Genomic DNA, 57,671 nt, shown 5'->3' with positions numbered 1-57,671 from the left:
TATTGCGTGAAGTGGAAGCGATTCGAGATACTGCCCCTAACTTTACGGGCGTTATCTCTGACTTAGGTGGCCCTACTGCCAACATGTATCGCCTAAGCTGTAAAGATGAAGCCATCGAAAAGAACTGCCGCAAACCGTCTTGTGTTTACCCTGATATCTGTGAAAACTTACTGACTGACCACAGTAATTTAACCAAGCTATATCGTAAAGCACGTGACATTAAAGGCGTTAAAAAGATTCTAATCGCTTCAGGGCTACGTTATGACTTGGCGGTAAAAGACCCTGAGTATGTCAAAGAATTGGTGACTCATCACGTCGGTGGTTATCTAAAAATTGCCCCAGAACATTCCGAGCAAAACGTCCTGTCGAAGATGATGAAGCCTGGCATGGGCTCATACGATAAGTTTAAGCAGATGTTTGAGCAGTACAGCCAAGAAGCGGGCAAAGAACAGTACTTGATTCCTTACTTTATCGCCGCTCACCCAGGTACCACTGATGAAGATATGATGAATCTGGCGCTGTGGCTGAAACGTAATGACTTTAGAACAGACCAAGTACAGGCGTTCTATCCTAGTCCTATGGCGACAGCGACTACTATGTACCATACTCACAAAGACCCGCTGCATAAAGTGACGCGTGAAGGCGGTGATGTGGAAATCGTGAAGTCTGGTAAGCAGCGTAAATTGCACAAAGCTTTCCTGCGTTATCATGATCCCAAAAACTGGGGCATGCTACGTGCAGCTCTAAAACGTTTAGGTCGTGAGGACTTAATTGGTACCGCTCGCCATTGTCTGGTGCCGCCTTTTAATTCACGTTTAGAAGGCAGAGACAGTCAGGACACCTATCAATCCGCCCGCAAAAAGAACAGCCGTGTCGGTTCTGATTCAGTGAAGCGTAGCCGTAATAGCAGTACCAATGGCTCAAGTGCCAGTAACTCAAACAACAGTCAGGCTAAAAATAATCAGAGTAAAAATAAGCAGGTTAAAAAAGGCAACTTCCAAACTCAGCACACTGGTTTACCGCCACGTGCCACTAAGTAAATTGCTATCAGCAGCTTGGCTATAAGTCGCTGATTTAAATCTGTCTGTATCTTAAATAATTGCCCCACTGTTAACCGCAGTGGGGCTTTTGTTTCTCTGGATTATATCAAATAGATAATATGCTAAACTGAGTGCCATTTTTATAATTTAAACAAAGGTTATAAATCAAACTATAAGCATCAATAAGGCTTTAAATCCCTAACCAATCATTGAACGATTAATAAGCTTTAGCTATTCATTTTAGTGATTTTCTAATGGTTTATGGTGGATTTATGCCTGCTATCGATAACAATACTTCTTCAAAAATCTGATCTAAGAGACAACAATTATGAGCCATTCATTCGGTAAACCTTTTTCAAAAAATTCACTTAACCTACCTAAGGTTGCATTATTGGCATTGGCCATTGCCATAACTGGATGTAACAGTAATAGCACCGAAGCCAAGCAAAGCAAGCCTGTAACCAGCAAAAATACCACGACTGCCTCTGCTGAATCAGATCCTGCGGTGGTTAACGCCATTCAGGCCAATCTAAAAGCCTCTGGTATTGAACAAAAAATTATTTCTGCTGTGCCTACCAGTATGGAAAATATGTACTGGGTTAATGCCGAAGGCGTACCGGCTTTTTATAGTGATAAAGAAGGTCGCCATATTATTCTAGGTCAGATTTTGGAAGTGGGTAAACAACAGCCCGTTGAAATCAGCAGTGAACTAACCGCCAAGGTAGCCAAAGAAAAACTGGCAGCGGTCGATAAAAGTGAACTGATTATTTATCCTGCCAAAGGCGCAACCAAAGCCGTAGTCTATGCCTTTACCGATGCCGACTGTCCTTACTGCACTAAGATGCATTCTGAGATGGATCAAATCAATGCTGAAGGTATCGAAGTTAGATATCTAGCTTGGCCGCGTAGTGAAGCCAGTGTGCCGAAAATGGAAGCCATATGGTGTAGCAATGATCGTAAAACAGCGATGAATAAAGCAAAAATGGGTCAAGAAATCTCATCACCAAAATGTGACAGCCCTGTGAAGTCGCATATCGACCTTGGGCTAAGCCTAGGTGTGAGTGGTACGCCTGCCGTCTTTACGGAGTCGGGCGTTCAAATCGGCGGCTACTTGCCGGCCAAACAATTGGCAGCAGCAGCCATTGCCAACAAATAGTTAGTGACTGCTTAGTAGTTAATGCTTTATTCACTGAGCATTGACTGCTAAGATAAATGCCGCTTTATTAAAACACCCAAGGATTAGAGGGTAAATTATAGGTAGTCGTCAAAGCTATTCGGTACTCTTTAGTTTTAGAAAACAATAGTATTATTTATTCATATCGTAATACACTATATTGACTTTAATTCTCTTTATTGAGTATTTACCCCCTTTTATTTACACTAAAAAACGATTACCAAAAAAACGATCATAACGCTGGATAACACTACTGAGGATAACGTGAGCAAATCAATCAAACTTGCTATATTGGGATTGGGCACTGTGGGCACCGGTGTCCTAGACCTATTAAAAGATAACTTAACCGAGCTTAAGAGGCGTAGTGGTCACGATATTGTTATTACCCAAGTAGGTACCCGTCGTCAACGTGATGATATCGACCCAGCTATTAAACAAAGCAGTGATTTAATGGCAATTGCCGAAAGTGATGATGTGGATATTGTTGTTGAAGTTATTGGTGGACAAACCGTGGCCAAAGATGTCATTACTCATGCCATCAAAAATGGCAAGCATGTGGTTACTGCCAATAAAGCACTACTCGCTGAACACGGCAACGAAATTTTTGCCTTGGCTGAAGAGAACCATGTTCACGTGGCTTATGAAGCTGCCGTAGCAGGTGGCATTCCTATCATCAAAGTCATGCGTGAAGCGTTGGCTGCCAATAAAATTGATTGGCTCACAGGTATCATTAATGGTACCGGTAACTTCATTATGTCTGAAATGCGTGATACCGGCCGTGATTTCAATGACGTATTGGCTGAAGCACAAGCATTAGGCTATGCCGAAGCTGACCCAACTTTTGACGTAGAAGGTATCGATGCTGCTCATAAGTTAGCGTTACTGGCCTCTATTGCCTTCGGTATTCCTCTACAATTTGATAAAGTATATTGTGAAGGTATTACCAATATTACCTTGCAAGATGTCACTTATGCAGAAGAGCTAGGCTACCGTATTAAGCATTTAGGCTTTGCGGTGCGCCGTTATAAAGAGCAAGGGTCTCCCTCTGTCAATAAAGAAGTAACCGGCATTGAACTGCGTGTTCACCCTACTCTTATCCCAGAAGATAAACTGCTTGCCAATGTGAACGGCGTGAAAAATGCGGTACTCGTTAACTCTCACCCGCTCGGTCAAACCCTATATTACGGGGATGGTGCCGGTGCTGGAGCCACAGCGTCTGCAGTGATGGCTGATGTTATGGATTTAATCCGTGTGTTGACAGTAAAAGATGGTCATCATGTGCCCCATCTTGCTTTCATGCCAAATCAGTTGTCTGATACGCCAATTTTAGCTGCTGACCAAATGGTTACCGGCTACTATCTACGTTTAGAAGCTAAGGACACACCAGGCGTATTGGCAGACGTAACACGCATCTTGAGTGATGCCGGTATCAATATTGATGCTATTTTACAAAAGCCTGCGCATCAAAAAGGCCAAGTACCCATTATTATCTTAACGTTACCGGTGATTGAAAATCAGATGAATGTCGCCATTAAGAAGATTGAAGCCTTGGAAGCGATCACATCAGATGTGGTGCGTATTCGTTTGCATGAGTTAGATTAAGCTTTGTTGACTCGATAAGAGTCTTCATTATTTAAAATGTATATAATTTAATTAAGGATAATCGTATGTCATCAGATTCAGTTGTAATTGTAAGCGGCGCTCGTACCCCAATGGGCGGTTTCCAAGGTGATCTTTCTGGCGCAACTGCACCACAGCTTGGTGCTGCTGCTATTAAAGCGGCTGTTGAGCGTGCCGGTGTTAATCCTGCAGAAATTGATGAAGTCATTATGGGTTGTATCTTGACCGCTGGCGTAAAACAAGGCCCAGCCCGTCAAGCCATGCGTAACGCAGGTATTCCTGACAGCACTGGCGCTGTTACTATTAATAAGCTTTGTGGTTCAGGCATGAAAGCTGTAATGCAAGCGCACGATACGATTAAAGCAGGTAGTGCAGATATCGTAGTTGCTGGTGGTATGGAATCTATGACCAATGCCCCTTATATCTTGCCACAAGCACGTAATGGCTACCGTATGGGTCATAATGAAGTTAAAGACCATATGTTCCTTGACGGCCTAGAAGATGCTGATACTGGTAAACTTATGGGTCAATTTGCTCAAGAAATGGCCGATGAAAAAGGCTACACTCGTGAACAAATGGATAACTTCGCTATTGAGTCATTAAATCGTGCACTAACTGCTATTAATGAAGGTCATTTCAAAGATGAAGTGACACCAGTAACGGTTAAAACTCGCAAAGGCGACGTTGTTGTAGAAAGCGATGAGCAACCTGCTAAAGCCAATGCTGAACGTATTCCATTATTACGTCCTGCTTTTGCTAAAGAAGGTAGCATTACTGCGGCTAACGCCAGTTCAATCTCTGACGGTGCAGCTGCTGTTGTTGTGACCTCTGAAAAGGTTGCTCAAGAAAAAGGCTTTAACATCGAAGCACGTATTGTTGCGACCGCTTCTAACTCACGTCATCCCTCTGAGTTTACTATTGCCCCAATCGGTGCAATGGAAAAAGTGTTGGCTAAAGCAGGCTGGTCAGTAGAAGATGTTGATTTATGGGAAATTAACGAAGCCTTCGCTATGGTAACTATGGCGGCTATGGATGAGTTGAATATTCCACATGAAAAAGTAAACATTGAAGGCGGTGCTTGTGCTCTAGGTCACCCAGTAGGTTGTTCAGGAGCTCGTATTTTAGTGACCCTTATCAACTCTCTAAAACGTACTGGCGGCAAAAAAGGTGTGGGTTCACTTTGTATCGGTGGCGGTGAAGCTGTGGCAGTTGCTATCGAATTACCTTAAGTCTATTCTGTCGAATAAATAAGTGTTTAAAACCAATAACTGTTTAAAATAACTTTTTCTTAATTACTCAGTTATTTTAATTTAAAAAAGAGTCTCCTTGTGAGGCTCTTTTTTTTGTTAGAACAGTAATATATTTACAAATACAGAGTAGGTATGTAACAGACTACCAAATCTTTGTTAGTTAACTTACACCCTATTACACCTCATTACGCAACTTAATACTGTGATACTCGTTCACTATATAAACATCGAAAATCTATTGTTAATCTAATACCCAAGTTATCGACAAGTAGTTAAAGATTAATTAAAGACTTTACTTAACACCTAATATCTTTAATTAGATCCGATACTTATATTGGTTATGAACCTTTGAGGATTTATCCAGTATTAACCCTAACAAAAAGTAAATTTAACTAACTTAAAATCAAATAAGTCCAAGATTGGACTTCAAACTAAAAAAAGTAAAAGGAAAATTATAATGAGTCAACTAATCCGTTTAAGAGACATTCAAGCTACTCACCGCGATATTATTGGTGATGATTATTATGATCCAACTGGTAAAGCTGCTTATGGCGCCAATGAAGAAAAAATCGGTAAAATTGAAGGCGCTCTAGTTGAAGAAGCGACTGGCCGTATCCGTTATTTAATCGTAGATGCTGGTGGTTGGTTCAGCTCAAAAGAAGTATTAGTACCTGCAGGTCTTGCTCGTATCGTTGGTGATGACGTATTCTTTGACACATTAACTAAAGCACAAGTTGAAGCCATGGAAGAGTATGACCATGACTATCAGTACAGCTACAGAGAACAAGCTGAAAGAGACCGTCAAGCATTCATCGCTGACACTGTACCTGCTGAAGAGCGTGTAGAAGTTAAAGATAACTTTTATGATGCACCAAATACTCTTGAACTTCTAGAAGAACGTTTAACAGTAAATAAAGATCGTGTTGTGGCAGGCCTAGTGAGTGTTGGTAAACATGTTGTTTCTGAAAACCGTGCAGTAGATGTTGAACTTGAAGAAGAACATGCTCATATCGAACGTACTGAAGTAAACCGTCCTACAGATCGTAGAATTGGTGATGACGTAGGTCAAGATTCTGTACAAGTTGAGCTTGAAGCAGAACGTGCTAACGTATCTAAAGAAACATATGTTACTGAAGAAGTTAACGTTGGTAAAACAACTGAGCGTCATACTGAAACTATCAACGAAACTATCCAACGTGAAGAGTTAGATGTTGACCGTGATGGCAATGTTGTAGACCGCGAAGGTAACCTTGTAAACCGTGATGGTATCACTGCTGATGATGTACGTGCTGCTCGTGGTAAATAAGGATTGATGGGTAAGTCCTATCGAGTCTTAAATAACAAATTTTAAGTTTTTGGGTTAATTAGTCTGTTTTTAGTTAACTTCACAACATTTAGAATCTTGTTAAAGAGAAAGCCAGAGTTAATAGCTCTGGCTTTTTTTAACGCTATCTATAAGTAAGTAAACATAATGAAAACTTGATATAAATTGATATGAAGTATTCTATTAGCCATTACCTTAATTAATTTTATTAATTTTTATTTTATCTACGATTTACTTAGTTTACTAGTTCTCAAAATGATTAGATAAGAATAATTTTTGCTGCGGTTTTTTACTGTCAACTATTTACCATACTTATAAAGGAATTCTTATGGACCCTATTTCAAACAACCCTAATAGTAATAATCCTCAGGATTTGGCCTCTACAGATACTGATCAACACGCCTTAAACTTAAACACGCCCTCAGTAACCGACAACAGCTTACCTACTTCCAATGTTGCTAATCTCGATGCCACTAACCGCTCTTTAGTCGGCACTATAGAGCTGCTTGAAGAACGTGCTGTAGTAGATAAAGAACGCCTTGATATTGGCAAAGTCACTGTTACCAAACAAGTTAGAACCAAGACCATTAATGTTCCTGTCGAATTGGTCGAAGAAGTGATGGTTATCGAGACAGAATATTATGACGCTGACTCTAGACAATTTCTAACCACCACGGCGAGTGATGAAGATTTAATTCGTCATATCGAGCCTACGTTACAAAGCAGACCTAGTATCACGGTTAATGGTACTGAAATGTTTTTAGATCAAGAGCCTATTGAGATTGTATTGTCACGTCAAGTCGCTGTTATTAAGAAAGAGACTTACGCGGTACAAGATGTGGCTATAGAAAAATCGACCCACATCCATAAAGATACCTTTGATGTTGAACTAAAACATGAAGAATTGGATGTTAAAGAAGAAGGTTATTTTGACCACGAAGTTCGTAAACCTTAGTCTATCGATATCGCTAAGTAATATATGATGAATATGATTATTTATAGATAACCTATTCTATGACATAAAAACAGAAACTAAGATAAAAAATAGCCAGCAGTTGCTGGCTATTTTTTATCTTATGGTCGATTTGCTGACCCATTCTTTTTACTGCTGAGGGGCTTCTTCAGCATCAGGCGTTTGCTCGGTATCTACTGGTTGCGTCTCTACAGAAACAGGCTCTTTAACGTCTGTCTCATCTGTATTTGCAGCCATTGAACCATTTTCTGCCTCGCCCTCTGTCACACTTTCTGAGTTAGCATCTACATCGTCAAGATCATCAGCGACGATAACGGGATCATTACCTTCAGCAGGTTCAGCAGACATCGGTACGTCGGTTTCAGCTTCTGGCTGAGGCGCTTCTTCTGCCGGCTTTTGACAGGCGGTCAGACTCATAACTGCAGCCATTGCTGTCGTTAATAGTGTTAATTTCATAGAGTTTTTCATACCCATCATAGTCCTTATTTCTTATTGTGTGTGAACCTCACAACGCTCAGTTAGCCAAGATTTTGAACGCTGTGAGTGTGAAGCTTTTCATCTGGTGTCTCATTTATAGCATGAATAGCCTCATTATAATCCCGATATAAACTTGGTACTATAATAGAACTACTATATTTTACCATGGCACTGTTTATAGCGTAGGCCTGACCCACATGGGCAAGGCGCATTACGGCTAATATTCATGCCTTGATAAGGGTTTTCCGCATTTGCTGCTGGTCGTGACGATTGCGGTGCTTCATTAAGCGCAGCCACTTCCGGATCATTATGACGTTCACCAGTTAAGCTGTCTAACTCATCATGTTCAAACATCATACGCTGACGTTCAGCTTGTGCCAAACGCTCAGCTTCCATCGCTTCTAACTCTTCTTTGGTTGGAATATGAACACGTGACAGATCTTGAACCGTATCAGACTTAATGGCACCAAGCATCATTTGGAATAACTCAAATGACTCACGTTTGTACTCTTGTTGTGGGTCTTTTTGAGCATAGCCTCGCAAGTGAATACCTTTACGCAACTGATCCATCTGGGTTAAATGCTCTTTCCAGTGACGGTCTAAACTTTGTAGCATAAAGTGACGTTCAAGCTGAGCCGCATTCTCAGGCGACATTTGCTCACGGCGATCACGATAGCGCTGAATGGCAGTTTGAATAATCTTTTCACGTAATCCGTCTTCATCCAAGCGACGGTCTTCGTCTAACCAATCGTTGACAGGCAGATAGTACTTAAATTCGCTTTCTAACTCATCTTCTAAACCGTCAATATTCCACTGATCATCAATAGATCCTGGTGGTATAAACTGACTGATTAAAGCATCATAAACATCACGATGCATCTCTTCAATGGCGTCTTTTAAATCTGCTTCAGCCAATAAATCATCGCGCTGTGAATAGATAACTTTACGTTGCTCATTGGCCACGTCATCGTATTTTAGTAGGTTTTTACGGGCATCAAAGTCACGGCTTTCAACTTTACCTTGAGCATTTTCAATAGATCGAGATACCATCTTGTGCTCAATGGCTTCATCTTCTTTCAGACCCATAGCGCGCATCATATTAACCACGCGATCGCCGGCGAAAATACGCATTAAGTCATCTTCTAAAGATAAGAAGAATCGAGACTGACCTGGGTCACCTTGACGACCGGCACGACCACGTAATTGGTTGTCAATACGACGCGACTCATGGCGTTCAGAACCGATAATATGTAAGCCACCAGCCGCCAGTACTTCATCATGCTTCTTCTGCCACGCTGATTTTAAGCGTTGCATTTCTTCAGGGCTGACTCTTTCTTCATCGGTGATATGCGCCTGCCAGTTACCGCCCAAGATAATATCGGTACCACGACCCGCCATGTTGGTGGCAATCGTTACCGCTCGTGGACTACCAGCCTGAGCAATGATCTCAGCTTCACGTTCGTGTTGCTTAGCGTTTAGAACATTATGCTTAATACCTTCTTGGTCTAGCAGATAAGACAACTCTTCACTGGCCTCAATGGTCGCTGTACCTACCAGTACCGGTGCACCTTTGGCTTGAATCTCTTTAATCTCGCGGATAATACCTTTGTATTTACCCAGTTTGGTTAAGAAAATTTGGTCATCTAAATCGATACGGGCAATAGGCTTATGCGTTGGAATTACCACCACATCAATATCATATGTCGATTTGAATTCAGCGGCTTCTGTATCTGCGGTACCGGTCATTCCCGATAGTTTGTCGTAAAGACGGAAATAATTCTGGAAAGTAGTGGTGGCAAGCGTTTGGTTTTCTGCTTGAATCTCTACACCTTCTTTGGCTTCAACTGCTTGATGCAGGCCATCTGACCAACGGCGACCAGGCATGGTACGACCCGTATTTTCGTCAACGATAATGACTTCGCCATTATCAACGATGTAATGCACGTTTTTAACGAAGATATGGTGCGCACGAATGGCAGCCTGTACGTGGGCTAACAATGGCAACCGTGTGGGACTGTATAAGCTTTCATTTTCATCAAGCTCGCCCACTTCGATTAAGAAAGACTCAATCTTCTCGTAACCTTTCTCGCTAATTTCGATTGAACGGTTTTTCTCATCAATCCAAAAGTCGCCGTCTTCATTTTCTTTATTGGCTTCTTCATCGGTTGAGCGTTTCAGACGGGGAATAATGTTATTAATCAGCGCATATGTCGCAGAAGAGTCATCTGCCTGACCGGAGATAATCAGTGGTGTACGGGCTTCATCGATTAAGATTGAGTCAATTTCATCAATAATACAGTAGTTCAGCGGACGCTGTTTTTTCTCCGCCAAGCTAAACACCATGTTATCGCGTAAGTAGTCAAAACCGTATTCGTTGTTGGTACCGTAAGTGATGTCTGCTTGATAAGCATCAACTTTTTCTTGTGCGGGCTGTTGTGAGTAAATAACCCCGACCGTTAACCCTAAGAAACTAAACAGTGGACGGTTAAGCTCAGCATCACGAGCAGCTAGGTAATCGTTGACGGTAACAACATGCACCCCTTTGCCACTGATGGCATTAAGATAAATGGCCAAAGTCGCCATTAAGGTTTTACCCTCACCGGTGCGCATTTCAGCAATTTTACCTTCGTGCAAGGTGATACCACCGATAATCTGCACGTCATAGTGACGCATACCCAGTACGCGCTGTGACGCTTCACGACATACCGCAAAGGCTTCAGGCAGTAAAGAGTCTAGGCTAGCACCTGAATCAAAACGGCTTTTAAATTCTGCCGTCTTGTCTTTAAGCTGTTCATCTGTCAGGGCGGCTATTGCTTCCTCTTGAGCATTAACTTTTGCGACAATTTGACGCATTCGTTTTAGCTCACGATCGTTTTTAGTACCAATTACGCTTCCGATTATTTTTGACAACATAACTATGTAGACCTACTTATCGACTCAGTCGTGCATTTTTGGGTGCAGACCATAAAAAAATTTTATCTATTATATATGGTAACAGTATTGATAGATACAAGGGCAATTGATTCTGCACTCATAAATTATTTGTTATTTTTATGCAAAACTTGGTAAACATTAGCGTCTGAATTTTTATGCCACAGTGATACCCATATTTATAGACAGATAAATAAGGTGCAAGAACAATCTATCAAACAGTAGGTAACATACATTGATAAATCATCCGCCAATAAATGCTAAAATAGTCTTCTAAACTCTGCCACGTAGCAGATGTATCCTGTTGCTTTAGATACTGTTTTTAAGTACGTTTTTTCAAATACGATTTTTTAAGTACGGTTTTTCTTTAACTGCTGTCTCTCTTACGCTTTATCGTTGTCCCCTTCTCCTCTTTATATTAAAGTTTTAACTATGCCTGATACTTCCCCTATGTCTAATAGCACTCCTAACGATTCTGTTTTAAACAATGATTCTATTTTAAATATTGCCGGTACGGTCTATAACTTAGATGACCATACTCCAATGATGGTTCAATATTTAACCTTAAAAGCGCAGTACCCGCATGCCTTACTGCTATACCGTATGGGCGATTTTTATGAGTTATTTTTTGAGGATGCTCAGCGTGCTGCTGATATTCTAGACATCACTTTGACTCGCCGTGGAAACGACAAAGCGGGCAATAATATTGCCATGGCAGGGGTTCCATTTCATGCGGCAGAGAGTTACATGGCACGGCTCATTGCTGCCGGAGAAACAGTGGTAATTTGTGAGCAGATAGAAGAAACGGCTCAGCCAGACAACCCATCAGACAATCTATCAGATCACTCAAAAGACAAACCGGCAGCCTCAAAAGGCATTATGCGCCGCGAAGTGGTCAAAACGCTAACCGCTGGGACATTGACTGACGATGCCTTAATCGCTCCAAATCAGACCCCCAGTGTTGTCGCTATTGATTTTCAAGTGAGTAAAAACTTACAACAGGCCAATCTGACGCAAGCCAAAAAATGGCAAGTAGGCGTCAGTCAACTTGACCTAAACGCAGGAAACATTCGTACCCAGACCCTTCATCTTGACTCGCTGTTAAAACAGCCTAGCATGGGCAATACCTTTGCTAAGGATGACCCACTTACGGCCGTAAATTATGAGACCTTATTAAAACAGCGGCTGCTAACGGTGTTGACCCGCTTTTCACCAAGCGAAGTTATTATCCCTGAAACCACTACAGATGAGTGGCGTCACTGGTTACAAGACAAGCTTTATTGCCCGGTTATCAGTGTTGCTGCCAGTGATTTCCACCCGCAACATGCGGCTGACACAGTGTGTCGACAGTTTGATGTGCAAACGGTGGAAGGGTTGGGCATTGCCGACAGTGTGGTGGCCCAGACTAGCACCGCTGCTTTAATTCATTATGCTCAGCAGACTCAGCAGCGTCATACCCCGCAGCTCACTGAACTGATTGTTGAACGTGATGAAGACTATCTAATTATCGATGACATTAGCAATCGTAATCTAGAGCTTTTCTCACCGGTTAGCCCTACTGGCACTAGCCTGCTTAGTGTGGTCAACCATTGCCATACTCCTATGGGTAAGCGCTTATTGAGTAATCAACTAAAGCGCCCATTGCGTCTTATTCAGGCACATTCTCAGCTACAAGCCAGACTTGATGCCACACAGTGGTTTATTAATCAGCCCTCATTGAACAGCTTACTGTTTTTGGAACAGCAACTACAAAGTATTGCCGATATTGAGCGTATCAGTAGCCGTATTGCCCTACATAGCGCTAAGCCTCGTGATTTAAAGCGATTGGCAGCCAGTATCAGAAGCAGTGAGCAAGTGGCTCTTCAATTACAGCAATCAGGTCTAGAATCAAGCTCGTCACAACTGCTCATCCAGTTATTTCAACAATTGCCATTGCTGCATCCCGAGCTGATTGATATTGCTGACTTATTGGATAGCGCCATTGTGGAAGAGCCACCCGCTCATATTCGAGAAGGCGGTATGATAGCGACTGGGTTCGATGAAGACTTTGATCGTCTAGTGCATTTACATGACAATATTCAAGAAACTTTAGATGACATGGCAGCCGAGGCACGTCAGACTTATAGTCTGCCAAGTCTAAAAGTTGGTTTCAACAAAGTAAGTGGCTTTTATTTTGAGCTGTCCAAAGGTCAAGCCAACGCAGCACCAGATGCCTTTATCCGCCGGCAAACTCTAAAAAATAGTGAGCGCTTTATTACGGAGCCGCTAAAGAATTTAGAAGTGGAATATTTAGAAGCGCAAACCAATGCATTGGTGCGTGAAAAAGCACTTTATCAAGGACTACTGGTATCCCTTAGTGAGCAACTACATCATTTACAACAACTTAGCGCTGCTATCGCGCAGCTTGATGTACTTTTAAACTGGGCAATGTTGGCCAAAGAGAATAATTGGGTCAGACCTGAATTAGACCCTGAAACAAGCTATATAGATATAGAGGGGGGTCGTCACTTGGTTGTAGAAGCCATGGCCCAACCTAAAGCGTCTTCCTCCAAATCAGTCACAGTAGCGTCTTCATCCTCAGCACAACATTTTGTGGCCAATGACTGTCAATTAGGGACTGAGTCGCATCAACAGCGCTTACTATTAATTACAGGCCCTAATATGGGTGGTAAATCCACTTATATGCGCCAGACGGCATTGATCGTTTTATTGGCATGTTGTGGCAGTTTTGTGCCCGCTAGTTCGGCCCGCATTGGGGACATTGATCGTATTTTTACCCGTATTGGGTCAGCCGACGACTTAGCAGGTGGCAAATCTACTTTTATGGTAGAAATGATTGAAACTGCCCAAATTCTAAACCTGGCGACTTCTTGCTCATTGGTATTGATGGACGAAGTAGGTCGTGGCACCTCCACCACTGATGGGTTAGCCATTGCCCACGCCTGTGCGGTCCAGTTATCTGAAATGGGCAGTTTGACCTTATTTGCCACTCATTATTTTGAGTTAACCCAGTTGGCCAAACAAGATGAATTGAACTCGAAAATCAGAAACGTGCACGTAGCAGCTAGCGAGGTTGAAGGTCAACTATTACTGCTTCATAAAATAAAAGAAGGCGCTGCTAGTTCAAGTTTTGGTCTGCATGTGGCAAAAATGGCGGGGATTCCTGAGCAAGTATTAATCGCAGCCGAGCATTATCTTACGCAGCAGAAAAACAAACATATCTCTCTTAGGAGCATGCAATCTACAGATGACATCAATCATGCTAAATTCGATAAAGCTTATGCAAATGCTGACGAAGGCACCCATATTGCGCAACAAAACACAGCTGACTTTTTCTCCGAAGGTGACTTAGATTTGGTACAGGAGCCAAGTCCGATGACTTATCAGACGAAGGAGACAAAGGAAGCCAAGCTATTAAACACCAAGGCTATGGCTGTTTTTGAGCAGTTAAACGCTTTACAGCCTGATGAGTTGACCCCAAAACAAGCGCTTGACTACCTTTATGAATTAAAACAGAAGGTAAAAACTGACTGAGTCACAAAAGCTGACTGATATGAATTTGTGAAATAACAATTAACAAGGTAAAATATACCCCTAAAATAAATCTTATCCTTCATTCACAACTTACTTATCTTGTGACGCTAATCATTTAGCCCAATACTGGCTCGATTGATATAACTGATATTAGGGTTATAGAAACAACGCCAAAACTGCCATAATGGTTAAACAAAGCTCAAGATAACTTTTATAAAGGTAGCTCGCTATGACATTTGTTGTCACTGATAATTGCATCCGCTGCAAATACACCGATTGTGTTGAAGTCTGCCCTGTGGACTGCTTTTATGAAGGGCCTAACTTCTTGGTCATTCATCCTGATGAGTGTATTGACTGTGCTTTGTGTGAGCCTGAGTGCCCAGCCAACGCTATTTTCTCTGAAGATGAAGTGCCTAAGGGTCAAGAAGAATTTATTGCATTAAACGCAGAGCTTGCAGAAGAGTGGCCAAACATCACTGAGATGCATGACCAATTACCAGACGCTGAAAAGTGGGATGGGGTTGAAGGTAAAATTCAATATCTAGAGCGTTAGACCCTATTTGTTTTAGCAATTTGTTATTTTACAGACCTATTCTATATGTGCAAAAAAGCGACTTGAAGGTCGCTTTTTTTGTGGTTAATTATTATCAGCTAAAGCATGGTAATCACAACGCACTACCTCTCCAAGTTCACATTTAATACGGGCTCTATCATCTGCAACTGGGTTTTTAACCACGCCAATGATATGTTCTAGAATGGCGTCTGAACCAGTACCCGCTATTGCTAGATTACTTTTAGGTTTATACGCTAGACTTGTGCAAGCAGAAGCCATACTATCTAAACTTTGCAAAAGTTTTTTAGGCTCGTTTTCATTAAAAATCTCTGCCCCAGTATGAATATCTATAAACAGCTTATTACTAAACGCTTTGGTCTCAGCTAGACAAGCCACTTCAGAGGACTGCTTTGCATAATTTTGATAAGCGGGAATTGCAATCAATGACAGTGTACCGATTATTGCAACCACCACCATCAGTTCTATCAAAGTAAAGCCTTTTTCAGTCTCCATCTCATATCCTTGTTAGGGTGACATACTCATTCTAGAGATTACCATCTATAAATTAGACAGCGCAATTGCTAACAAATAGAGTGTTATTAAAATACTATTAATAAATAAAACATTTCCAGGAACCAACAATAACATTGTTTAGATTAATTAATCAAATTATTAATTATATATAAATTATAGGCGGTTCTCACTTTTACTAATAGAAGGCTATAATTACTGGGACACCTATCAGCTTTTTGGGCAAAACTCTATACTTGCTATATCTGGCACCATCACACTATCATCAAAGACGCATCGTCGGCCTAAGCTGTCTAAATAATAGATATCGCTTAAGGCTAGCTTTTTAAAGTCGGGATTAGGCTTAACTAATATTCGCCATCCTTGAGTGTTGGCTCTTTCATCGGTTAATAAGTGCTTGCCTGTCGCATCAGTCAACACTATCAAGTGTTTTAATTCCTGCTTACCGCTGCTGTGTTCCGTAAGCGAGAACTCTGCATAAGTGAGGTTTTTTGCGCGCCAATGATGTAACTGATTGGCAATAAACAATGCCCGCTGCTGAGCCATAAGCTGATAATTTGTCTGCACATAATGTGTGTAGCTAGGAAGTGCTATTACCATCAGCAATCCAGTAATCGTCACCACCATCATCAGCTCTACTAAAGTAAAGCCTTGATGATTGCGGCTGCAATGGCGGGCCAAATTTAAATTTAGCTGTTGACCTAAATTAATTGTAATTATCTTCCACATACTCTATCTACTTTGAGACTGCATGAGCGTTGCTATAATCAAACCATTGCTCAAGTTTTAGCTGCGGTTTGACTTTAAAAGAGTTGATAAAGTCAGGAGCAGTAACTGAATTATTGAGTGGCAAGAGTAACTGTGATGAATTAATTTCTGGGGTTGGCTGGGATGGATAAGTTAAATCTGCAGTTCTAAATAATTGCTTATGCTGCCCTGTAAAATCTGTTTTCCAAGATAAAGGCACCATTCCTTTGCCATACACAATACGCTGCACATGGGTACTGTAACTTTTATCTACCGTATTACAATTACCATAAGGCAGGCAAAACTGATAAAGCTCTGTACTGCCTATCAACTGAGGGCGGCAGTTTACCAAAGGCATAGTGCTTGATACTGGATTATAAGCAGTGACATACACCTTGTTATCTAGAGCAAATATAGGCCCAAAAGCCTTAATACTACTCCCCAAAAAGTTCTGTGAATTCATAGCTGTATTATGATTGTTAACTTCAAGATTATTAACTTGTTGACCATACTGAGTTAACGGGGCACGCCAGCCTAATTTGTGATACCCACTTTTCTCAGGATTGGCCACTTCAATTTGGGTTAAATCCGGAAAGTCATTTTCTGTCAAAGTGACATTTTCTTTCAGAATGATATTATGGGTCTTGAGCTTATCAAGAGCAGTGCTAAACAAACCTACTGTGGCCACATCTTTATCATAAAGGGTATAAATATAGTTCGCAGCCTTACTAACAGAGGGCATTTCTGCTGTGGTCACTGGCTCAATGATTATCCAATCCTTGGTGAGATTTATTTTGGCAGATAAAGGATCGGTTAAGGAAAGCAATAAAGTGTCATTTTGATTATTGCTATCAGTATAACTATTGCCATAATCGACATTCGGCATCAACCTTATTGCATTGACTTTATCTGTTGAGGAAAACGTAGTGGTGACCGTTATCAAAGAACCTGGTTTAACTAGGTGACTGGCCAGCTTAAAACGGCCCTTTTCCAGTTGTATAACCTCCCCTTTAGGGCCACCCCCTTTGAGTTCAATTCTAAGCGTTAAATCAGAAGCGGTAATCTGCCAATCACCACTCTCTACATTAAGGCTCTTAATCTCAGGGATTAGAGAATCGTCAGGGACTACAAATGCTTTGTTAATCACCTTTATCTGTTGCTCATTACCCAAGTTATCTAAATATGCTAGCTCAATGGCAACAGTCTGATTTGAAGGGTCACTAATACGTAGAGGGTGACTACGGTCGCCCGAGGCTACTGTAACCGTGGCGAATTTACCTGAGCTCCCCTGTTGAGAGATATGATTTTGTATAGTCACTACGGGAGTTTCATAAAAGCGTGGACCGGGCTGAGTCATATTGGCTTTAAAGTCTGCCAAACGTACTACCCTTGCCCTACTTGCCAATCCCGGTGAAGAAGCAACATTGTCTATATCTAAACGAAACAATTGACCGCCTAAATCAGCGAAATAAAGATGGTCAGTTAACCCATCATTGTCTCTGTCCATGATTTTAACTGCGCCTGTAATACTATGTACCATTGAGCTATTAGCAACTTGTAGCACTTTACCAGACCCTGTTGATAGCACCGAAAATCCGCTTTCGTCCAGATTACCTACTATGCTAGTCTGAGAAGCGACAATAAGTGGCACACCCGTTTTCGCATCGACGATATAAATGGCATTACCCAAACTAGCGTGTTGGTCACTGTCCGCATAATAGCGCTGCCGTAAACCATTAGGTTTATCATACTCAGTGGCATCATAGCCGCCTGACAATATAGCCACTAAGGTTGGCCGACCAAACCAGTTGATCTCAGTGATCACAGGCTTACCCCAGCTGTAACCTAGCCGTTTAAAATAATCATGCCCAAAGTCTTGCCTATTAGGGGTAATGGTAAATAATTGCCTTGGTGCAAAGCCATTTAAATTGGAAGCAGACACCACGTTGTCAAGCCCTGTTAAATCCAAACCATAATAAGCTTTAGCGCCCAATCTTGCTCCACCAAAAACATACAACGGCTTGGCTAATTTATGGCCATTAAAGTCCGTTCTATAACGAACGTATTGAGTCCAAGGGCCATCAATACCGAAACTTGGTCTTGTCATTGCCAGTTGAGACTGTGTCATAGTGCTATTGCCAATGGGCTTATGTTGATCGTATTGGGCGTTATGAGACATAACCTCTTTCGCGAAATAAGCCGCTACCTCCTCTCCCGTGTTGTCATCGATAATATGTATCACATTGTCCATACCACCATACAAAACATGCTTTTTGTACTGGAACTTAGGAGGCATACCTTGTTCAAGGTCAGCATCATTTTGTAATAAGCCCACTCTATTTACCTGAATCGGACTGGCCTTACTGATAAGAGCAATCGGTGTTGAATGATAGACGCCGCCACTGGGTAGGCTGCTGTCCATCATATAGTCAAGCAGTGGCTTGTTTAGCTCAGCTTGTTGCACTTTGGTCAAACCAAGCCACTCTAAATTGGTCACACTTTCTATAGATTGTGGTAATAACTTCCCAGGCCCTTGTTGGCTTAAATACACGTTATGAGGCTGAGTAAAGGGCTGTACCACTTGTGCTGAGGAAGTCACTGCTAACATCCGCTTTGACCATGCATCTACTGATTCTGAATCGATAATAGCGCTTACTGCCTGCTGAGGACGGGGAGCCCGTTTGCCAGTTTTATCTATAAAACCCACCCGACTATGCTCATATTTTTTGACCCCACCTGACCACTGTGTTTGTTGTTTACCAAACTTTGGCTGTACGAAAGATAGATAGCCGTCTGTAAAAATCTCTCCACTACGTACGGGATTCGCTAATTGAATAGGGTTTGTCATCGCCATGGCGATATCTTTTGCTGTTAAGTTATTGACCATAGTTAACAGAGCTTCAGCTAAAGCCTTACTTTGCGTGATGGCTGATGGCATAGCGTTTAAGGATTGAAAAAATCCACCTTCTCCGTAACATTTATCATAGTGCCCTAGCAGGCACTGTTGCTTAACCGCACCCGATACGGTTAAACAGTCATAATTAGGTAAGCCCTTATTTAGACCACTAAAACCAATCGTTTTGTTTATGGCGCTAAAAGAGATGACACCTGTCTTTATCGAAATATTTGTAGGATTATGTTGAATCGTAGAACCATCTTTGAATTGATTTAGGTGGCGAGCATAGTGCTGCTGACAGTATCCATAGACAGAGGCCGCTTGATCCGCTTGTAAATTATTTAAGCCCCCTTGTGAATGGCATCGCTCAGGTAGTAAGTACTTATCGATTGAGGTCTTACCAGACGTTTGTGATGATACTTTTGGCAACAACGATTGTGCCATCATCGCTAAAGGGTCGCTTAACTGGGGGTGTGTTATGGAAGAAATTGATGTGCTAGATATTCCTAAGGCCTTAAAGGAAGTGTGGGCTTCAGACTGAGCACCAATATCAGAACCAATAATAATTATTGCATTACCTACTTTATAATCCAGACTAGAGGGCTTATTGTCACTATCAAAGTACTTTGCGGAACACTGGCTGTACTTCGGTTTGGGATACTGCTGATTGAGAAAGCTAACAGTCATGACCTTCGCTACATCTCGACTTTCGACACTTTCCCGTGTGATAGGAAGTACTGTCTTAGCAGTATTTCGTTTAGTACCATTTTGTTTAATATCATTTTGCTCAATAGCATCGTGCTTAGCGTTGGTAGTGTTATAAGATTCAATAACCATCTCATTTAATGGCAATACTTTATCTTTATCCTTGCCCATCCTATGAACACTGCTGACGTTATTAACCATAACTCTGTGCGTGTCAGTACCCATCATATAAGCTGCGGCTTGAGCATAAGCAGCCTTACTTTTAACCGCCATTACATCCCAATTGTCTACGAGTGGTGAGCCACAATTGGAAAAATCAGCACAAGGGTTGTTAATGAAGTTTTTGATTTTATAACGCTGTGACTCTGGATGCTTACTGCTGGCTACTGCACCTAGCTGAGTCACCGGGAGCACCAAATGCTTGGCATAATCACTATCAGATTGAGTGTCAGCAACTTGCACTATCCCCATCTGAATATTGTCTGCTAATAGCCCAGGGGTATCCATTAGATACGTCAAAGCATGTTGCAAATGATTAATTTGTGCTGTGCTGTCCTGACTGGCATAGAGTGAAGGGTCTATTAACAAAAGCACGGTAGGGCCTAGAGATTGACTAGAGATTGGATAATACCCCAAACTATAAAGTGCCAAATCACCTTGTTCAGGAGGGCTTAATAATGTCGATGATAGTGCCGATGGCGTAGGGGGTATGAATGATGTGGGTGGCAGCGCTGATGGTGGGAGTAAAGCGTATGATTTATGCGGTAATTGGCTGAATATGATAATCAGGGTCATAGTTATGGATATCGTCAATGCTCTGACCCAATATCTACGGGTTGGTAAGCTTTTTAGTCCAACTTTTAAGCCCCATACCTGCAACTTGATACCCTTCGAACCTGGGATCAATACTGTGAATAATTTATTCAAAGTATTATTGTCGTTATAATGGGTGCTGTGACTGTCAGTACTATTGCCATCTTTAATGCTTTATTCCTTCCGTTTTATAGTGGGTTTTGGCGTTTCACTACCTTGTGCAAGATAGCCTATTGTGTTCTGGATAAACTAGCCGTTAGGAACCGTTTTTAAAGCGTAAATATAGTCTTGAACCTGAATATTAAAAGGCGTTCCTGTCTTTTTTAAACAGGCTATCTGACTGTCTGTTAATTCTGGTATAGAGCCTTCCGAAACTTCATTAGCCATAGGTTTTGCTAGACACACATCGACTTGCTTCAAGCTGACTCTGCTAAATGAAGGCATAACTGAAGTCACATAAACACGAAGCGGTATCTGTCTATCTCCTTCCAAATCCTCACCCTCTACCCCTGAAAACGGTGTATGCGTATGTCTTTTTTTAATGGCCACTGAACTCTTAAGGTAACTATGAGTTCCTAGCGTATTTAATGATGAACGTTGGGTAGTGTCCTTCTCTACGCTCTCTAAATTTGTCATATTTAATCGAACAAACGACAGTTGGGTGACGATTATCTTACGCTCACTGGTAAAGTGGTTTTGTTGACTGTTGGCAATGTTGCAATAGCCCTTAGGATTGATCACTCGTCCCTCTCCATTAACAACTTTAGCGCCCTGTAATAACTTATCAAAAGAGGCCTTTCGTGAGCTCTGATAGCAGAAGGTATATTCTGCCGATACATCGTTATCATTATTTTGGGTTAGATAACCAATAGGACCTTTATCAGCGGTTAATAGTTTTAACTGCTTAGGATCATTTAATAACTTTTGTATCTGTAACAGCGGTGCATCTGAAGCTTGAAATAACAGTTGGTTTATCTGATACGTTGTGGTCAAATCTAATGAGGTCTGGGTGTTTCTAATAGCGATAAGACTGGCCGTTGCCATTAACACCATAATTAATAGCACGATTACCAATACTGTCCCTTGTTGATCAGTAGTACATATACTTCCGTTCACACTTAGCCTAGCGGTTAGTTTAGTACTTTGCTCAGCCGTCTGATTAATAATACCTTCAGTCACACTCATTGAGTGACACGGCTATTTCTAAGAGTTATCACGCTTTGCAAGCTGCGACGTATATAATTTGGCTTTTTGTCTTTAATTTGGTAGCTTTTGCCTTGTAAACTAAACCTTAAATCTGTGGTTTTCTGCTGAGATACAGAAATACTGCTACTGCCTCGACTAATAACGCCTACCTCAACTGCTACAATTGGGGCATCATAAAGATAAGTGGAAGATGAAAGGCTCCCCTTTGAATCTATCGTACGTTTGCTAAGATAAGTATCGATCGGCATGTATACCACCCCTTTTCCAAGCTTCACGCCTAATTTAATCGAAAAGAAATCTACTCTATTAATCAGTATCACCCCCTTATCACCAAAGTTTTCAAGAATCATGTTGTCCTTGATTATGCTATCGGCACTCTGATGGTTTGTTAATTGATAACCTCCTGCATCACATGCCAATACGATCGCCGATGCTTTCGTTTCATTTTTGGCGCGCTGACGATCCGTCCGAGTAAAGTAACGCTCAATAACGATATCTCCTTGATGAATACCACGACCTTCGCAATCATAGCTGTCAAAAGGGACTCGATATTGTATGGTCAGTTGGTCACTTTTCGTCGGTAGCAGCACATTACTCGGACCTGCCCCATTCTTGGTAGCGAGCTTAGCACTCATTCCACGTACGCCCCTTAAATTCCCTATTTTAAACGGCTTGCCAGCGCGATTTACTAGAGGACCATTCTCAGAGCCAGTCAACACAATGCCCGTCCAAGCACTTTGTTGCCGCATCGCACGTGATGCGCCCAAGTTGGCATGAGCAATTTTTTTATTTATGGCAGTAAAACCAAAAACAGCGGCATCTTGAACTTCAGCAGTGGAGAGTTGTAGCTGTTGAACCCTGATACTGTGGATAAACAGTTGAAAAGCAGCGGTACTGATTATTAGCCCTAAACTCATGGCCAACATTAGCTCAACTAAAGTAAATCCTTGCTCATCTACTTCGGCTTTTATTTTATGAGGGAGTGGTTTATGTGACTTGGTGTCTTTTGACTTACTACTTTGGAATTTAATAAGCTGTATCAGTAGCTCTCGATAAACACACAGTCTGCCCCCTTGATATAGCGGCCGTCTGCTTCAAGACAACCCGTCAACTCATTGTGATTACTGTCGTTGCTACTGTTATACGTTGCTGTTGTGTGATGCCAAGCCGCAATAAGACATTTAGATTTCATACCGTCACTAGCTTTAGGACAATCGATCATACCTATTCTTAAGCCTTGCCTTTCAGCTTGAGTTCTTAAAATTGCTACATCGTTCTTGGCCACTTGTTGCGTATCACAGCCTGTACTGTGTAGACAATCGATAACTTTAGGAATCGCTTTAACATTAAATAGTTGCTGATAAAAACCAAAGTCTTTTATCTGACTATTGGCCCGCATCCGCTCTAAGGTTTCGTTTAGTATCATGACTGCTTTTAAACGCATCGTTGAGTCATTAACCCCGCCTAAGGCATAGGTTTGTAAAGCTGTATAACCTAAAGCTGCCCCGCTAAATAGCAGTAATGCGACCAATACTTCTATCAGCCCTATTCCCTGTTGCTGCTTCATATCAGAGTAAAATTGCAGGCTCATCCTCATTTATTACGGCCCTTATTAGGTTCTCTGAATGTGCAATTTTTTAAGACTGAAAGCTATGAATTCATAATCTCGTCAGTCTAGACTATTTAAAGCAAATAACTTATTTTATATTTAAGATTAAGTTAATAATAGATAGTACCTAATTTTTACACTTAATGGGAGTTTATTTTCCATGAGATATGCAATGAGCTGAAATCTTTGCGTCAGGACAAACAGTGGTGATGGTTTTAGCAATAGCAGTCAACGTCGCTCCAGTTGTTACCACATCATCAAATAGTAGCAGACGTTTGACTGCAGGTGTCGTATCAAGTTTAAAGGCATGGTTAATGTTTGCTTGTCGCTCATGCCTATCGAGACCTTGTTGACTCACTACATCGTCAATACGACTCACACCTTTAAAAATCGGAATTTGCCAGTGCTTCGACAAATAATAAGACAGTATAGAAACTGGATCATAGCCTCGTGTCATTAATCGATTGGACGTCGTAGGTGTGGGGATAATGACACTGTTTAAGGCATGGCAACCGTGCGGTCTCGGTAATTGGTGGATAGCGTGGACTAACACAGGCAAAGCGTCTACCTGCTCTTTATATTTAAAAGCAATAATGGCAGAGCGTATATAACTGGTATGCGGGGCAGCTGCCTGTATATCTAAAGTAAAAGGGGAAGCCGTCACTTGGCCTTGAGGATTATTAGCCTTATCGACACTCACAAGGTGTTGTAAAACTTCCGGCTGCCAGTTAATACTGTCATGACAGTCTTGGCAAATGAATGACCAAAAAAAAGAGCGCTTATTGGATAAGCACTCTTTTTGTAAGACAGCAGGATTGGTATGGCAGATACAGCAAACACTTTGTAGATACTGGACACGCCATATACCAAGTTGGTAAAAGGCAGGGACAGCATATTGCAAAATTTGCTGAGTTACATTCAATTAACCCTACAAACCTTTCCAATCATTCAAAGAAAGACCAATACCAACTGCTGTGGTTTCTTTATTATAATCAATGATTGATTCTCCATAACCATGGAACAACTGGATAAACCCATGTACATCACGTGTCAATGGTAGAGTATAATCGAGCTCAATTGCGCCTTTTTCGGTATCAAAGTTGAAGCGGCCTGTTGCCGATAAAGTCTCCCCTTTACCAAAGTCATATAAGGCTTGCAACTCGCCATGACCATAATAATCAGTAATATCAGGGTTATCACTATCATCCCCGCTATCTTTAACATGAGTCCAAATCTTAGGCAACAAACTCAATTTACCCCATTCTGCGCCACCCATTAGATAAATACGGTTCCACGAACGTGACCAAGGGTCTGACTGACCATTAGAGTGGTGAATAGCACCTGCACCTAACATACGTAGGCGACCATTAAAAGGAAGATTAGCGGTTACTGGCTGAGTAATAAAGAACTCAGGCATATAATCCGTGGCTCTAAATGGACGAGAATTGTCTTCGTTATAGACCTGCCAGTGCATCTGCTGCGTATAGCCAAACCAAACATCCGCATTGGTATCGAATACATCTTCTAAAATTTTAGTTTTTAGAGATATCTGGGCTTTGAGCTCAACATTATCATCATATTTGGATTGATAGTCTTCTAAATCGTTGCTATTAGGATGTTGCGTTGGGGTGTCCGGATTGCGATTGGCATTGTACTGAATATAGGCCGGCATTAAATAAATAGGTTTGTGCGGTCTAACTGTCCACGTTCCTAGCTCATTATTCTTATCTAAGTCATAGGCAAGACTAAGCGGGGTGTAGGCTGATAAATCATCAACCGTAATACCCACTTTGGCTAATTTTTCATTATCTGCTTCTGTCGGTACTCCCGGTGAGCTTTCGGTCTCGGTATCATCTGCTACCTGCGTCTCTCCGGCGAATACTGCCGTAGGACGTAACTCACTGAAGGTTGCTTTGACAGTACCTGCCAAGTCTAAAGGTATTTTTTCACGACCCAAAGGTAATTCTTCCCCAACAGTCGCTTTGTCATAACATGCCAAACGGGCAGACGGGACTTTTAAATCAGTACACTTTATAAAGTCATTAACTGACAGTGGCTGTGCGCTGCTATCAGCGGGCACTTCTGTTAAATCATTGGTGGCTGCTGAAGCACTGCTAATAGTCAACATTGAGGTACAGCAAGCAGCGGTAATAGAGAGCGCTAAAAATTTAATTTTAGAAGGAGACTGTTGACGAGTCTGTACTAAAGGCCGCAAATTAGTCATGCCTATTCCTGATAAAGATGGTAAAAACGCCATTATACTATTAAAGAAAACCCTTAACCAAAAATATTATCAATCGTAAGTTGCCAAACAATGACTTATATAAAGGAAAACTTGCTTCTCAAATAGTGGGAAATATATCGTTTGAAAACCCACCACAGCTATAGTTTTAGTAGGTTTGATACTTTTGAAAAATAGAGAGTACATTGCGTACAAAAAAACTAGTGGTTCAAAATCAAGGACAGATAATATCTTTAATAATAAAACTACTCGTAATTAAGTCGTTCTGATTATGCCTAATCACGCACAATAAAAAGGGTTAACCAGCCCAAAACACGACCCAGTTAGTACTACTGAAAACGATGTCCTTTATATTCTATCCAACCGTTTTGATGTCGTGCTGCAGGATCATGATGCGTCCAGTGCACTACCCCGCCCTGTTGATTATATTCATATTGCCCATAAAATATCACGTCATCTGCTTTTTTAAGGCCATCAACCTTAGGGGCCAAATCAATATTATGAGCGATAAGTACGGTATGCTTAGGTTGTACCCCTTCTAGCTCAACAATAAAACGTTGATGTCGACTGCCTTCATTGTCATCTGCCAATATGGCTACTACCTTACCGCAACCTTTGACCTGTACTTCAGACTGTTTTTTGTCAAAGGCTTGCATAATGACACTATTGCGACAAGCAATAGGCAAAGCCTTCAGTTTATTATTGTCGTCGCTATCTTCTGCAGGGCTATCAAGGTCTATCTTAATGGCACTGCTAAGCTGAGGATTACTTTGTGGCGACGCTATGGTCTCCCCAGTTTGCTGCTCACAGGCAGTCAGCCAAGTGACTGAGCTGATAACTATCGCCACGCCTAATCTAGCATACAGATTTTGACTGTCGCTACCTGTAAATTTTTTAAAATTTCTAATCTGACAACTGCCATAGCGTAAGATATTTTTCACAGTCATAGCCTCGAGAGTATTGTCTAAAGCAATATAGTGTAAAATTATGTACTTATCAAGTAATAACATATTGACTGTTTATATCTATACATAGTCATTAATTCAATGCTTGAATCAAGGTAATTGATAAAGCCAATAAAGATATGCCGCCATCATAGTCATCATCTACAAAGAGATAAGGCGCACTGTCTTAAAGTACGCCTTCAAAATATAGAAATATTTTGTCTAATTAAAACTTGTTTAGCGTCGCCTCAAAAGTCTCACGTTCAACCGTGCCTACCTGTTGCACCTGTAGCTTACCCTCTACGAAATAAAGCAAGGCAGGTGGGCCAAATAAGTTCAGCTCTGACAGAATACGTGCTGACTCCTCATTACTTTCAGTCACATCAAGCTTCACCAGTTGCCACTGCTGCAGGGCAATTGGTCTATCAGTAAACAAAGTCTTATCCATAATTCGACATTCAACACACCAATCTGCAGTGACATCGACCAACACTTTGGGGTTGTTTTTGATAATAGGCAGCAGCTCATCTAAAGAGTAAATGTGCTTATCATTACTATTAACCGCCCCCGTATTACCGCCTGCTACTGTTGCTTGATAATTAGCATTGATTGAGGCAGGATTAGCAGATGAAAAAACAGCCAAAGGTCGCCAAGAATCTTTGCTACCGGCTGCTGCGCCAACCAAGGTCAAAGCTGCCCACGTTGCCAGAATAAGGGCCAATGGCTTAGTAAACAGCTGACCACGACCAACCCATTTCCAAGCCCATACTGCCACCACCATGAACCAAATAGCCCATAGCATTAACATCACTGGGCTCATTAGTACGCGTTCTACCAGCAGTAACGCCACCGCAAATAACAATAAAGCAAAGCCCTGCTTAACCCAGTTCATCCACTCGCCAGCTTTCGGCATTAAGTTACCCTGACTTACGCCCAGTAGCATTAAGGGAGCGGACAGTCCAAAGCCCAACATAAATAACGCTGCGAATCCCAAGAATGGATTACCAATGGTCGACACGGCAAGCAAAGCACCAAATAAAGGAGCAGACACACAAGGTGAAACCACAAGCGCAGATAGCAGTCCTGCAATAAAGCTGCCAAAAGTACTGCCCAAATACTTATCGCCAGCTTGGCTTAAAGAATGGGTCTTTTGACGAATTGCATTGGGCACCGGAATATTAATCACTTCAAGCATATATAAGGCTAGAAGCACAAATACTGCAGCGAAAGCCAACAATATGACAGGGTTCTGTAGCCAGCCTATGATACCCAATTGCTGACCAAATACAGCAATAATTGCCCCCAGTATGCCGTAAGCAATCGCTACCCCTAGTGCATAGCTGCCGCTAAGTATCAGCCCTTTTTTTGCGGTAGGCGTGTGCTGGCGCGCTACGATATTACTGACAATCGGCAACATCGGAAGCACACAAGGCGTGAACGCCAAGCCAAGACCGGCTAAAAATAGCAAACCTAACGCCAACCATGGATGTTCTGCTAGACCAAAGGGATCTTGGTTCACTACCCCATTGGTGGACAATCCCAAATCAGACGGCTCTGCAGTGGCGGCAAATGTACTGTCTGCTTCAGCACCACCTTCATCAGTAAGGTTCTCTTCCTCATTCATTACCTGTAGCGATGCGCCATCCAGAGTCTCTGGATTTTCACCTTCAGAGGCATTGCCGTCCTCTATATTTGCAGAAGTGGCATCTTGGCTTATAGCAGCACCTTCTGTATCAATGGCAGTCGTCGTCGCTAACGTAGCCGAGGCTGCTGTCTGTTGTGGTGATGAGTTCGCAACATTACTGTCATTTTTTGCTGAATCCGATTTATTTTTGCTACTGTCCTCACTACTGGCCAATTTTGAACCAACCTCGGCTTTTTTAGGGGTGGCTGCTTGTTCAGTGGTATTAGATGCGGTGTTTTTCTCAGTGCTTTGTTTGGCTTCTACCGTCTTTGAAGCACCGGCCGGTAAACTTATAGATAAGGTTTCTTTTTGCGGCGGATAACAAAGACCTGCCTCAGCACAACCCTGCCAAGTGATCGTAATATCTTGCTTAATGGGCGCAGAGGTTGTATTGGTTAAAGTAGTTGACGCTGTCACTTGTGGCTGCTTAAATACCGCTACTTTGCCGAATGAAGGGTCATCAATATTTTGACTAGAGTGTGAGAATTTGAGCGGAGTAGCAGTCACCCCTTCAGGTAGTTTTAAGGACAGTTTGTCTTTATATAAGTAATGCTTTGGGGTAATCTTTAAAGCTATATTGACCTTATTACCGTTTTGACTAGGCTGTACAGAAAAAGCCTGCTCTACTTTTAAAAACTTTTCCTGCCCACCTTGAACCTCAGCACCGCCAAATAAGTCTCCTAAACTTGCCGCCTGTGCTTGATTATCAATAGCTCCTGCGCCAAAACCAATACTTAATGACAGCGCTAAAGAAGCAGCCAATACTCTATGCGTGATAGATTTAGCTGTTTTATAGCGTTTATTTTTTTGAGTAATCTTGAGAGTATTATTATTGATTGGTTTTTGATGTGGTGGATGAAGGGTTACTTCAGAGAACAAAGTTTCTTTTGAGTTTTTCATGAAAGTTACTTCGTAAAAATAAGATGACCCAGATAAGGTCAAGTGAATGGAAGCACAGCAGGCAGCTTTAATTAAACGACTATCAGGGTTGATAGCTGTAAACAATTAACGACTATAGATGATACAACTTACTATATAATATATTTTTGTATAGTAAGTATTAAACCGCTAAAATATTAAGATTTACCCTCATCGCCAAAAGCACCTGGAAAGTCTTTTAAATCTACTGTGTCAGGCATTTCAGGCATAATACCCTTCATCAACAAAGCATCTAAATGCTCAATTTGCTGTTTCTTATCAAATTCATTGACCTCAGCGATGAGCATTTTTTCAATATATTTATCCAACTGATAACAGCTAAGACGTGCACAAAGCACCGCCAATTGATAGATACGGCGTTTGCAATAAACATCTACGCTGTGTAGGAGTCTAACCAGTTTGGGAGTCTCAAGGGATGCATATTTATAGTTAGCGACTGCACTTTCAGGTAGAGGAGTCACCCCATAGGCTATGGATAAGTGGGCCAGATAATAGCAACAAAATAAATAACCCAAGACATGACCAATAAAGTAGGCACGGTCATAGGTATAACTCATGACCCCAAAGTGACCCAGCACATAGCTGTTTAGACTGGCTTGATCGGCGACCGAATCCGTATCTCTTAAACGTCCGACTGTGGGTAGCTTTAAATGGTTTTTATTGACTGAAGTAAGCTGCCAACCTACTGGTTGCTGCGCTGGCATATGGTGCACAATATCAGCAATCAGGTCATCAACAACATGCAGTTGCTGCCACATCATTTCATTTTTATCTAAATCAATGATACCGCGCTGATCAAGTGCCCGAGCCATTTGATAATGTTGATACTCGACAAACTGAGGTTTTAAAGTCTGTACCATGTAGGTAGGACGTAATATAGGCTTTACCGTGTAAAAAATTTCAGTCCGTCTTAGTTGGTTCTGATATAGGGCCACACGCTGTTCAGCCACTTTTTCCATCTCTTTAGCTTGGACTGAGTTATTAATCTCTAATGGCTCAGGCTGATATAAGCGGACAAGTTCTGCCTTATTATTTGGCATAGCCATAGGTATATCAGCTATTTCCACACTGTTAGATTGTTCAGGTTGGGCTTGTTCCACGGCTATTGTCTCAGAATTGGTGTCACTCTTAGGAACAATATGCGCCGTAATCGTTACTGAATGGTTTGCCATAATAATATCTCGAACCTCTTAAAGATGACTTTATCATAGCATTATTGCTAAATCCGAGCACCTAAGTTTCATAAGCAGTTTGGTAGCACAGACCTTACAGTTAGGGACAATCAAAACCTAAATGAGCTACTAAAAAGAAAAAATAGACAAAAACGCAAAAAAACCAATAAAGACAGAGTCTAAATTAGCAATAAAAACAAGATAATTGGTGATATGAAACTTTAGGTAGAAAAACCAGTTAAAAAGAAATAATAATAATGAGATACAACAAGAAGGGAATAAAAAATGGGGCGACTGATGGGACTCGAACCCACGACAACCGAGATCACAACCCGGGGCTCTACCAACTGAGCTACAGCCGCCATAATCAACATAGAATATATTGAAATTGCAGTGTATTACCTAAAGACTAGGTATTACATGTCAGGCGAAAGTGGTGCGCCTGGCAGGATTCGAACCTGCGACCACCTGCTTAGAAGGCAGATGCTCTATCCAACTGAGCTACAGGCGCTCATAGTGCTAACTAACATCGTTGTTATTCGAACCACACTGTTATTAAAACATATATAGCGTAATAAGCAACAAATGTCTTATTTAAAGCATAAAAAAAAGCCTGTAAGGCTCTAATAAAAAGTGGTCGGAGTGATAGGATTCGAACCTACGACCCTCTGGTCCCAAACCAGATGCGCTACCAAACTGCGCCACACTCCGATATTTTACTTTTTTTACTTTACGACTTTGAAAACGTTTTGATTAAGCTAATCGAGTGCGTCATCGCTATCGAGGTGCATATAATAGGATTAAACTTCAATCTTGTCAACACTTTTTTTATCTTTTTTTAAAAAATTTCAAAAAAGTACAGACTCTATTATAAAACACTTAAATCAGTAGTAACCCTCGGTAAGGATTAAAGGGTATAGCACTCATTTGTGCAGTACCTCCCTGATTTGACTGCCTATTCTCGTTGAAATCAGCCAGAACGTCAAGCCTTTCTGTAAATTTTTTTGTCATGGGATAAATTAACCACGCATTTTTACATTGCAGATGCTGCTGATACACATACAACTGTTGCCAGTCTGCCCCACTTACTTGGGCAATACCTTCAATCGTCTTATATTTAATATCAATGACATGACTAATCTTCCCCTCTGCAGTTACGATACAGGCATCCGGTATCAGCTTTTGTATTACTCTATGTTGAGTTGTATCTTTTATACTGACGCTACTCTTCTCTCCAGTCTGTTTCGAGGAAGTTGCTAAAGGATTAGATGACGGTAGTTTTTGATGCAGCCAATCGAACTTTGGCTGAATAACCAGCCGACTTGATACTAAATTATCGCTGACCCAATTGTATAGTTTGCCCAATACCCACCGCTCGAAAGCATGATTCATATTAATCATCAAAGCGGGCATGGGCAGACCTTCTACCTTCCAATTCTCTCTCACCTGATCGTGCGGTGCGCTATTTATGTTACTGTGCGTTAATAGCCACCAAGACCACTCAATAGCATCCGTTATGGTCTGCGCTTGCATAGTAGTGAATTGCGACATCCAAGCAGATTTATCATTTTGGATTTTGTGATAAGTGACTGCCCATTGGGATGGCGGCAGCGTTTGAATGCCTCGTAAACTCTCTGGCGTTTGCCGATTGGTAGGTATAGGCGAGTTTTGAGACAGCTGTTGCCAGCATTGCCAAGCAGTAGACAAAAACTGAGCCAATAATTCATCCGAGGCAAATACCGAATGCTCAGTGTATAAATAATGTGGTCGATGCCAGTTGTTCTTTAATTGTGCGCTTAGATTGATTTTACCTTGCGCTTTGGGTCTATTATTGACTTGGGTTTGATAGCGATTGGGTAAAATGCCAGCTGCTTGCTGCAGGACTTCACTAATTCTGACTAGCAAACCTTGGTACCACGGCGCATCAAGTGATGACTTTGGCTGTTGATTTTTTTGATTCAACTGAGGTTGCGATTCTGGAAAAGACAGAGCAAGCGCCGAGAAATGACTCCAGTCATTATCTATTTCTGAATCACTGAAAGACTCAATAGCTGCTAAATTTATGGCAGGGATGGCTTTGCCCAACTTATCATGAGCAATATCTTGTAGCATAGCAGCCACCCACTCTCGAGCTCGGACAATGTCCTTATGAAAACTATCTGTCTGATTAGAGGCTACCCTAATGTCTGACTGAGCAGAGGTAATTTTTGGCAATATCTCCAAGCTCAGCCCACTTGGCAGAATTATCTTTGACAAATAATGTCCCACCAATAAACTTAACTGACCTCGTCTAACTTCAATACTAAAACAAGGTAGCTCATGTTTGATTAGATACTCAAAGTCTGCAGCATGGGCAAAATCTGCTTGAGTCAGCCGTTGATGCTCTAAACAGCTCATCCTAGAGGAGCTACCCGCCCTATTTAACGGCTGTACTATTGCCTTAGAATACAAAGGTTATAACTCCTGTGTAGACAAATAGCTGGCATAAAGTAACTGGTAAGGCTTAGCCGTAAAGTATACGCTCGTTGAATCAATAGCACTTTCAGTAGCCACGCTGACAAAATCAGAACTTAATCCTAGAATTGCTGAAGTAGTCGACTGACTGGCGCTGTTTATACCACTTATCCCACTTATTCCACTTACGCCTAAGTAAGAGTCTTGTTGAGACTTAGTGTCTAGATTGGACTGCAACAAACTAAGCCGTTCAGAATTAGCGGATAACCCTTCGTTATCGCCCCCTCCGTACAACACTTGTGCCAATAATGTTCCAATCTGGCTAGGGGCTGCACCATGTTTTATATACTCAATAATTTGAGGAATAATTTGACGATAGAGACGCTTGGCCAGCTGAGCAATATCATTAATATCCATGAAATAGGCATGACCCAGCTGCGCTTCTGCACCAAATAAAGTCAACATACGCTGATTCAAAGCTTGCATTAGTGCCGCTAAATTGACACTGTTTCCTGACTCATCTTTAACCGCTGTCAGCACTGAGCTGTCCGGATAACAAGTGATAAAATCAAAGCGTCTTCTAAAGGCAGTATCTAAGGTCACCAACGAGCGATCTTGAGTGTTCATGGTGGCGTAGATATCAACGTTACTAGGCACTATAAAGGGACGCCCAGAGTAGGCCAAACGCACACTCATGGGGGTAGACCCACCTGCCCGTTTACTGGCTTCTATGACACTAATCAGCTCACCAAATACTTGAGAAGTATTGGCACGATTGATCTCATCAATGAGCATGGCATAACGGTGATTGGGATCATTACTGGCTTTAGTACACAGCTCTAAAAAAGCTCCTTGCTGTATCTCGTATTGCATTTGACCAGTCTGTGGATTAATACGGGGCCGGATACCTTCTACAAATTCATCATAGCCGTAAGACTGATGAAAGCTTACTAAGCAGCTGCGGCTAACCACAAATTTTTGGGTATAGTACTCTCTACCCTGCCCTTCATACAACGCTAGTAACTCTGATAAGCGGTCTCTTAATATGTCTTTTACATCGTCCAATAAAAACCATTGACTGGTTTGTGTTTTATCAAAATAATAATTAGCCGAGCGCTGAGTACTATTAACGGTCACTGACTCTGGATGGGCATGTTTGTTCAACTGCACCCATAAGGTCTGGTTAATATTTTCATTGCGCTTATTGACTGCGGCCTTATCGGCGACCAACGGATGACGCATCATCTCCGGCACCGTCATCAATCTATCTTCTAGTAGCAACACCGCACACACGATTTCACACCAGCCATAATGACTGACTTGCTGTACTCGCCAACTGTCCCATGAAGTATCTACAGATTCATCATAACGCTTCTGAATCTCAAGCAGTCGGTGCGTCTTACCGGTTCCTGCAACACCGGTAAAAATTACGTTGGTCGGTTGGTCAGGCATTGGTATCTGTTGGTTATTCAAAATATCTCTTCACTGTTTATATCAAAATCTTAAGGACGTTATTTACTTTCAATCAGCAACTATTTTTTATGACCGCTGTATCATCTCTTATTGGGATATGGTTTTGCTATACTATTTTCATTCTTATCCAATTTTACTATCTCATTGTAACCCTAAAAGTTAACTCTAACCATGAAAGGACGCGTTATGAGCCAGTTATCAAACTTTATACAGCAAGTGTCATCTACTAAAAAAGCCACGGCTGAGAAAGCAGCCACTATAGCCGCTCAACTAAACCTGCCTTTTAAGGCAACCCAGTCGAAAAATAATACTGCTGATCAGGGCGCCTCTGCCAGCATTCAATCTAAAGAAATTAGCAATCCTTTTACCAAAATCCTAAAGGCGGTGCAATTACTGCCTAAATCGACTCAATCTTTTGTGCTGACCAAAGCTTTTAGCAAGCTTGTACCTTATGTCGGCACTACAGGCATTGTTTACGAAGAGGTGACCCCAAACAAATTAGTGGTTAGCTTAGAGAATAAAAAAGGGGTCCAAAACCACATCGGTTCGGTACATGCTGTGGCAGTAACGCTATTAGCAGAGACGGCGACGGGCTTTGTTTTGGCAATGAACCTACCGTCAGATAGAATCTTACTGGTTAAGTCTTATGAAGTGAACTTCTATCGTCCGGTTAAAAAAGGACAGATGGCGGCAATAGCGACTCTAAATGATGAACAGCGTCAGTATATTCTAGACACCCCAAAAGGTGAGATGGTCATTCCTTGCGTCATCGAGGACCGTAACTCTGATAGTGACCGTGCTCCCATTATGGTAGAAATGACTTGGGCTTGGATTCCAAAATCTGAGCTTAAACAGCGCCGTGAGGGTAAAACGAAATAAAACCATCTTCCACAGCTTAATCAAAGCCAAACAAACTCAATAAAAAAGGCACTGCTGATAGTCAGCAGTGCCTTTTTTATTGCCAACAATTCTAATTTAGACCTTTGGATACTAGCGTCTAATTCGGCTAGTATTCCACCATGCCGCCACGCATCTCATCCACTAATGTCATAAACTCTGTACGCCACTCACGAATGGTTTGTTCATCCGGTAACCATTGGTTAGACAACGTTACCACATTGACGATCAAATCTTGACTAGAGGTTTCTAAGCCCTTAGTGTCAGGTGCTGGTGCATACTGACAACGCTGATAGGCTTTGGCCACATTGGCCAATACACCAGACTCTAGCGAGATTTTAATACGTTGCAATTCTGGTGATATTAAAGTCTTTTTCTCTAAAGCGGTTTCGATATACGAAACTGTCGGCTGACTGGTGTCTAAGTTATAAAAATGCGCCAACTCTTGTAAAAAAGCCCAAAGCGCGCTCTGCAGATGAAAAATAGCGGTCTCGCAGTAAGCTTGGTATAACTGCTTATCGGCGGTATCTCCTGCTTGCTTACAAGCAATTCTACAAAAATAAAACTTCTGATTGGTACGATCTGCTTGATAACGAGCCACTCTGCCTTTGTCTGCCATTTTCGCCTCTAACTAGCCACTAATATAAGCGTTAAATGTACCATAAAAATATCGTTTATATTACCTTCATCACCATAGATATTACAAAAAAACCGCCTACAATATAAGCGGTTGTCAGGGTCTCTAAGACGCCATTATCAGGCAGGTAATACCGTTAAAAGCATAATAAAACCAAGCCTAATATTAAAAATTTATAGCCTTAATAATCAATAAAACACTATTGGACAGGATAAGCATGATTTTTATAAATTTCCAAAGTGCCGTTTTCTTTGTCTACAAAAATCCGCTCTACTCCGAAGCCTTTACGCCCCATATTTGGATTCTTATGATAAATATCGATGGTTTTAGCGGCTTTAAAATCAGCAGAATATTTCGACACATTCTTATTGGCCAACATCGGTTTTAAGTTACCCCCATCAATCTTATAGCTAATAACCGCTTGATTGGGTATAAAAGCTTGTTTCTTACTGATACTGCCTCCTTCAGGCATTTTTATATAGCCATCCGTCAGTACCAACCTTTCCAGATCAAAGCTATATTTGTCCACTTTAAAATTGGTTTTAGATTTAGGATTGGTATACCAACGGTAGTTATATAAATCGACACCTCGATTCAACTGCTTATAAAGATGATCGATAATACCTTGATAATTGTCAGCCTTCATTTTTAAGACATTGCCATCGTAGTTGGCACTAAAATCAGGGCAAGTAATCGCAAAGCTAGGATCTGCAGATTTGTTTAAGTCGCCCATACTCACCGTCTTAAACCTATTGGTTGCTGTATCTTTAATCTTCCAGTTGGCATTGATATCCAAGCCATCTTTCATAGACATCAGCATAATATTTAAGCTATCACAGTCTGGGGTCTTATCTTCAGCATAGGCACTCATAGACCCTGCTGTTAATAAAGCAGATATTAATAGGATGGATTTTTTCATGATGGCCTCAAAGACTTAAACACGATAACTAAAGAAAAATAACCAAAGAAATAACTAAAAATTTAATTTGTGATTATTAATTTATTATTCAATATAGACTGAAGTTTACTATTCTTACAATACAGGCAAGTTAAACAAATAGTAACTTTAGTTAAAACTCTAAAAATAATTCTTTCTAAAGCCCCTTTTTCTAAGGGAATCCTTTTCTATATTTAATCCCTTCTATAGTTATAAAGCCTTATCGATACTGAATCAAGTTCATTTTCCAACTGTGAACTATGATTATTATTAAAGATAGGCAAAATTGTATTTGAATCCTTACTTAAAGGTTGTTAACTGACTGATATATCATCTTTTATTTAAATAAAAAAAATCCGACCCTAAGGCCGGATTTTTTTAATTATTTTTTCGATTAAACAAAATCAAACAGGCAAAGCTTATTGACCTGGCTTATCTTGGCTTAGCTCTTGAGCAAATGCTTCGTCGAAGCTTCTGAAATCTTGAGCGGTGGTATTTGCTTCTAAGTCAAAAGCAGCATCTAATGCGCTTTCTACGTCATAAGCAGCCTTACCTTCTTTGGCTTTCTTACGAGCTGCATGGTAAGCAAGACCTGTACCTGCTGGGATCAAGCGACCGACAACAACGTTTTCTTTCAAGCCACGTAACTCATCCACTTTACCAGTCACTGCAGCAGCAGTTAACACGCGCGTAGTTTCCTGGAACGAAGCGGCTGAGATGAAGCTTTCAGTTGCCAAGCTGGCTTTGGTAATACCCAACAATTGACGCTCAAACTGTACTGGGAATTTATCTTCAGCAAGCAGTTTTTCGTTCATTGCTTTCACATCAGCGTATTCAACCTGATCGCCCTTGAAGTAGTTTGAATCACCGGCATCGGTAATCTCTACTTTACGTAGCATCTGACGGATAATCACTTCAATGTGCTTATCGTTGATCTTAACACCCTGCAAGCGGTATACATCCTGTACTTCATCTACAATATAGTTAGCAAGTGCAGTTTCGCCTTGTAAGCGTAAGATATCATGCGGATTTAATGGACCATCTGCAATAACCTCACCACGAGCAACGGTTTCGTTTTCGAATACGTTGATTTGACGCCATTTTGGAATCAACTCTTCATGCACTTCGCCATCTTCGTTAGTAATGATAAAGCGGTTCTTACCTTTGGTTGACGAACCGAAGCTTACCACACCAGACATCTCTGCCATAATGGCGTGATCTTTCGGACGACGTGCTTCAAATAAGTCAGCAACGCGTGGCAGACCACCGGTAATATCTTTAGTACCAGAAGTGGCTTGTGGCACACGACCTAGTACTGAACCTGCGGTTACTTCTTCACCATCAGACACACGGATAATGGTTTCAGCAGGTAGGAAGTAAACCACTTCTTTACCAGCTGTAGTGTCTAGAATAATCGCTGGACGTAAGTCTTTTGAGTTGGTTGGACGATCTTTTGAACCAAGAATCTCAAACGAGCTCATACCCGTCGCTTCATCGATCTTAACCGTGGCAGTAGAGCCATCGATAATATCGCTGAAACGTGCTTTACCAGCGAATTCTGTGATGATTGGGTGAGTGTGTGGATCCCATTTGGCAATAGCCTGTCCACTTTCAACTTCATCACCGTCTTTCACTAGAACACTTGAACCATAAGGTACTTTATAGCGCTCACGCTCACGGCCTACATCATCAGCAATACCGATTTCAGCAGAACGAGATACGATAACTAAGTGACCATCAACGTGCTCAACCGTCTTCATGTTATGGAAACGGATGAAACCAGTGTTACGTGCTGAAATACTGTTATCTACAGAAGTCGAGCTCGCTGCACCACCTACGTGGAACGTACGCATGGTTAACTGAGTACCTGGCTCACCAATTGACTGAGCAGCCATAACACCTACTGACTCACCGATGTTCACTTTATGACCACGGGCTAAGTCACGACCATAACACTGGGCACAAACACCATGTGGTACATCACAAGTAATTACTGAACGTACCCATACTTCATCGATACCATTGTCATCGATAACTTGTACGCCATGTTCGTCAATTAAGGTACCTGCTGGCAACAACACTTCATCTTCACGGCTAATAACATCAGTAGCTACTACGCGACCAAGTACACGGTCACCTAACTTCTCGATGATCTCGCCACCTTGGATGTGTGGTGTCATGCGAACACCTTTTTCAGTACCACAATCATCTTCTGTGATAACCAAATCTTGCGCAACGTCTACCAGACGACGGGTTAAGTAACCTGAGTTCGCAGTTTTCAATGCTGTATCAGCGAGACCTTTACGTGCACCGTGAGTCGAGATGAAGTACTGAAGTACCGATAGACCTTCACGGAAGTTCGCTTTAATTGGGGTCTCGATGATTGAACCATCTGGTTTAGCCATCAGACCACGCATACCGGCCAACTGACGAATCTGTGCCGCACTACCACGAGCACCAGAATCTGACATGATGAAGATAGAGTTGAAAGATTTCTGCTCTTCTTCTTCGCCTTGTGCATTGATTACTTTGTCAGTAGACAAGTTGTCCATCATCGCTTTTGCGACTTTATCATTGGTACGTGACCAAATATCAACAACTTTGTTATAACGCTCACCCGCGGTTACGAAACCTTGTTCGAACTGCTGTTCGATTTCGCGTACTTCTGCGTCTGCCGCTTCAATAAGCTCTTTCTTCTTAGGTGGAATAACCATGTCTTCGATACCGATAGACACCCCTGAAAGCGTGGCTTGAGCAAAACCTAAATACATCAATTGGTCAGCGAAGATAACACTTTCTTTCACACCACGAGTACGGTAGCAAGAGTTCATTAGTTTTGAGATGTTTTTCTTAGTCATCTCAACGTTACACTCTTCGAATCGCATACCTTTAGGCATAACATTCCAGATAAGTAAGCGGCCTGCCACAGTCTCTTTTAAGGTGGTTTGCTTGGTTGAGTTACCTTCTTCATCAAAGATGGTCTCAGTAACACGAACTTTAATTTTGGCGTTTACGTGTAAATCGTTTGAACCAATTGCGCGCAATGCTTCGTTAACGGTCGCGAAGATCATGCCTTCGCCTTTGGCGTTAATAGCTGAACGGCTAATATAGTACAGACCCAATACAACGTCTTGTGAAGGAACAATAATCGGATCACCGTTGGCAGGTGATAAGATGTTGTTGGTCGACATCATCAAGGTACGTGCTTCTAACTGCGCTTCTAGGGTTAATGGCACGTGTACTGCCATTTGGTCACCGTCGAAGTCAGCGTTAAATGCGGTACAAACTAGTGGGTGAAGCTGAATGGCTTTACCTTCAATTAGTACTGGCTCAAACGCTTGTAGACCCAATCTGTGTAACGTTGGTGCACGGTTTAATAATACTGGATGCTCACGGATAACCATGGCCAGCATATCCCATACTTGTGGTTCTTCACGTTCTACCATCTTTTTAGCTTGCTTGATGGTAGTCGCCATACCATGTGATAACAGTTTCGAGTAAGTAAATGGCTTGAATAATTCAAGTGCCATTTTCTTAGGTAGACCACACTGATGTAGACGTAATGTAGGACCTACAACGATTACCGAACGACCTGAATAGTCAACACGCTTACCTAGTAAGTTCTGACGGAAACGACCTTGCTTACCTTTAATCATGTCAGCAAGCGATTTTAATGGACGCTTGTTACTACCAGTAATTGCACGACCACGACGACCGTTATCTAATAACGCATCTACTGACTCTTGCAACATACGTTTTTCGTTACGTACGATAATGTCTGGTGCGTTAAGTTCTAAAAGACGCTTTAAACGGTTGTTACGGTTAATAACACGGCGATATAAATCGTTTAGATCTGATGTCGCAAAGCGGCCGCCTTCTAGCGGTACTAGAGGACGTAAATCTGGTGGTAATACAGGTAAAATGCTCATTACCATCCACTCAGGCTTATTATTAGAGTCACGGAAAGCTTCTAATAACTTAAGACGCTTAGACATCTTTTTAAGCTTAGTTTCAGAACCAGTGTTAGGAATCGCTTCACGTAAGTCATCAATCTCTACGTCAATATCGATGTCTTTTAACAGGTCTTGAATCGCTTCAGCACCCATCTTAGCGATGAACTCATCACCGAATTCTTCTAAAGCTTTGTAATAATCTTCATCATCTAATAGCTGATACTTCTCTAAAGAAGTCATACCTGGATCAGTTACCACGTAGCTTTCAAAATACAATACGCGCTCGATATCACGTAGCGTCATATCAAGTAATAAACCGATGCGGCTTGGTAATGATTTTAAGAACCAAATATGAGCAACAGGACTTGCTAAATCGATGTGGCCCATACGGTCACGACGAACTTTAGCAGTGGTCACTTCTACGCCACATTTTTCGCAAATTACGCCTTGGAATTTACGGCGCTTGTATTTACCACAAAGACACTCAAAATCTTTTACTGGACCAAAGATTTTGGCACAAAATAGACCATCACGCTCAGGCTTAAAGGTACGGTAATTAATAGTTTCTGGTTTTTTTACTTCACCATGTGACCATGACTTAATAGTCTCAGGAGCAGCCAATGAAATCTGAATGCTATCAAATTCACGTTTGCCGTTGTCGGCAGGGCTTTTCATAATATCGAGTAAATCTTTCAAGTTGCTTCTCCGTTATATGTGTTCACGGGGTTTAGGCCATTGTTTATAGTTGAATAATGACACTAACCTACCGTTTGAAGGCAATGAATTAGGCTGAGTTAAAGGGGGACGACTAATGGGACAAACACAGGGCCATTATTGACCAGCCCTGTATCTACCCTATCAACACTAGTTGCTTTCTTTTAGCTCAATATTAATACCCAATGACTTAATCTCTTTGGTCAGTACGTTGAATGACTCAGGCATACCTGGATCCATGTACTGTTCACCATCGACGATGTTCTTATACATACGCGTACGACCTTCAACATCGTCCGACTTCACTGTTAGCATCTCTTGCAACGTGTAAGTTGCGCCGTATGCTTCTAGTGCCCAAACTTCCATCTCACCGAAGCGCTGACCACCAAATTGTGCTTTACCACCTAGTGGCTGCTGTGTAACTAATGAGTACGAGCCAGTTGAACGGGCGTGCATCTTGTCATCGACCAAGTGGTTCAGTTTCAGCATATACATGTAACCTACGGTAACCGGACGGTCAAATTTCTGACCAGTACGACCATCATATAAGGTTTGCTGACCTGAGCTTGGGAAACCAGCAAGCTGTAACAGTTCATCGATTTGCACTTCACGTGCGCCGTCGAATACTGCAGTACCCATAGGCACACCATCACGCAAGTTATTAGCAAGTGCCATGATATCTTCATCGCTCAAGCTGTCTAAATCAACTTGCTCACCGCCCACTTTGTTGTAAATCTTATCTAAGAAATCACGTAAGTCAGCAACTGCTGCTTGAGCTTTAAGCATGCCATTAATCTTGTCGCCAAGACCTTTAGCGGCCATACCTAAGTGAGTCTCAAGAACCTGACCGATGTTCATACGTGATGGTACACCGAGTGGGTTCAATACGATATCAACAGGGTTACCATGCTCATCATATGGCATGTCTTCTACTGGCATGATGCGGGATACAACACCTTTGTTACCATGACGACCCGCCATCTTATCACCAGGCTGAATACGACGTTTAACCGCTAGGTAAACTTTAACAATTTTTTGTACGCCATGTTGCAGATCATCACCCGCAGTTAACTTACGTTTTTTCTCAGCAAACTTAGTATCAATGTCTTTTTGCTTATCGATTAAGAATTCTTGAATCTGAGTTAAACGCTCAGCGATTTCTTCTTCTACTGGTTGAATGTCTAGTAAGGTCTCTAAAGACATTTCTAATAGTTCAGATTCTGCCAATACCGTACCTGACTTAAGACCTGCACCACCACTAATCGCTTTACCATCTAATAGATGACTAATACGGCTACGAGCTGCTTCTTCGAAGATACGTAACTCTTCTTTTAAATCTTTACGATAGTTGTCTAACTGAGACTTCTCGATTGCTTTAGCACGAGCGTCTTTTTCTACGCCATCACGGGTAAAGACTTGAACATCAATAACCGTACCTTTGGTAGAAGTTGGCACACGTAAAGAAGTATCTTTAACGTCTGCTGCTTTCTCACCAAAGATGGCTCTCAGAAGTTTTTCTTCTGGCGTTAATTGCGTTTCACCTTTAGGGGTTACTTTACCAACTAGGATATCACCAGCATCTACTTCCGCACCGATGTAAACAATACCTGACTCATCAAGCGCAGATAATGCAGCTTCACCAACGTTCGGAATATCAGCAGTAATTTCTTCAGTACCTAGCTTTGTATCACGCGCCACACAGGTTAATTCTTGAATGTGAATGGTCGTGAAACGATCTTCTTTAACCACACGCTCTGATAATAAAATCGAGTCTTCGAAGTTGTAACCGTTCCATGGCATGAATGCCACACGCATGTTCTGACCCAATGCCAACTCACCTAAGTCAGTTGATGGACCGTCTGCTAGAATGTCACCGCTTGCGATTGCGTCGCCTTGGTTAACAATAATGCGTTGGTTGATACAAGTGTTTTGGTTAGAACGGGTGTATTTGATCAAGTTATAGATATCGATACCCGCTTCACCAGGGGCCATCTCTTCTTCATTAACACGAACAACAATACGAGAAGCATCTACGTCTTCAATCACACCACCACGGCGAGCGATCACACAAACACCAGAATCGCGGGCTACGTGACGCTCCATACCGGTACCTACTAACGGCTTATCAGCGCGTAAAGTTGGTACTGCCTGACGTTGCATGTTCGAGCCCATAAGTGCACGGTTAGCATCGTCATGCTCAAGGAATGGAATTAAGCTGGCAGCCACAGACACAACCTGGCTTGGTGATACGTCCATATGCGTTACTTTATCACTAGGCATACGTACTGATTCACCACCGCTACGTACCATTACCATTTCTTCAGCTAGTACACCATTCTCATCTAACTCAGAGTCAGCCTGAGCGATAACGGTACCTACTTCTTCAATGGCTGATAAGTATTCGATATCATCGGTTACTTTACCGTCTACTACTTTACGATATGGGGTTTCTAAGAAACCAAATTCGTTAGTCTTAGCAAAGGTCGCTAATGAGTTAATTAGACCAATGTTTGGACCTTCAGGTGTCTCAATTGGACACACACGACCGTAGTGAGTATTGTGAACGTCACGCACTTCGAAGCCTGCACGCTCACGAGTCAAACCACCTGGACCTAATGCTGAAATACGACGTTTGTGAGTAATCTCAGACAATGGGTTGTTTTGGTCCATAAACTGAGACAACTGACTCGAACCAAAGAACTCTTTAACCGCTGCAGCTACCGGCTTAGAGTTAATTAAGTCTTGTGGTGATAAGTTATCAGATTCAGCTGAGCTTAAACGCTCTTTAACCGCACGCTCTACACGTACTAGGCCAACACGGAATTGGTTTTCTGCCATTTCGCCTACTGAACGAATACGACGGTTACCTAAGTGATCGATATCATCCACTTCACCAATACCGTTACGGATATTGATAAGCTCTTTTAGGACATCGATGATGTCTTCTTTAGTTAGTACGCTTTGCTCACGCTTAATGTCTGGATCATCAGTGTTTTCAAAAGGACGACCTAAACGACGGTTGAACTTCATACGACCTACGTTAGATAAGTCATAACGGTCTGCATTGAAGAACATGCTTTCGAATAGTTTTTCAGCAGTGTCAATCGTTGGTGGCTCACCTGGACGCATCACTTTATAGATTTCAATCAACGCTTCTTCACGGCTACCAGTGCTATCTGCACGTAGCGTATCAGCGATATAAGTACCATGATCGATATCGTTAGTGAATAGAATCTTGAACTCTTTGATTGAATCGCTGGCTTCGAATGCACTTAGCTTAACCAATAGTTCATGGTCAATTAGCGTGTTAGCACGGGCGATAACTTCGTCATTAACAACGATGTCTTCTGCCAAAATACGCTCATATAAATATTCATCAGGCACAGCAAGTTTTTTCATGCCAGACTGTTCAATCTGACGAATACGACGGGCGTTAATACGCTTACCTTGCTCAACCAGTACTTCACCGTCTGGAGAAACAATATCGAACTGCGCCATCTCGCCACGTAGACGATCAGCAACTAAGTCGATTTCAAACTGCTCTTCGCCTTTGTATACAGAAACTTTTTCGAAGAAAGTGTCTAGGATCTCATTGGTATCCATGCCTAACGCACGAAGAATGATCGTACCTAGTAATTTACGACGACGGTCAATACGAGCAAATACTAAATCTTTAGCATCAAATTCGAAATCTAACCATGACCCACGGTAAGGAATGATACGGGCGTTATAAAGTACTTTACCGCTTGAGTGAGATTTACCTTTGTCATGATCGAAGAACACGCCAGGTGAACGGTGTAACTGAGACACGATAACACGCTCAGTACCGTTAATAATAAAGGTACCGTTAGCAGTCATTAATGGGATTTCACCCATGTATACGTTTTGCTCACGAATGTCTTTAATAGCCGCTTTACTATTTTTATCTTTGCTATCTTTGTCTTTGATAACTAAACGGATTTTGACACGTAGGGGTGCTGCAAACGTTGAACCACGAGAAATACACTCGCGCTCATCGAACTCTGGTGCACCTAAATAGTATTCAACGAATTGAAGTTCGGCATTGTTAGAGTTACTTTCGATTGGGAAAATAGATGAAAATGCAGCTTGTAGGCCGGTATTCTCACGCGCTTTAGGCTTTTTATTTTCCTGCAAAAATTGCTCATAGGAATCCACTTGAATTGCCAATAGATACGGAATATCCATCACATGCGGCAACTCGGCAAAACTTTTGCGAATACGTTTTTTTTCAGTATAGGAATATGCCATCGAGAGTCCTTACAGTAGACAGTAAAATAAAAATGATTCATTTTTAAAAATTAAGTAGTCAGTAATTAACTTTAAACTCAAATTCTAAATAGGAATCATCAGATTGAAACAGTGAGAATGACCTTTGATAATGCCTGTTGTGCATACAATCATGACGCTTTGACTCAATATTTGAGTGTCGACGCCGCCAAACCCATTACAAACGTTAATAGCTAATGGTTATTGCTGGTTTATTGAAAACGAATTATTAAAAAAATAGTAGTTAATTTAGGTTAAAAGATGCCAAATGACAGATGCAAAAAAACCCCAAGCACGAGCGTACCTAGGTCTAAATAAAAAGGATAGAAGCTAACGATGTTTTAAACATGCAAATTGTCTGTCCCTTGGTCTGTATTAATCGCTAAACGTTCGTTAAGCCGATGTTGATAAGATATTAACGTGACGCTTGCCAACCATTTAGGCTAATACAAAAGGTCAAGTGCGAGATTATACAATATCTTTTATCAAAAAGCAACTACCTATACCTACCCAATAAAAAAGCCAACAATGCATATTACATTGTTGGCTTTGTGGTTAAGTAAGGTTTAACCCTCACTTAACCGAACTCATAACAGATAAAAATCTATTATTTAAGTTCTACAGTAGCGCCTGCTTCTTCAAGCTTTTTCTTAAGCTCTTCTGCTTCTACTTTGTTAGCGCCTTCTTTGATAGGAGCTGGAGCGCCTTCAACTAGTTCTTTAGCTTCTTTAAGACCTAGGCCAGTAGCTTCACGAACTGCTTTAATTACGCCAACTTTCTTGTCGCCGAAGCTAGCAAGAATAACGTCGAACTCGTCTTTTTCTTCAGCAGCAGCAGCGCCACCAGCAGCAGCAGCAGGTGCAGCAGCAACAGCAGCAGCAGCTGTTACGCCGAATTTTTCTTCCATTTCGCTGATTAATTCAACGATGTCCATTACTGACATTTCAGCGATTGCGTTTAACACATCTTCTCTAGATAGTGCCATGGGATTTCTCCATATTCTGATAAATTTAAAGGGATTAATTAAGATCAATACAGTAAGTTATGCCGCTAAGCGATAGTCATACTGTACCAATCGAAAACAACTTAGTAGCCTACTTATATAAATTAAGCAGCTATAAACTAAGCGGCTTCTTTTGCGTCTTTTACTGCTGCAACAGTACGTACAAACTTGCCTGGTACTTCTTTCATAGTACGTGCAAGCTTGGTTACTGGTGCCTTCATTGTTGCCATCAAGATAGATAGTGCTTCGTCGCGTGTTGGAAGCTTAGCTACGCGCTCAAGTTCCTCAGGACCAAACAACTCACCACCAACTGATACAAGCTTTGGCTCTAAAGCTTTGTGTTCTTTAGCAAATTCGTGGATTACACGAGCTGCTGAACCTAAATCTTCAGTAGAAAAAGCCAGTAACAATGGGCCAACCATCTTATCTGACATGCACTCAAAGCTAGTACCTTCAAAAGCACGCTTAGCTAGCGTGTTTTTAACAACTTTAAGTACAACACCTTTCTCACGTGCTTGGTTACGTAGAGCAGTTAACTGTCCTACTTCAAGACCGTGATAATCAGCAGCAACTGCTGAATAAGCATTTGCAGCAACTTCAGACACTTCAGCCACAACTTTTTGTTTCTGTTCTAGCGTTAATGCCATGAGTTGACTCCTTGATCTCATCAACATTGTTGGCACAATGTCGAATTGACGTTTCTATTACTAAAGCTGACGGTCAAACATTAAGTAAATAATCTCTGACCACTCTAGTAACGCTGAATACGGCACCTTTATCAGAATGAATAAGAAATCAAATTGGTAAAACCGAATTAATTCCCATGATCAAACTTTTTTGGGTCACCGTCTGCGTAGGCCAATGCTAGGCACTTGCTAACGATTAAATAAATTTATTATTAAAAAATTAGCAAATAGCACCGACATCAATTAACAGTATGTATGAGCTATTAAGTCACAAGACTTCATAATCAAACATACCTACCTACGGTCTTAGACAGCATAGCTTTGGCTAAGCTGACCTAATATTTAAAACTTTAATTTGTTGAGAGTTATGCCTCTACCTAAATAGTAGGAATAACTCTCTAATTTTTCTACCTAATTAGATTACTATCTAATTAACTAAGAAATTATTTAGCAATACGGTATGGGATTGGATCTAAAGTGATACCAGGACCCATGGTGCTTGATAAAGTAATTTTCTTAATGTAAATACCTTTAGAAGTAGCAGGCTTAGCACGACGGATGTCAGCTAATAATGCTTGTACGTTCTGCTGGATTTGATCAACAGTGAAACCCACTTGACCGATAGTCGTATGGATAATACCTGCTTTGTCTACACGGTAAGTTGCTTGACCCGCTTTAGCGTTAGCTACAGCTTCAGCAACGTTAGGCGTTACTGTACCAACTTTAGGGTTAGGCATTAAACCACGTGGACCTAGGATAGTACCTAGCTGACCCACAACACGCATAGCATCTGGAGCTGCAATAACAACGTCAAAGTCAAGGTTGCCCGCTTTAACTTGTTCAGCAAGATCATCCATATCTACAACGTCTGCACCAGCTTCTTTAGCAGCATCAGCAGCAGCGCCCTGGGCGAATACAGCAACACGCTTAGTTTTACCAGTACCCGCAGGTAGGTTAGTTGCACCACGAACTACTTGGTCAGATTTACGTGGATCTACACCAAGGTTGATAGCGATATCAACTGACTCTTTAAATTTAAGAGGTGGAAGTTCGTTTAAAATGGCTACCGCTTCTTCAAGAGTGTATAACTTTTCGTTTTCTACACGCTCAGCGATCAATTTTTGACGTTTAGTAAGTTTACTCATTTACACACCCTCCACATCGATGCCCATTGAACGTGCAGTACCAGCGATGGTACGTACAGCAGCGTCCAGGTCAGCAGCGGTCAAATCAGCATTTTTAGTTTGCACGATTTCTTCAAGCTGTGCACGAGTAACTTTACCTACTTTAGTAGTATTTGGTACACCAGAACCTTTCGCAATACCAGCAGCTTTACGCAGCAAGAATGCAGCAGGTGGTGACTTCATGATAAATGTAAATGATTTATCAGCGTATACTGTAATTTCAGTAGGAATTGGCAAACCTGGTTCCATGCTAGCAGTTGCTGCGTTGAACTCTTTACAGAATGCCATGATGTTCACACCTTTTTGACCTAATGCAGGGCCAATCGGTGGTGAAGGGTTTGCTTTGCCAGCAGGCACTTGTAGTTTGATGTAACCATCAATCTTCTTAGCCATGATTTTTCTCCTTTACGGGTGATAACGCTTACTGCTCACACTTACCAATTTTATTTAAGCAAGTTGATAAGCAGAGCTATCCGCTCCCCGGTGGGTAAAATATTTAGCTCAGTTGCTTTAGTAGTCAGCTAATTAGCTTAACTTTTCAACTTTACTAAACTCTAATTCGACCTGAGTCGGTCTGTTAAATACGTTTACGGTCAGTTGTAACTTCGATTTTTCGTAATCTACTTTTTCAACCAAACCTTTAAAATCTGTAAATGGTCCATCGATAACCAGAACTTCTTCACCTGGCTCAAATAAAGTCTTAGGACGCGGTGCTTCTTCACTTTGTTTAAGGCGATTTAAAATACGATCGGCCTCAACTTTAGTAATAGGTGCTGGATTTTCTGGCGTACCGCCAATGAAACCCGTAATACGCGGACAGTCATTTACGATGTGCCAAGTATCATCATTCATTTCCATTTCTACTAATACGTAGCCTGGAAAGAATTTACGCTCACTCTTACGCTTTTTGCCGTCTTTCATTTCAACGACTTCTTCAGTAGGTACTAAAACCTCACCGAATTTATCAGCGAATTCACTGCGATTGATACGATCCGTCAAGTAGCGTTGGACCTGCTTTTCATAACCTGAAAATGCTTGCACAATATACCAGCGCATATTTTTCTCCATGACGTCAATCAAACGATTGCTGATTAAAAAAACAGGCTGTAATGCTTATATAACTTATATTAAGATAAAGGTTATATGAAGCCCAGCCCTGATCATTCTCTATTCATTATGTTATGCTTCTATAATTCGACTTTTTATAGTTTTTAGCCTAATTTATAGCAACAAACTTAAATGCTTATAACTGATTGATACTTCTTGTACTAGATAGATAGGGTTCAAATCGAACCTAGCCGATGAACACACCCACCATCCAAGTGAAGAAGTTATCTAATATCCAAACTATAAATGCAACGATGGCAATTACTAACAAACTTTGCCAAGTATATTGAATGGTTTCATTCTTACTCGGCCAGGTTACTCGGCGTAACTCAACACTGGCATCTTTTAACAAGATTTTAAAGCTACGTCCTTGATTAGTTAATGCCAAACAGATAATGGCAAGTACAATCAATGCCGCAATAATACCAATACGAGTCCATAGATCATTGGCAGGCTGCCAAATTCCAGGTAACTTATAGTTAACTAAAGTTGCACCAATCAAAGAGGCTAAAGCAATACCCCATAACGCCATATCTTTTGGTGAACGGGTCTTTGCAACTTCTACTGCGCTTTTACCAGATAGGTCTCTGCCTAACGTATTATGAGCGCCCTGCTTAGCGTCAGATACCTTACTTTCTAGGTTATCTTGTTGATTGCTCATAGTTGAATTGCCTTACGACGTAGACGATAGAATGAATGCCGCCTATCTGTATGGTAAAAGAAGAGTACTTAGTGTTGTTAAGTTTTGAAAGCTATTACACTTAGAAAGCTATCAAGCTTAGACAGTTATAATATAAGTGGCAGGCGATGAGGGACTCGAACCCCCAACCCTCGGTTTTGGAAACCGATGCTCTACCAATTGAGCCAATCGCCTTTAGTTAAGGTTGACTATTATACAATCTTTTTTATGGAATGCAACCCTTGTGAGTAATACTGACTAGGAATCTTCCAAAAGACTGTGATACCAAAGAGATAACAGGCTACATATAGTCATTTTAGGGGCTATTTTAAGGAGTTACTGCACTGAACTCAAGTTAATTTTGATCAAATTATATCCCTCATATTAACTATTTTATTTTTTATTAGTCGATAGCTTCCTTTTCTCTTTTTCTTTATAAAGATAGCGCACATAAAAAAGACCGTCTCTTTCGAGACGGTCTTTTTAGCATACTGCTTTACTACGTTTTAACTAATATGAGTTATTAGTCTTTAACGTTAGCAACAACACCAGCACCTACAGTACGGCCACCTTCGCGAATTGCGAAACGTAAACCTTTGTCCATAGCGATTGGGTGGATTAGCTCTACGCTCATCTCAACGTTATCGCCTGGCATTACCATTTCAGTACCGTCTTGTAATTGGATTGCACCAGTTACGTCAGTAGTACGGAAGTAGAACTGTGGACGATAGCCGTTTAGGAATGGAGTGTGACGACCACCCTCTTCTTTTGACAGTACGTATACTTCGGCGTCAAATTTAGTGTGAGGAGTGATTGAACCTGGCTTAGCTAATACTTGGCCACGCTGTACGTCTTCACGTTTAGTACCACGTAGTAGTACACCACAGTTCTCACCAGCACGACCTTCGTCTAGTAACTTACGGAACATCTCGATACCAGTACAAGTTGTTTTAACGGTGTCTTTGATACCAACGATTTCGATCTCGTCACCAACTTTAACGATACCAGACTCAACACGGCCAGTTACTACAGTACCACGACCTGAGATTGAGAATACGTCTTCGATAGGCATTAGGAATGGCTTATCGATGTCACGCTCTGGCTCTGGGATGTACGTGTCTAGAGTTTGTAGTAATTCGATTACTGCTGGCTCACCGTATTTACCATCTTTACCGTTTAGCGCTTCTAGTGCTGAACCTTTGATGATTGGAGTGTCATCACCTGGGAAGTCATAGTCTGAAAGTAATTCACGTACTTCCATTTCTACTAATTCTAGTAACTCTTCGTCATCTACCATGTCACATTTGTTCATGAATACCATGATGTATGGTACGCCAACCTGACGTGATAACAAGATGTGCTCACGAGTTTGTGGCATTGGGCCGTCAGTAGCTGATACTACTAAGATAGCGCCGTCCATCTGTGCCGCACCAGTGATCATGTTTTTAACATAGTCAGCGTGACCTGGGCAGTCTACGTGTGCGTAGTGACGTGCTTCAGTGTCATACTCAATGTGTGAAGTGTTAATAGTAATACCACGTGCTTTTTCTTCAGGTGCTGAGTCAATTGCAGCATAGTCTTTGGCTTCGCCACCAAAAGTTTTTGCAGCAACAGTTGCGATAGCAGCTGTTAAAGTAGTTTTACCGTGGTCAACGTGACCGATTGTACCAACGTTAACGTGTGGCTTGTTGCGTTCAAACTTGGCCTTTGCCATGAGTGTATCCTCTTATTATGGGTTTACTAAGATAAATGGTACGACAAGGAATATTAGGTTGTTATTTTCTATTATTTAGTAAATTACAACACTAAAAGGCAACACTAAGTGCTGCCTATCGATAAATCAACTAGCGGTGTGATGTAACTTGGTGCAAGGTCATTAACTAGCCCTTGTAAATAAATTTAAGTTTTATCTTAAATAATCACCTAACTGTTTAGAGTTAGCACAAACGGTGCTAGGCTCAATTTCTTAATCAACGGTTCTGAAAATAAGTATACGACCAACTCAAAGCACTATTATGGGATATTTAGCTAATTTAAAATAGTGGAGCTCATATCGAGAATTGAACTCGAGACCTCTCCCTTACCAAGGGAGTGCTCTACCGCTGAGCTATATGAGCATAATGTGCTTTTATTTTAAATATAAGTTGGAGCGGGTGGCGGGAATCGAACCCGCGCCATCAGCTTGGAAGGCTGAGGTTCTACCATTAAACCACACCCGCAGTATCACAGCTTTAATTGTGCTGCCACTTGCATTGGATTTGGCAGTGTGCTGATCAAGGTAGAGTATACTGAACACTAATTGAAAATAGTACTAGAAAATGGTGGTGGGGGAAGGATTCGAACCTTCGAAGCTTTCGCGACAGATTTACAGTCTGTTGGGTTTGACCGCTCCCCAACCCCACCTAAGGTGTAAAACTAAGTTGGATAATAGTTTTACTAAATTGCCGTTAAGCAAAGTACTTTGAAGGACGAATGGTGCCGACTGCCGGAATCGAACTGGCGACCTACTGATTACAAGTCAGTTGCTCTACCAACTGAGCTAAGTCGGCTTGTTCCTTCGAAGTGGTGAGTATTCTAGCAAATATTTTTTAAAACACAACCTTTTTTTTCATTTTTTTCAATTTTTTTTCAATTTTTCGTTTTTTAGCCTAAAGTTCCGCTGTTATATAGCCATAAAGCAACCGCTAAGCCCACTAAAATCAAGGCCATCCATAAAAAGGTAGTGTTTTTGCCCGAATTGACTTTATTTGGAGCAGGTTCCGAATTACTGACATGAGCCACGTTATGTTGCTGTGGTTCGTTGACAGTATTGAATGAGTTGTTCGAGGTGTCTACTCTTTTTGTTTCTTCAACTTTATGGGTTGTGATTGGCGCTTCTGTCGTAACAGGAGCAGATTTTTCTACATTAGGCTTAACTTTAGGCTCTACCGCTTTCGTCTCTTCTATATTTTCATGAAGATTGGTAGTTGCTGACATTTGAGCGGCAGCTGCTTGCTTAGATTTATGTACTTCTGGATCAGCTTCTGCCGCCAACTCCTCAAAGTGCTCTTTTTTGCTATTTACAGATTCATGTTGGTTAGGATCACCGAACGAGATAGGCCCTTCTAATTCTTCTTTTAATTTCTCATCTAACTCAGCCTCACTCAACCCATCTATGTCTGCTCTTTCCACTGCTTCAGCATTATTTTTGGTCTGTTCGGCTATGGCATTCTCTTCTGACAATGTTTTGTGCTTATGCTCAACTGAATCAGTCGCAGGTTTTGGCGTGTCTACCGCAACCGGTTCAGAAACGACTGGTTTAGATTCAATCGATTCAGATACTAGCGGCTCAGAGGTAATTACTTCAGGTGTAACAGTTTCAGGTGTAACAGTTTCAGGTGTAACAGTTTCAGTTTCAGGTTTAACTACTTCAGCTTCTGGTTTAATAGTTTCAGTCTTGATAGCTTCAGGCTCAGACTTAGCAGGCTCTACCTTATCTACGACAGGAACGGCAGTCACTGGTTGTACAGTTTGTACTTGATTGACTCGGAAACTAAACGCAGCAAAAGTTATCACGTCTGCGTCTTTGAGTACTTTAGGTTCATGGGGTACAAGCTTTTCATCATTAACCAAGGTGCCATTAGAAGAGCCCAAGTCTTGTACAGACAGCTGATCATTAACTACCGTTAATTCGGCATGTTGACGAGAGACTTGCTTGCTACCTAGTACCACGTCATTGTCTTGGCCACGACCTACTGTTAGCTTATCTTCTATCTTTAGCTCTAAATTACCTAGGGCTTCGGTTAGGGCAGTAAGTTGCCACTGTTTGGCGTCAGAATGAGTCATAAAAAAACCTCTTTTTTAATGTTAATTATTGGAATAAATAGAATAATATTTATTGTTTTCAGTGTATTTTTATTAGCCTGTAAATTTTTTATTAGCCTTTAAACTAAGCAGACTTCTCGTAAGATAGCTTGTCTACTAGTCTAGTACAGCTACAGCGTCTATTAATGCGGGAGAAATGTTCCTTCATATCAAACGCCATTAAACGCTAATCTAACTTAATTTATAACCTGATTTTATAACCAATACCAGTTTATTTATTAGACTGTGGTAAGTATTTTGGTTTCACGATACCTTTAAGTTTAGCATAAGGCACCGTTAGCTTAGGCATGCCATAGGCATAAGGCGCTATTTCATAAGGTTGATAAGTCAGGGTTATGCCTTTATCAGTCAGTGCTGCATTATCAGTCATGACAAAGGGCCAGTTTTGCTCAAAAGTTTTAATATCGTTGTCCGATTGCTTCACCCAGTCTTTATATTCAGTATACGCCAAAGCTTTAAACTTTGTTTGCTGCCCTGAATTTAGCACGTCTTTTAGCGTAATTTGCTGCCTTGAGTCCATATCAAACATCAGATATTCAGCGTAACCTACCCCATGCGCCCCTCCCAAATAAACATAAGAGGTAATTTCAAACAGCTCTACGCTACCCACATGGCCTAAATACTTTGGCTCGACCTCAAAATGATAATTAAGACTACTGCCTTCATCAATATCCTTTAATTGTGATTTGGCAAAATTATCTAATAACTTTTTGACATCGCTTTCTGACATTTTTTTGGGCTTGTTTTTACTTTCAGCACCATATCCTGTCTGCAGCTCGGGTAGTAATAGATTAATACGGTTATTTATAATGCTATTAATCCAGTCCTGGCTACTTTTAGCATACTTGATAGTAATTTCAGGACACGTGTAGTCTTTTCGGCTATAGCAGGTCTCAGTGACCGTTTTTGGCAAGGTGTAGTTCAAATAAGTACTGTCATACATCAATTCGGCGGCTTGAGCCGGAGTCGATAGAAGACCAATCATACCCATCGCAATTGAAGAACTAGCCAAAGCTGAGCTTAGAATCTTTGGAAGCTTACGCGTGTTAAATTTGGGACTAGAGAGTGGTAAGATTCTATATGGTAATGACATGGCACTCGTCTCTATTGGTTTATTGGTAAAATTGATAGCGTAATAGCTGCCGATTTAGTAATAATCTGAGCTGTCTCATCTAAATAACCGCCCAAATAGCTAGTTAAATAACTGGCCAGACAAACAGCTAAATACTTTGTTTCGCTTAAATAGGCTCTTCTAATTAAATATATAGTAAAAATTTGGCCAATGTGTTGAAACTATGTTTTAAAGCGTTTAATTAGCAACTCACCTATATATTCATCATATTCATCATAATAATTTATACATTTGATCTAACAGGCTACCTGTTAAAGTTTCATAGCTTAACCTCAGGCTCTTAACGTATAGCTAGGTATTGAATCCGCGTATTACGGGTGTCAAATAAATGTCATTAAAAAAGGCGCTCCCTAAGAGCACCCTTTGTCAATCAACCTCTGCTGCTATTCACAGTATAGCCTTAACCAAAACCCTATCAATTAATGCTCACGGGTATTGCTAAAGGTCACTTCTGGATAGCGGTCTTGCATTAACTGTAAATTAACTCGGCTTGGCGCTAGATAAGTTAAATGCCCACCTCCATCAACTGACAGCTGATCATGTGCCTTTTTCTTAAACTTGGCCAATACCACTTCATCATCACAGTGAATCCAACGTACTGTGGCAATAGAGACGGGCTCAAAAGTACACTGTACTTTGTACTCTTCTTTGAGTCGATGCGCCACCACTTCAAACTGTAGCACACCCACTGCCCCTAAGATTAGGTCGTTGTTAATCTGCGGCATGAATACCTGAGTGGCCCCTTCTTCAGAAAGCTGCTGTAAGCCTTTTTGTAACGCTTTAGACTTCAACGGGTCTTTCAGTACCACACGGCGGAATAACTCTGGGGCGAAATGAGGAATACCGGTAAAGTTCAGCTCTTCACCCTCAGTAAAACTATCGCCAATACTGATAGTACCGTGGTTATGCAGACCAATAATATCCCCTGGATAGGCTTCTTCTAATGCTTCACGGTCTCCGGCTAAGAAAGTTAGGGCATCTGAGATACGCACCTCTTTACCCAAGCGAACATGTTTCATCTTCATGCCCTTCTCATACTTACCTGAACAAACCCGTAAGAAGGCAATACGGTCACGGTGACGTGGGTCCATATTGGCTTGAATCTTAAACACAAAGCCTGTAAAGCTGGTCTCATTGGCATCGACTTCACGCTCATTAGTCGGATGACTTTTTGGTGGTGGCGAATGCTCAATTAAGGTATCTAGTACCATGTTAACGCCGAAGTTACCCAAAGCAGTTCCGAATAACACAGGGGTCATTTCACCCTTTAAGAACATCTCAACGTCAAAGTCCTCTAGCGCCATTTGTACCAACTCTAAAGACTCTTCAAAGGCAGCAAAAGCCAAATCACCCAAACGTTGACGAATATCTGGATAATCGTAACCTTCACGGGTCTCAATCTCAGTGATTTCGCCACCATGACCTTTTTGATATAAGTAAGTTCTATCTTCAGTAAGGTGATATACCCCTACGAAGTCCTGACCCATACCAATTGGCCACGTTACCGGCACACACTTAATACCTAGCACCGTTTCGATTTCATCTAATAGCTCTAGAGGATCACGAATCTGACGATCCAACTTGTTCACAAATGAGATAATCGGTGTATCGCGCATACGACACACTTCCATCAATTTGATGGTCCGTTCCTCGACCCCTTTTGCCCCATCTACCATCATCAACGCGCTATCTACTGCAGTTAGGGTACGGTAGGTATCCTCTGAGAAATCAGCGTGGCCCGGGGTATCCAATAAGTTAACCACATGGCCTTTATAAGGAAACTGCATCACTGAGGTGGTAATCGAAATACCACGCTCTTGCTCCATGCTCATCCAGTCAGAGGTGGCATGACGATCAGTTTTACGTCCTTTTACTTCACCAGCCACCTGAATCGCTTGGCCCCAAAGCAATAGCTTTTCGGTCATGGTTGTTTTACCGGCATCGGGGTGAGAAATAATAGCGAAAGTGCGACGCTTGGCAACTTCTTTGTTTAAGGTTTTTAGATCTACGCTCATAATTTGGTTTTCAACTTCAATGTGGAAGGTATTTCTTCACTGCACTTCAATATTGAAAATAATGTTCAATATGAAAAGCATGATAAAAGAAAGTACAGCAGAAAAAAGTACTTTAGAAAGATAATGAATAATTAGCAAAATGAATGTGCGTATTGTAACGGATTTACGCTGCGACTGCAGAAGATGTTCAGGGCTTAAATAGCAATTTATTGTAAAACCTTATTTTAAGACTCAGGTTTATTATAAGAGATATGTAAGTTTATAGTCTGCTTAGCGATTCATTAG

At 41.4% G+C, this 57,671-nt stretch carries 38 protein-coding genes and 8 tRNA genes (1 of these 46 only partly in view); 9 read left to right on the top strand and 37 right to left on the bottom strand.

Annotation, left to right across the window (positions count from 1 at the left end; genetic code table 11):
* From LK453_RS06575 to LK453_RS06550, 6 genes are all read left to right on the top strand, one after another.
* On the top strand, positions 1–1,040 hold the final stretch of the coding sequence (locus LK453_RS06575; protein WP_007395696.1) for a YgiQ family radical SAM protein. 1,444 nt of this gene lie to the left of the window's left edge; 1,040 of the gene's 2,484 nt are visible here — the last part of the coding sequence; the start codon falls outside the window, past its left edge; the stop codon is at positions 1,038–1,040.
* Between the two features lie 328 nt (positions 1,041–1,368).
* On the top strand, positions 1,369–2,196 hold the full coding sequence (locus LK453_RS06570; protein ID WP_007395697.1) for a DsbC family protein: 828 nt from the start codon (positions 1,369–1,371) through the stop codon (positions 2,194–2,196).
* A gap of 282 nt (positions 2,197–2,478) precedes the next feature.
* Positions 2,479–3,816 carry a homoserine dehydrogenase gene (locus LK453_RS06565; RefSeq protein ID WP_007395698.1) on the top strand — a complete coding sequence of 446 codons (1,338 nt, stop codon included), beginning with the start codon at positions 2,479–2,481 and terminating at the stop codon, positions 3,814–3,816.
* Between the two features lie 65 nt (positions 3,817–3,881).
* Entirely contained in the window at positions 3,882–5,063 is a 1,182-nt protein-coding gene (locus tag LK453_RS06560; protein ID WP_007395699.1) for a thiolase family protein, read from the top strand.
* 478 nt (positions 5,064–5,541) lie between these two features.
* Positions 5,542–6,390: a DUF2382 domain-containing protein gene (locus LK453_RS06555; protein WP_007395700.1), complete on the top strand. Its 849-nt coding sequence runs from the start codon at positions 5,542–5,544 to the stop codon at positions 6,388–6,390.
* A 346-nt stretch (positions 6,391–6,736) separates the two neighbouring features.
* Positions 6,737–7,363, top strand: a complete 627-nt coding sequence (locus tag LK453_RS06550) for a YsnF/AvaK domain-containing protein (protein WP_007395701.1) — start codon at positions 6,737–6,739, stop codon at positions 7,361–7,363.
* A 147-nt stretch (positions 7,364–7,510) separates the two neighbouring features.
* Here LK453_RS06550 and LK453_RS06545 read toward each other — a convergent pair whose 3' ends face one another.
* Positions 7,511–7,849: a hypothetical protein gene (locus LK453_RS06545; protein ID WP_144295752.1), complete on the bottom strand. Its 339-nt coding sequence runs from the start codon at positions 7,847–7,849 to the stop codon at positions 7,511–7,513.
* A gap of 162 nt (positions 7,850–8,011) precedes the next feature.
* Positions 8,012–10,771: a preprotein translocase subunit SecA gene (gene secA / locus LK453_RS06540; protein WP_007395703.1), complete on the bottom strand. Its 2,760-nt coding sequence runs from the start codon at positions 10,769–10,771 to the stop codon at positions 8,012–8,014.
* A gap of 450 nt (positions 10,772–11,221) precedes the next feature.
* On the opposite strand from secA, the gene mutS reads away from it, so the two are divergent.
* Entirely contained in the window at positions 11,222–14,323 is a 3,102-nt protein-coding gene (mutS, locus tag LK453_RS06535) for a DNA mismatch repair protein MutS (protein ID WP_201534556.1), read from the top strand.
* A gap of 229 nt (positions 14,324–14,552) precedes the next feature.
* On the top strand, positions 14,553–14,876 hold the full coding sequence (fdxA, locus tag LK453_RS06530) for a ferredoxin FdxA (RefSeq protein WP_007395705.1): 324 nt from the start codon (positions 14,553–14,555) through the stop codon (positions 14,874–14,876).
* An 84-nt stretch (positions 14,877–14,960) separates the two neighbouring features.
* Here the strand turns inward: fdxA and LK453_RS14370 are convergent, their stop codons facing one another.
* The 16 genes from LK453_RS14370 to LK453_RS06450 form a co-directional block, all read right to left on the bottom strand.
* Complete coding sequence (locus tag LK453_RS14370) at positions 14,961–15,389, bottom strand: pilin (RefSeq protein WP_007395706.1); 429 nt, start codon at positions 15,387–15,389, stop codon at positions 14,961–14,963.
* Between the two features lie 228 nt (positions 15,390–15,617).
* A complete protein-coding gene (locus LK453_RS06520) occupies positions 15,618–16,136 on the bottom strand; it encodes a type IV pilin protein (RefSeq protein WP_007395707.1) in 519 nt (172 codons plus the stop codon).
* A gap of 7 nt (positions 16,137–16,143) precedes the next feature.
* Positions 16,144–20,550: a pilus assembly protein gene (locus tag LK453_RS06515; protein ID WP_201541717.1), complete on the bottom strand. Its 4,407-nt coding sequence runs from the start codon at positions 20,548–20,550 to the stop codon at positions 16,144–16,146.
* A 267-nt stretch (positions 20,551–20,817) separates the two neighbouring features.
* Complete coding sequence (locus LK453_RS06510; RefSeq protein WP_201529092.1) at positions 20,818–21,753, bottom strand: hypothetical protein; 936 nt, start codon at positions 21,751–21,753, stop codon at positions 20,818–20,820.
* Positions 21,750–22,745, bottom strand: a complete 996-nt coding sequence (locus tag LK453_RS06505) for a PilW family protein (RefSeq protein WP_227674385.1) — start codon at positions 22,743–22,745, stop codon at positions 21,750–21,752. The genes LK453_RS06510 and LK453_RS06505 overlap by 4 nt, the downstream gene beginning before the upstream one ends.
* Positions 22,746–22,813: 68 nt before the next feature.
* Complete coding sequence (locus LK453_RS06500) at positions 22,814–23,365, bottom strand: type IV pilus modification PilV family protein (protein WP_201534550.1); 552 nt, start codon at positions 23,363–23,365, stop codon at positions 22,814–22,816.
* Positions 23,366–23,534: 169 nt separating this feature from the next.
* On the bottom strand, positions 23,535–24,305 hold the full coding sequence (locus LK453_RS06495) for a ComF family protein (protein ID WP_201534548.1): 771 nt from the start codon (positions 24,303–24,305) through the stop codon (positions 23,535–23,537).
* Between the two features lie 6 nt (positions 24,306–24,311).
* Positions 24,312–25,607, bottom strand: coding sequence for a phospholipase A (locus LK453_RS06490; protein WP_201534546.1), 1,296 nt, complete (start codon positions 25,605–25,607; stop codon positions 24,312–24,314).
* Positions 25,608–25,954: 347 nt separating this feature from the next.
* A complete protein-coding gene (locus LK453_RS06485; RefSeq protein WP_376751550.1) occupies positions 25,955–26,572 on the bottom strand; it encodes a DUF3465 domain-containing protein in 618 nt (205 codons plus the stop codon).
* 223 nt (positions 26,573–26,795) lie between these two features.
* A complete protein-coding gene (locus LK453_RS06480) occupies positions 26,796–29,153 on the bottom strand; it encodes a protein-disulfide reductase DsbD family protein (protein ID WP_227674383.1) in 2,358 nt (785 codons plus the stop codon).
* 176 nt (positions 29,154–29,329) lie between these two features.
* On the bottom strand, positions 29,330–30,364 hold the full coding sequence (locus tag LK453_RS06475) for a hypothetical protein (RefSeq protein WP_201534540.1): 1,035 nt from the start codon (positions 30,362–30,364) through the stop codon (positions 29,330–29,332).
* Between the two features lie 286 nt (positions 30,365–30,650).
* Positions 30,651–30,726 (bottom strand) — tRNA-His (locus tag LK453_RS06470).
* A gap of 72 nt (positions 30,727–30,798) precedes the next feature.
* Positions 30,799–30,875 (bottom strand) — tRNA-Arg (locus LK453_RS06465).
* 123 nt (positions 30,876–30,998) lie between these two features.
* Positions 30,999–31,075: transfer RNA gene (locus LK453_RS06460), tRNA-Pro, on the bottom strand.
* A gap of 168 nt (positions 31,076–31,243) precedes the next feature.
* Positions 31,244–32,815: an McrC family protein gene (locus tag LK453_RS06455; protein WP_227954070.1), complete on the bottom strand. Its 1,572-nt coding sequence runs from the start codon at positions 32,813–32,815 to the stop codon at positions 31,244–31,246.
* A 3-nt stretch (positions 32,816–32,818) separates the two neighbouring features.
* Entirely contained in the window at positions 32,819–34,291 is a 1,473-nt protein-coding gene (locus LK453_RS06450) for an McrB family protein (protein ID WP_201534534.1), read from the bottom strand.
* Positions 34,292–34,477: 186 nt separating this feature from the next.
* Between LK453_RS06450 and LK453_RS06445 the strand changes: the two genes are divergently transcribed.
* Entirely contained in the window at positions 34,478–35,170 is a 693-nt protein-coding gene (locus tag LK453_RS06445; RefSeq protein ID WP_227674382.1) for a DUF4442 domain-containing protein, read from the top strand.
* A gap of 127 nt (positions 35,171–35,297) precedes the next feature.
* Here LK453_RS06445 and LK453_RS06440 read toward each other — a convergent pair whose 3' ends face one another.
* The 19 genes from LK453_RS06440 to LK453_RS06350 form a co-directional block, all read right to left on the bottom strand.
* Positions 35,298–35,807 carry a DUF6586 family protein gene (locus LK453_RS06440; protein ID WP_201534528.1) on the bottom strand — a complete coding sequence of 170 codons (510 nt, stop codon included), beginning with the start codon at positions 35,805–35,807 and terminating at the stop codon, positions 35,298–35,300.
* A gap of 217 nt (positions 35,808–36,024) precedes the next feature.
* Positions 36,025–36,744, bottom strand: a complete 720-nt coding sequence (locus tag LK453_RS06435; protein WP_201534525.1) for a hypothetical protein — start codon at positions 36,742–36,744, stop codon at positions 36,025–36,027.
* A gap of 437 nt (positions 36,745–37,181) precedes the next feature.
* On the bottom strand, positions 37,182–41,411 hold the full coding sequence (gene rpoC, locus LK453_RS06430; protein WP_007395726.1) for a DNA-directed RNA polymerase subunit beta': 4,230 nt from the start codon (positions 41,409–41,411) through the stop codon (positions 37,182–37,184).
* A 168-nt stretch (positions 41,412–41,579) separates the two neighbouring features.
* Positions 41,580–45,698, bottom strand: a complete 4,119-nt coding sequence (gene rpoB, locus LK453_RS06425) for a DNA-directed RNA polymerase subunit beta (RefSeq protein WP_007395727.1) — start codon at positions 45,696–45,698, stop codon at positions 41,580–41,582.
* 625 nt (positions 45,699–46,323) lie between these two features.
* Positions 46,324–46,701, bottom strand: a complete 378-nt coding sequence (rplL, locus tag LK453_RS06420; protein WP_110817018.1) for a 50S ribosomal protein L7/L12 — start codon at positions 46,699–46,701, stop codon at positions 46,324–46,326.
* A 137-nt stretch (positions 46,702–46,838) separates the two neighbouring features.
* Positions 46,839–47,366: a 50S ribosomal protein L10 gene (gene rplJ, locus LK453_RS06415; RefSeq protein ID WP_007395728.1), complete on the bottom strand. Its 528-nt coding sequence runs from the start codon at positions 47,364–47,366 to the stop codon at positions 46,839–46,841.
* 482 nt (positions 47,367–47,848) lie between these two features.
* Entirely contained in the window at positions 47,849–48,550 is a 702-nt protein-coding gene (rplA, locus tag LK453_RS06410) for a 50S ribosomal protein L1 (RefSeq protein WP_201541716.1), read from the bottom strand.
* Positions 48,551–48,982 carry a 50S ribosomal protein L11 gene (gene rplK, locus LK453_RS06405; RefSeq protein WP_007395730.1) on the bottom strand — a complete coding sequence of 144 codons (432 nt, stop codon included), beginning with the start codon at positions 48,980–48,982 and terminating at the stop codon, positions 48,551–48,553.
* Between the two features lie 132 nt (positions 48,983–49,114).
* Entirely contained in the window at positions 49,115–49,645 is a 531-nt protein-coding gene (nusG, locus tag LK453_RS06400; RefSeq protein WP_011961254.1) for a transcription termination/antitermination protein NusG, read from the bottom strand.
* Between the two features lie 238 nt (positions 49,646–49,883).
* A complete protein-coding gene (secE, locus tag LK453_RS06395; RefSeq protein WP_007395732.1) occupies positions 49,884–50,357 on the bottom strand; it encodes a preprotein translocase subunit SecE in 474 nt (157 codons plus the stop codon).
* Between the two features lie 137 nt (positions 50,358–50,494).
* Positions 50,495–50,570 (bottom strand) — tRNA-Trp (locus LK453_RS06390).
* 328 nt (positions 50,571–50,898) lie between these two features.
* Positions 50,899–52,089 carry an elongation factor Tu gene (gene tuf / locus LK453_RS06385; protein WP_007395991.1) on the bottom strand — a complete coding sequence of 397 codons (1,191 nt, stop codon included), beginning with the start codon at positions 52,087–52,089 and terminating at the stop codon, positions 50,899–50,901.
* Positions 52,090–52,417: 328 nt separating this feature from the next.
* A tRNA-Thr gene (locus tag LK453_RS06380) sits at positions 52,418–52,492 on the bottom strand.
* A gap of 28 nt (positions 52,493–52,520) precedes the next feature.
* A tRNA-Gly gene (locus tag LK453_RS06375) sits at positions 52,521–52,594 on the bottom strand.
* A gap of 100 nt (positions 52,595–52,694) precedes the next feature.
* Positions 52,695–52,778, bottom strand: a tRNA-Tyr gene (locus LK453_RS06370).
* 70 nt (positions 52,779–52,848) lie between these two features.
* Positions 52,849–52,924: transfer RNA gene (locus LK453_RS06365), tRNA-Thr, on the bottom strand.
* Positions 52,925–53,018: 94 nt separating this feature from the next.
* Positions 53,019–54,200 (bottom strand): FHA domain-containing protein, encoded by a 1,182-nt coding sequence (locus LK453_RS06360; RefSeq protein WP_201534522.1) that lies wholly within the window; start codon positions 54,198–54,200, stop codon positions 53,019–53,021.
* Positions 54,201–54,450: 250 nt separating this feature from the next.
* Positions 54,451–55,332: an RsiV family protein gene (locus LK453_RS06355; RefSeq protein ID WP_201534506.1), complete on the bottom strand. Its 882-nt coding sequence runs from the start codon at positions 55,330–55,332 to the stop codon at positions 54,451–54,453.
* A 458-nt stretch (positions 55,333–55,790) separates the two neighbouring features.
* Complete coding sequence (locus tag LK453_RS06350) at positions 55,791–57,386, bottom strand: peptide chain release factor 3 (RefSeq protein ID WP_201534503.1); 1,596 nt, start codon at positions 57,384–57,386, stop codon at positions 55,791–55,793.
* Positions 57,387–57,671: the final 285 nt, after the last annotated feature.

The sequence above is a fragment of the Psychrobacter sanguinis genome, from assembly GCF_020736705.1.
GTDB classification, from domain to species: domain Bacteria; phylum Pseudomonadota; class Gammaproteobacteria; order Pseudomonadales; family Moraxellaceae; genus Psychrobacter; species Psychrobacter sanguinis.
The sequence above is the reverse complement of the archived record's forward strand: the minus strand, read 5'-3'. Positions and strand labels throughout refer to the sequence as shown.

What these genes read in the sequence shown, in the direction of transcription:
- secE (WP_007395732.1), bottom strand. Translation starts at nt 50,357, where the DNA reads ATGAGCAATCAACAAGATAACCTAGAAAGTAAGGTATCTGACGCTAAG.
- LK453_RS06555 (WP_007395700.1), top strand. Translation starts at nt 5,542, where the DNA reads ATGAGTCAACTAATCCGTTTAAGAGACATTCAAGCTACTCACCGCGAT.
- mutS (WP_201534556.1), top strand. Translation starts at nt 11,222, where the DNA reads ATGCCTGATACTTCCCCTATGTCTAATAGCACTCCTAACGATTCTGTT.
- LK453_RS06360 (WP_201534522.1), bottom strand. Translation starts at nt 54,200, where the DNA reads ATGACTCATTCTGACGCCAAACAGTGGCAACTTACTGCCCTAACCGAA.
- LK453_RS06515 (WP_201541717.1), bottom strand. Translation starts at nt 20,550, where the DNA reads ATGACCCTGATTATCATATTCAGCCAATTACCGCATAAATCATACGCT.
- LK453_RS14370 (WP_007395706.1), bottom strand. Translation starts at nt 15,389, where the DNA reads ATGGAGACTGAAAAAGGCTTTACTTTGATAGAACTGATGGTGGTGGTT.
- LK453_RS06560 (WP_007395699.1), top strand. Translation starts at nt 3,882, where the DNA reads ATGTCATCAGATTCAGTTGTAATTGTAAGCGGCGCTCGTACCCCAATG.
- rplJ (WP_007395728.1), bottom strand. Translation starts at nt 47,366, where the DNA reads ATGGCATTAACGCTAGAACAGAAACAAAAAGTTGTGGCTGAAGTGTCT.
- LK453_RS06510 (WP_201529092.1), bottom strand. Translation starts at nt 21,753, where the DNA reads ATGAGTGTGACTGAAGGTATTATTAATCAGACGGCTGAGCAAAGTACT.
- LK453_RS06435 (WP_201534525.1), bottom strand. Translation starts at nt 36,744, where the DNA reads ATGAAAAAATCCATCCTATTAATATCTGCTTTATTAACAGCAGGGTCT.
- LK453_RS06440 (WP_201534528.1), bottom strand. Translation starts at nt 35,807, where the DNA reads ATGGCAGACAAAGGCAGAGTGGCTCGTTATCAAGCAGATCGTACCAAT.
- LK453_RS06485 (WP_376751550.1), bottom strand. Translation starts at nt 26,572, where the DNA reads ATGACTGTGAAAAATATCTTACGCTATGGCAGTTGTCAGATTAGAAAT.
- LK453_RS06480 (WP_227674383.1), bottom strand. Translation starts at nt 29,153, where the DNA reads ATGAAAAACTCAAAAGAAACTTTGTTCTCTGAAGTAACCCTTCATCCA.
- LK453_RS06490 (WP_201534546.1), bottom strand. Translation starts at nt 25,607, where the DNA reads ATGACTAATTTGCGGCCTTTAGTACAGACTCGTCAACAGTCTCCTTCT.
- LK453_RS06475 (WP_201534540.1), bottom strand. Translation starts at nt 30,364, where the DNA reads ATGGCAAACCATTCAGTAACGATTACGGCGCATATTGTTCCTAAGAGT.
- LK453_RS06350 (WP_201534503.1), bottom strand. Translation starts at nt 57,386, where the DNA reads ATGAGCGTAGATCTAAAAACCTTAAACAAAGAAGTTGCCAAGCGTCGC.
- LK453_RS06545 (WP_144295752.1), bottom strand. Translation starts at nt 7,849, where the DNA reads ATGAAAAACTCTATGAAATTAACACTATTAACGACAGCAATGGCTGCA.
- rplK (WP_007395730.1), bottom strand. Translation starts at nt 48,982, where the DNA reads ATGGCTAAGAAGATTGATGGTTACATCAAACTACAAGTGCCTGCTGGC.
- fdxA (WP_007395705.1), top strand. Translation starts at nt 14,553, where the DNA reads ATGACATTTGTTGTCACTGATAATTGCATCCGCTGCAAATACACCGAT.
- LK453_RS06500 (WP_201534550.1), bottom strand. Translation starts at nt 23,365, where the DNA reads ATGAGCCTGCAATTTTACTCTGATATGAAGCAGCAACAGGGAATAGGG.
- rplL (WP_110817018.1), bottom strand. Translation starts at nt 46,701, where the DNA reads ATGGCACTATCTAGAGAAGATGTGTTAAACGCAATCGCTGAAATGTCA.
- nusG (WP_011961254.1), bottom strand. Translation starts at nt 49,645, where the DNA reads ATGCGCTGGTATATTGTGCAAGCATTTTCAGGTTATGAAAAGCAGGTC.
- LK453_RS06520 (WP_007395707.1), bottom strand. Translation starts at nt 16,136, where the DNA reads ATGTGGAAGATAATTACAATTAATTTAGGTCAACAGCTAAATTTAAAT.
- LK453_RS06570 (WP_007395697.1), top strand. Translation starts at nt 1,369, where the DNA reads ATGAGCCATTCATTCGGTAAACCTTTTTCAAAAAATTCACTTAACCTA.
- secA (WP_007395703.1), bottom strand. Translation starts at nt 10,771, where the DNA reads ATGTTGTCAAAAATAATCGGAAGCGTAATTGGTACTAAAAACGATCGT.
- rplA (WP_201541716.1), bottom strand. Translation starts at nt 48,550, where the DNA reads ATGAGTAAACTTACTAAACGTCAAAAATTGATCGCTGAGCGTGTAGAA.
- tuf (WP_007395991.1), bottom strand. Translation starts at nt 52,089, where the DNA reads ATGGCAAAGGCCAAGTTTGAACGCAACAAGCCACACGTTAACGTTGGT.
- LK453_RS06550 (WP_007395701.1), top strand. Translation starts at nt 6,737, where the DNA reads ATGGACCCTATTTCAAACAACCCTAATAGTAATAATCCTCAGGATTTG.
- LK453_RS06355 (WP_201534506.1), bottom strand. Translation starts at nt 55,332, where the DNA reads ATGTCATTACCATATAGAATCTTACCACTCTCTAGTCCCAAATTTAAC.
- LK453_RS06445 (WP_227674382.1), top strand. Translation starts at nt 34,478, where the DNA reads ATGAGCCAGTTATCAAACTTTATACAGCAAGTGTCATCTACTAAAAAA.
- rpoB (WP_007395727.1), bottom strand. Translation starts at nt 45,698, where the DNA reads ATGGCATATTCCTATACTGAAAAAAAACGTATTCGCAAAAGTTTTGCC.